We start from the raw sequence: 48,411 nt of genomic DNA, 5'->3' as shown, positions 1-48,411 counted from the left end.
GCCTCCCATTTCTTGTGTCCAAGAAATGGGAGGCAGTTCACCACGTCACCGGGGCGCGTTGTTCAGCGCCGCCGGGGCGCTCCACTCAAACGACAAGAGACGTCTTACGCAAGCGCCCGCGTCCGTGGATAAAACCACGGGCGTGGGCGCTTCACTTTATTCCCAGCCCTTCCACACGTCAGGCTCGTAGCCAACGGTTGCCTGGCGGCCGTTGCGAACGATGGGCTCACGAAGAATCTGCTGGTTATCGAGCACCTTTTCGAACTTCTGGTCGGCAGCAAGATACTGTACGAGCGCAACCGTGTCGGCATCTTTCGCCTTTGGATCGATCACAGCGTCGATCCCGCCGACGGCGCGCGCCACGCTTTCGAGCTCGCCTTTGCTCATCCCCTTTTCCTTCAAGTCGATGAACTGGAACTTCACACGACGTTCCTTGAAATAGCGCTGCGCCTTCTTAGTATCGAAGCTTTTCTTCGTGCCGAATATCTGGATGTTCATACGTACCGCCTTCGCTCAATTCTCGTCCGTCCATGATACGACAAGGGAGCCGAGCAAAAACAGAGCAGGCGGAGATGGAGGAGGACGGCGACCGACCGTCGGCAAGAGTCGGCCGGATCGGACTGGCGCCCAGCGCGCGCCGGCGACACGCTCGCAGCTGCACACATAGCCGATGTACAAGCTCGCCGCGGCGTTCCCTCGCCCCGCGGTGTGGCGATAGAGAAGCACGCCACCCGTCAACGATGGCGCCTCGGTGAAGAAAATCAACGTCTGGGTTACATCCCTTGAAAGGGGCGAAGACGGCTGCTAGAATACCTCCCCGCTATGAAGGATTTGACCAAAGCATACATCGCAATTCGGCGGCCCCTGGTATACGGGGCCTCTCCTGTTGTTCCCCAAGTGCGCTCTGAGCAGCCGCTTTCTTCCTGTCGTATCTGATGCACGCATAGCACGTGCATGTTATTTCGCCCGTGGGCCGGCGCGCCTTCGGCGAAGAATCGAATAGATACGAAGGAAGCTTATGTCTGATAATTGTACGGTCGCGCCCGCCAATGGGCGCATTACCGGTACCCAGATCCGCATCGTCGCGGTCGTCGTCCTGGGTGCCTTCTTGGCGCTACTGAACCAAACGGTGATGTCGCCTGCGCTGCCGGTCATCATGTCCGATTTCGCCATCGATGCCTCGACTGCCCAGTGGATCATGTCCATATACCCGCTGGTGAGCGGCATCATGGTCCCCGTTTCGGCGTTCCTTATCGACAAGTTCAGCACCCGCGCGCTATTCTTCGGGGCGACGCTGGTGTTCGCGCTGGGCACGCTGCTGTGCGCCGCAGCCCCTGATTTCCTGTTCCTCATCATCGGTCGCGTGTTGCAAGCGGCGGGCTCAGGCGTGCTCATGCCGCTTGTCTCGGTGGTTCCCATGCTGGTGTTCCCCGTCGAGAAACGAGGAACGGCTATGGGCATGGCGGGCATCGTCATGTCGGCGGGTCCCGCGGTCGGCCCCGTCGTAGGCGGTGCGGTGATCGACACGTACGGCTGGCGCACCATGATCGGCGCCATCGTCCCCCTCGCAATTCTCGTGCTGGTGCTGGGCGTGTTCATGCTGAAAAACGTGGGCGAGCTGAAGAACCCCAAGCTCGACCTGCCCTCGGTCGTCCTCTCCACCATCGCCTTCGGCGGACTTCTCTACGGGTTCTCGAGCGCCTCGTCGATGGGTTGGGGCAACCCCGTGGTGCTCGGCTCGATCGTCGCGGGTGTCGTGTGCTTGGTGCTGTTCGTCGTACGCCAGGGCAAAATCGAGGACCCGCTGCTTCAACTGGGCACGCTCAAGACGCGCGATTTCCGCGTGGCCGCCATCATCGTCACGCTCATCAACGCCGCATGCCTGGTCACCAACACGCTGTTGCCGTTGCTGCTGCAAACCTCGCTTGGCGCTTCGGCCTTCGAAACCGGCATGGCCATGCTTCCCGCCGCGGCGGTGGGCATCATCATCAGCCCTATCTCCGGCGTGGTGTTCGACAAGTTCGGTCCGCGTGCCATCTCGATCGTCGGCCTGGCCCTCATGACCGGCGCCCTGTTCCTGCTCTCGCTTTCGACGGTAAACACGCCCATCTTGGTGGTTGCGCTGTTCTGCATGCTGCAGTCCGCCGGCCAGTCGCTCGCGAACATGCCGGTGAACACATGGGGTGTCAATGCCTTGAAAAATGACATGATCGCCCACGGCAACGCCATCGCGAACACCGGCCGCCAGGTCGCCGGCGGTTTGTGCACGGCGCTCATCATCACGGTCATGACAAGCGTCACCGCGTCGGCCGGCGTCGATGCGAGCATCCAAGTAGCCACCGCCGTGGGCGCGGGCGTCGCTTACAAGGTGTGCGCGGCAATCGGCCTCGTTTCCCTTATCTGCGCCATATTCAGCGTGCGCACCAAGAAAACCGCACCGAAAACGAAGGAGGCATAAGCGATGTCCGAGATTCTGTCCGAGCGCATCCCGCTCGAGCTCGAGGGGACGCCCGTTTCGAGCATCATGATTGAAGAGCCGTTCACCTGCACGCAGGATTGCACGATTTCCGACGTGGTGCGCATGCTCGCCGAAAACGAGGTGAGCAGCATGCCCGTAATCGATGAGCGCAACCAGGTGGTCGGGTTCATCTCCGACGGCGATGTCATGGGAGCCATCGCGCAGCATCGCGCTCACACCATCTTCACGGGCGGCGACGCGTCCATGCTGTACTTCGACGATCAGAGCCTTGAGCAGCGCATCGAAGACCTGAAGGATCGCTGCGTCATGGATTTCGCGACGCGCCAGGTAGTGTGTGCCCGTCCCGAGCAGAGCATCGCCCGCGTCGCCGCGCTGCTGGCGAAGAAGAAGTTCAAGAAGCTTCCTGTGGTTGATGACGAGGGCAAACTCGTGGGGGTCATCCGCCGCTCCGCCATCACCAAATACATCTTCGGCATCCTTTTCCAATAGGGGCAGGTCGCACTTGAGGCGAACATCTCGAGGCATCGAGCCAGCAACTGGACCAGACAACCTTGACACGCACGCGCTTTCCCTCGATGCTTCGGTAAGGGGAGCTGCGAAAATCGCAGCACGGGTGATCGGCGCCGCGCCCCCGAAGGCAAAAGCGAACACGGGAGCGATACGATGGGAAAAGTCCTGGACGAAGATTTGGTTTATGAGATTCTCTCCGTCGTGGCAGAGATTCCGGCGGGATGCGTCGCCTCGTACGGTCAGATAGCGCGCCTCATCGGCAGGGAGAAAAACTCTCGCCTGGTCGGAGCGGTGCTGAGCGAGGCGGATCGCTACGGCGATTATCCCTGCCACCGCGTCGTCAACCACGCGGGACGCCTCGCGCCAAACTTCCCCGACCAGCGAGCACTACTGACGGAGGAAGGAGTCGCCTTCCGAGACAACGGCTGCGTCGACATGAAAAAGCACCAGTGGAACGAGTAGCCAGGCAGCGTAGCGTCGAAAGGAGCGACGCCACGGGGAACGACCTGCGCCCCGCCGCCGGACAACCTATGGCAAAGTGACACGTCCCACAAAGAGCGGCGCACCAGTACGAGACACGACCGCGACGTAAAAAGACCCTATGATACTCGTAAGCATCTATCTGATTGCCCGCCTCGAGGTACCCAAAGAACGAGAGATGCCGAAACCCCTAGACAAAGAAAAAGGTCGGGAGCTTTTATGCTTCCGACCTGAAGTTTCATGGTCGCGGGGGGCGGATTTGAACCACCGACCTTCGGGTTATGAGGTCGCTACGACGTTGTTTCATTCAGACATTTCGACCCAAATTGAAGTCAATATAACTCCAGGTCATTTGATGTTTTCATAGATTTACGAAAGAAAAGTACGCGGAATAATTCGACCCAAATTCGACCCACAACGAGCTTGAAAGCGGTCAGGCGGAGCATTACCCTTGGGGTGTGACCCCACGCAGGGCCCACCACCAAGGGTAATGCCCACTCGCCCCAGCCCTTTGCGCCATTCCGCGCAACCGAGCGCGATTCTCAGGCACTTCAGGCAAGGAACACGATGAACGACCGACCTCTCGTCATAGGCAAAGGAACGAAGCAACGCCGCGACAAATACACGTGGCGCTACCGTCACAGCCTCGGCAAGGATCCGGTCACGGGCAAATACCGCTATTCGCCGTGGCAGACCATACATACCACCAAAAGCCGAGAGGTCGACGCCGCACTCGAAGCCTACAAGGCAGAACTCAACAGCGGCACCTACGTCCAAAAATCGAGGGACACCGTCGGCTCGTACGCAAAAAAGTTCCACGACAACCGCGAAGGAACCATCACGCCGCTCGCCTACTCGACATCCTACTCAATCGAGAACGGACGCGCACATCACATGCGTGATGCTCATGCTCGACACCGACATGAGAAGGGCAGAAGCCCTCGGGATGACGTGGTCCGATGCCTCCGTCGAGAACAGAAGCATCCTCATTGAGCAGCAGTTCGCGGCCGATCGAAGCGTTCGCTCGCCCAAAAGCAAGAAAAGCGTGCGGAGGATCTCGATAAGCGAGACGCTGACGTCGTATCTCGAATTCTGGAAAAAGGAGCAGGCCCGCGAAATGGAAGCCTTCGGCCTGGAACAAGTCAAAGGCACTCCGCTCGTCCACTCATTCGAACGAACGAAAGACAGGCATCCCCAAGTCAACTTCATGGACCTGAATGGGTTTTCGCGCTGGTTCAGAAACTTCAGCGTCGAGAACGGGTTCGGCAAGTTCGAAGGCGTTCGAACATACCATTATGTGAAGGAAACTGTCGACGGGGAAACGATTTCGAAGCGTTATGAGCATAAAGAGTGGCTCGAATTGAGGGATTACCTCAGGAAGCATCCCAAGGTTCGCGAGGCGAGGCATATCAGCACATATGAGAGCGAGCACCTTCCTTACGGATATTCGGGCCTATCGAGCCACACCGCTACTGCCGCTACTGCCCGCTACTGCCCGCTACTGCCCGCCAGCTTCCGAACCAGCGGGCGGTAGCAGCACCCCGAACATCTCGCCGACAGCGCAGAGAGTCGTCGACCTGGCGGCCAAGGCCGACATCGAGGACGTGATGCTGTGCGACCTGCCCGGCGTCCTGTCCTTCCTAGGGCTGCCACCTGAGACGGAGATGCCGCCGGGCAACAAGGGGAAGACGAAGCTCAAGAAGCTCTACAGGAAGGTGGCGCCGAACAAGGCATACCACTCCGGCGAGCGCGCCAAGGATTTGATCTCGCACCTCGACATGGCAGAGATCAGGGCATCGGCGCCCGTCCCGCTCGGAGAGATAGACAGAGCGGTCGTAAGCGGCTGATGTAACTTCTGACACCCTAGAACTTACATCGAGCCCCGATTCGAGCTCGGGGCTCTTTTCGTCTAGATTGGGGACGCATGGCCGGACGAAAACAATTTGCGTCTGGTAATAAGCGTACGAAAGCGCAATTTACGTCTTAATTCCGTACGCAAATCAAGACGAAAATCGTTTACGTCTGCTTTAAATCCGTACGAAAACGGTTTTCGTCTTGCAGGGCAGTTACCGCTTCTACAGTTCAACTTCCAGTTCGGCTTTGTGTTCGTAGAGGTAATTGCGCATGTAGGGGATGGCAAATGAGACCTTGCCGTACGAGGGGGCCTCGATAATCGATTCTCTTAACAGGCGGCTGCGGACGGAGCTCACCTGTTGAGGCGTTTTGTTTAGGCCATCGGCAACCATGCTAGTCGAGCTCGTCTGCCCCAAAGACGCCATGCTCAGCAGATAAGCGATGCACGTGGGCGGAATGCGCCGCAGCGCGGGCTCAATCACCATGGCGCAGAAGCGTTCGCGTGCCGTTGCAATGCCACGCTCGGCTTCTTCTTCTCCAATAATCGCTGTATGTGCACGTCTTGCCAACTGCCATGCGTAGTATCCAACGAGTTGGATCATGAAAGGATAGCCTTGCGTTGCCTCGGCAAGTTGGCCGGCAATACCTGGCTGCAACTCCATGCCAGACGCTTCAATGGTTTCCTCGAGGGAGTACGACACTTCGGTTACTGCCACAGCCTTCAGATCAAAGGGGAGGGCACGGCGCAAAAACGTAAGTGTCTTTCCGTTGATGATGCTTTCAATCATCGAAGGCAGCCCAGCAAAAACAAAGGCGATATCAAGGTCTTCGCCGATAACCTGCTGAATCGCAATGGAGAGCGTTCGGACCTCATCGAGCTCTGCGTCTTGAACCTCGTCGAGAGTGATGAGCAGGCCATTTCCATTCTTGGATATTGTCTGTCTCATGGCGTCGCGTAGCGATGGGCCGATTCGCTCAATATCTATGCTGCCGATGGATATGCCAGCTACGGTGGGCTCAAATCTGGCGTGTTTGGCCTGGAATTTGGGCTGCAGCTGTTCGAGAATGCGCTGGCAAAGTCCCTCGGTTGCGACCTCTTTTATGACCGTCCAGCCACGGCTTTGCGCCAAACGTGAGCACTTGTCAAGGAGGACCGTCTTGCCCGTTCCACGGACGCCGGCTATGCGCATTAGGCGCCCAGGGGCACCAGGCCCGTTGGTGAGGCCTTCACTGAATTCTTCAAGTACATCTTCGCGGCCGATAATCGTGGGAGGTGTTTTACCTGCTGTGGGCTTAAAAGGGTTTGTTTGCATGTGAGCCACCTTTGCTCAAGATATAGCAAAGTATAGCAAAGTATAGCAAAGTATAGTGAGATATAGCAACGTATAGCGCTGTTCGCGGGTTCTTACGGTGGTGCTATTTCCCGAATGCCGCGCGCACAAAGCGCTGGGCGAACAGCTTGTTGGCGACGTTGATGACATGGCCCAGGAACAGTGCCGAGATGGCGGTCGTGACGCCAAAGCCGCCCAGGTTGTACATAAAGATCAGCGACAACGCGAGCGAGGCGGCGACATGTGAGCAGTCAAACACGACTTTTACGTCACCAAAGCGGCGTTTAAGCTTTTCGGCAATGACTTGCACCAAGCCGTCGGGCGCGTTGGGGACAACGCCCATGTTGACGACGAGACTTACGCCAAATGCGGTGACAGCGAGGGAGAGCAGCATGGTCGCAATCTGTGTGGGGAGTGCCGTGGGATGCAGTGGGTTGACCGCCATGAAGAGGTCGGTCAAGCCGCCAATCAGCGTTGAGAAGAACAACTCGAGCAGGATGCGCGGCTGGAACTCGCTTCGCAAGATGGCTAATTGCGCCACGATGTAGGCGACGTAGGTTGCGGTGATCCAAAAGCCGAGCGTCTTGCCAGTGAGCATGGATAGGGTTGTGGCAAAGCACGTGAGCGCGGCGACGCCCAGGCCGGATGCCGTCTGGAGACTCATACCGAGTGCCAGTACTGCAACGCCCACCAGATACATCAGCATTCTGATGACGGTATGGCACCAGTCGATGTTCTCGCCATGCATGATGATGAGCGGTCGCATGTTGCTACCCGTCCTTTCGGTTGTGTGAAAAAGCTGACCCGGGCCGGCAAAAGAGGGTTATCGGAGGCACTGCTGCAAAAGCAGAAAAGCCGGCCCCACGGTCAGTCGTCTAGGAAGTGTCTCGCTGTGCCGGAATGGGACTAAAGGTCCAACGAGACGGGAAGAAAGCAAATGGCATTGCGTGGGCGATAAGATGCCAAGATGGTAGGGTGCGTCTTAGCATCATATTGCCCACGCTCAACGAAATCGGTTTCGTTTGAGCCTAAGTATACGACGGGATTTTATTTGCGAAGAGAAAAACAATAAAAAGGTGAACGTTCACCTAATTGCAACAACTCGTTGGCTGTAGTTGCGGTGGAATAGTTCCTGTTTTTGCTGCTGAAGGCCTTGAGCAGGAACTATTCCACCGCAACTTATGGGGGGGCGGGGGATGCGATAGTATTGCATGGTGGTATTCGATTAACCGAGGCTTCATCCGAGGGCTTTATGGAACAGCAGCATTATCAGAGCCTGCAAGACCAGGCGTACAACGCATTGCGGTCCAAGATCATCTATGCCGAGCTCAAGCCCGGCACGCGCCTTTCGGCGATTGGTCTGGAAAAGGAGACGGGAATCGGACGCACGCCCATTCGCGAGTCCTTTGTGCGCCTGCGTGAGCAGGAGCTGGTGGAAACGCGTCCCAAAAGCGGCACCTATGTCTCAAAAATCAGCATGGAGCGCGCCGAGAACGCCTGTTTCTTGCGTGAGAAACTCGAGAGAAGCGTGCTCATTAAATGCTGCTCTGCCGCCACACCCGAGCAGAAGTGTCGGCTCGAGCAGATTCTTGCCGAGTCCGAGTCGCTCGACCATAGCGAAACGCGTCGCTTTTTCGATCTGGACAACCTGTTCCATGAGACATGTTTTGAGATTGCCGGCCGCCACATGTTGTGGGATTGGATGAAGAGCATCAACACGCATTTTGAGCGATACAACTGGTTGCGTATGGTGTCGCAGGATCTGGATTGGGAGCCGATTCGTCGGCAGCACCGCCGGATTCTCGAGGCCATTAAGAGGGGCGATACCGACGCGGCGAGCTATCTGGCAGAGACGCACCTGCACCTGATGCCCGAGGAGCAAGGTCCGGTTATCGCCTTGCATCCCGACTATTTTGAGCTGTCCAAAGACTCGGCCATCTAACTCGTCCCCTTCATTAGTTGCGGTGAAATAGGGATTGTTTTGCGGCTCTGATGGTGTAGGCAGTCCGTATTCCACCGCAAGTGACGGGGCACATCGGGGCACGAAAAAGCTGCGGCGCTGCTTGGAGGAAAAGACCGGAAGCAAGAGTCCATTCCTCCAGACGGCGCCGCAGCTGTTTTGGTGGCTCGGCTTTTGTCGAAGTGGCTCAGTTGAGCGCGGTTGCCAACCGAGTAGGCAAAGCGGCTCGGGGGCGTGTCGCTTCCGTCACGTTCTATCAGCATACAAGACGTTTTCGGTTCTTGTCCGTGACGGAAACGGCGCGCTTCCGAGCCGCTTTAAAAGAAAGGGGGCGAGGTCTAGGGCACGCCCCCTTTCACGATAGAGAGCTAAACCTAGCCGCGGACCTTCTTGACGACGTCCATGGCCTCGCGGGCGATCTGCTCGACCTTGGAGAAGTCGCCGTCGGCAAACAGGGCCGGCTTGACCATCCAGGTGCCACCGCAGGCGATGATGGCGGAGGAGCTCAGGTACTCCTCGACGTTGGCGGTGCTCACGCCGCCGGTAGGCATAAAGCGGTGACCGACAAACGGAGCGGCGAGGGCCTTGATGGTGTTCAGGCCGCCATACTGGGACGCGGGGAAGAACTTGGTGACCTTGAGGCCCAGGTTCTCGGCTGCGGTGACCTCGGAGGGGGTCACGGTGCCGGGAAGGACGGGCAGGTCGATGTCGATGCAGTGCTTCACGACGTCCTCGTTGTAACCCGGGGAGACGATGAACTTGGCACCGGCTGCGCGGGCCTGCTCAACCTGCTCGACGGTCAGGACAGTGCCGGCGCCAACGCACATCTCGGGCTCGGCCTCGGCCATAGCGGCGATGCACTCGGCGGCGCAGGCGGTGCGGAAGGTGACCTCGGCGGACTTCATGCCAGCTGCCATAAGGGCGTGGGCGAGCGGAGCGGCGTCCTCGACCTTGTCGAGCACAACGACCGGCACGATGCCCAGGGACTCAAGCGTGGTGTAGAACTGATCGAACATGATGTTCCTTTCGATGTGTGGCGCGCATGGGCGCGTGATTGCCAAATGTGCTGGTCAGGAGCCGATTTTGGATTGGTTATCGGAGGCACTGCTTGGGGTTCAAGCAATTCCAAAACCGGCTGCTCGACCAGTCATGTAGGAAATGCCAGGCAAAACCGGAATGGGACTGGTGGTTTTGCCCGGCCGGAGGAATCGGGGAGCGGGCCGCAGGGGTATGGGATTGGAAAGCTGCGGCCCGCGGAATGGAGACGGACTAGCGTGCGACGCGAGTGCCACCGTTGGCGGCTGATGCCACGGCTGCGATCTCGTCTGCGGTCACCAAGTTGGAATCGCCCTTGATGGTGAGCTTGAGGATCGAGGCCGCGATGGCGTAGTTGACGGCAGCCTGCGGGTCAAAGTCGTTGATGAGGGCATGGACGAGGCCGGCGTTGAAAGCGTCGCCAGCGGCAACGCCCTCGAGCACGTGTACATCGTGAGCAGGGGAGAACCAGTGCTCGCCGCTCTCGGCGTCAAAGAGCATGCCCATCCAGATGGAGCGCTCGACGCAGGAGATGTTGCGGACGACCGAGGCGACCTTCTTGCAGCCGTACTCGGCGCAGATCTGGCGGGCCATCTCGACGTAGGTGTCGCGCTCCTCGATGCCGTGGGAAAGGGAGCCAGAGACGCAGGTCATGCCAAGGCCGGCAGGCGCATCCTCGTCGTTGGCGATGCAGATGTCGACGAGCGGCAGGAGTTCCTTCATGGTGGCCTGCGACTTCTCGGGCGACCACATCTTGCCGCGATAGTTCACGTCACACACGGTGGTGATGCCCTTGGCGCGGCAGGCGGCGAGCGCATCCTTGCAGGCGGCGGCCATCTCATCGGAGACGGCGGGGGTCACGCCGGAGAAATAGAAGACATCGATGCCCTTGAGGATCTCGTCCCAGTCAAAGACGTCGCGCTTGGCCATGTTGATGGCAGAGTACTTGCGGTCGTAGACGCAACCGTTGCCGCGCTGCGAGGCACCGACCTCAAACACATAGGAGCCAAGGCGGTCGCCCCGACGCACGACGCGCGTGGTGTCGACGTCGTAGGCCTTCAGCGAACGCAGGGCGCACTCGCCCAGACGGTTGGCCGGGACAACGGAGACGTAAGCGGCCTTGTCGCCCTGGTAGGCCAGGGAAAGCGCGGTGTTGGCCTCGGCGCCGCCGTAGCGGACGTCAAACTCGGTTGCCTGCTCAATACGCAGGTGGTCTTTGGGCGAGAGTCTCATCATGATCTCGCCGAAGGTAAGAACCGTTTTACCCATGGTCGCGCAGCTCCTTTTACTCGTGCGTACACCTTTGATATGGCGTTGGCACGCAGGTGCCAAGACGGTAGGGTGCGTCTTTGCACCTGCGTGCCAACGCTTGCCGAAATCGGTTTACGAAATCGGTTTCGTTTCGAGTTGTAGTATACTCACCTACAGCGTTTTGCAACCGAGATTTTTAAAAAATGCCTAAAATGGCTCAGATCGCCGACAATTGGGAAACGGGGTGCGCTATGGCGCAGATGAGAATCAAGGACATTGCCGCCGAGGCGGGCGTGAGCCCGGCCACGGTCTCGCGCTATCTCAACAACCGCCCCGGGCAAATGACCGAGGAAACCCGCGCTCGCATCGCAGCGGTTATCGAACGCACCGGCTATCGCCCACGTGCCGCCGCGCGCAATCTGCGCAGCTCGCGTACGAACCTCATCGGTGTGATTCTGGCTGACATCGCCAACCCGTTCTCGAGCGCCATGCTCGAGGGCCTTTCCGCCAGCGCCGCGGCGCGCGGCTGCTCGCTCATGACGGCCATTAGCGGCAACGACCCCGCTAAGGAAGCGGAGTCGCTCACCAGACTTATCGATGCCGGCGTGGACGGCCTGGTCGTCAACACCTGCGGAGGCAATGACGAGGCGATCGTCGCGGCAGCGGGACGTCTGCCCGTTGTGCTGCTCGACCGCGATGTTGCCGACGGCGGTGTCGATCTGGTGACATCTAACAACCGTGAGCTCGTCGCCGGCTTGGTAGACGAGCTCGCCGCTGCGGGCAGCGAGCGTCTGTGCCTGCTCACCGAGGCAAGCGACGATAGCCCCGTGCGTCGAGAGCGCGCCGAGGCCTTTGCCGACGAGCTTTCGCGCCGCGGCCTTGCGGGCGAGGTCGTCACCCTGGCCGACGGTGGCGCCACGGGCGTCGGTCGCTTGGACGAGACCATCCGCGGCTATGCAGGCAAAAAGCTCGGCCTCATTGCCGTCAACGGCCTGGTTTTCCTGCGTCTGACCGAGGCGCTGGCGCAGCTTGGTCCCTCGCTGCCGGCGGGTCTCAAGATCGCAACGTTTGACGACTATCCCTGGAATCACGTGCTCTTTGGCGGCGTGACCACGGCAGCGCAAGACACCCTTACCATTGCCGAGCGCGTAGTCGAGCGCCTGTCCGAGCGCATCGATGTTGTTACCACCACCGTGGGCGAGGCCGCAAAGCTCGCCCCCAAGCGCATCGAGATCCCCGGCCACATCGAACATCGCGCATCGACCTCGCGCTAGTCTGTGTGATAATATATAGACAATGTCATACAGGAGGTATCCATGGCTGCGTCTGTGCTGAGTGTGCGAGTGGACTCGTCAATTAAAGACTCATTTGCCGAACTGTGCGAAGAGCTTGGCATGACTTCGTCTGTTGCGGTCAATATGTTTATGAGGCAGATGCTGCGCGAACGCTCTCTGCCGTTTGTTCCTTCACTCGGTAAAAGCTCTGCGAGCGAAAGCGCCGCGGCGGGCATTTTGGATACTGCCCAGATTGAGTCCGCCGTCCGCGAGGCGGCCAGCTCGATTCCCGCCATCAAAACCGTGATTCTTTTTGGTTCGTATGCCCGTGGCGAGGCGCATGCCGATAGTGATATTGACTTGCGCCTCGAAGTCGATCGCGAGCGGGGCTTTGGTCTTTTCGCGCTGTCGGCATTTGGTGAGGCGGTGCGCAAAGAAACCGGGAGGCAGGTTGATCTCGTCTCTAGTGATCATCTTGATGACGATCTTGCCGCGGTAATCGAGCGCGAAGGAGTGATCCTTTATGATCGCGCGTAAGTCAGACAGCCTTCGCGCCCAAGAGGTTTTGGATGCCATTTCTGAAACGAACGAGCGCATCAAGGTTTTTGATATCACCGAGGACCAGTTTCTGCATGCGAATGACGTGCGGACGAGGGCGTTGGCGGACTCCCTTTTGATGTGTGCGCTTAGGGTAACGGAAGAAGCGGGCAAATTGTCGGAACGCTCGCAGCGGCTTCATCCCGAAATCGAATGGCGTGGAATTATCGGCATGAGAAATTATCTTGCGCATGATTACGGCAATGTCGACCGCTCGGTTGTTTGGGATGCAGTGACGATGGAGTTCCCTACGCTGGAACGAGCCTGTAGACAAATTGTCTCCGAATCTGAACGCTAGCCGCTCGTTCGCAACTGCCTGTTCGCGCACGTTTTTTGAGCGCTTGATACGCTTTAACCCTGCGGAAACATTTTTCTGCGATAGTATCTGCGATATAGACCAGTCGAAACCCGCCCGAAAGAAAGGGGAGCGACATGAACCAGCAGAACATCGATTACGTACTCCGCTCCGTAGAGCAGCGTGACATCCGCTTTGTGCGTCTGTGGTTTGTCGACATTCTCGGCCGCCTCAAGAACTTTGCCATTAGCCCCGAGGACCTCGAGGTCGCTTTTGAGGAGGGTATTGGCTTTGACGGCTCCGCCATCGAGGGCTTTGCCACGCCCGAGGAAGCCGACATGCTGGCGTTTCCCGATGCTTCGACCTTCCAGATCCTGCCGTGGCGCCCGAGCCACAACGGCGTCGCCCGCGTGTTCTGCGACGTGTGCACTCCCGATTGCAAGCCCTTTGCCGGCGATCCACGCGATGCCCTGCGCCGCATGTTCCGCAAGGCCGAGAAGGCTGGCTATCTGCTCAACGTGGGTGCCGAGCTGGAGTATTACTACTTCCCCGACGAGCACACGCCCGAGCCGCTCGACAACGTGGGCTACTTCGATCTTTCGGTGAGCGATGCCGCCCGCGACCTGCGCCGCAACACGGTTCTCACGCTCGAGAAGATGTCCGTGCCCGTGGAGTACACCTTCCACGCTGCCGGCCGCTCGCAGCACGGCATGAGCCTGCGCCACGCCGAGGCCCTGAGCATGTCCGACGCCATCACCACGGCCAAACTCATCATTAAGCAGCAGGCCTACGAGAGCGGTTGCCACGCCTCCTTTATGCCCAAGCCGTTGGCGGGCGAGGACGGCAGCGCTATGTTCCTGTGCCAGTCGCTATTCGACCACGACGGCAACAACGTCTTTTGGGGCGAGGACGACGAGAAGTACCACCTCTCCGATATCGCCAAGCACTACATGGCCGGCATCCTGGCGCATGCCCGCGAGATTAGCGCCATCACCAACCCCACGGTCAACTCGTACAAGCGCATCACCACAGGCGGCGACTCCGTGCCGCAGTACGCCACGTGGGGCCTGCGCAACCGCGCGAGCATGGTCCGCATTCCGGTCTACAAGCCCGGCAAGCAGCTGTCCACGCGCATCGAGCTTCGCAGCCCCGACCCCATGGCCAACCCGTACCTGGTCAACGCCGTCACGCTGGCGGCTGGTCTGGACGGCATCGAGCGCAAGCTGGAGCTCCCGCCCGAGGCCACGGCCGAGACGCTCAAGCTCACCGACCGTCAGATGGTTGAGGCCGGCTACACGCCGCTACCGCGCTCGCTCAAAGAGGCGCTCGACGTGTTTGAGGACTCGCAGTTTATGAAGGATGCCCTCGGCGAGCACATCCACAGCTTCTTCCTCAAAAAGAAACGCGACGAGTGGCATAAGTTTGAGTCTACGATCACCGAGTGGGAGATCAAGCACTACCTGGCGAACTCCTAATCGTGCTGGCTTGTTCCAGTACGATTGAGCTCATTTCTTTGGAGGCCGATATGTCCGAAAAGAGTGCCCTGTTCATGGCGCGCACGACGCGCTTCCACGAGTTTGCCCGCAGCTTGACGACCACTCTGGGTGTCGAGGTGAGCTTGGCAACCCCCGATTCGCCGACTGCGGCGCACGACTTTGACCTGCTGATCCTCGATTCCGATGGCATCCGCAGTGACCGCATCGATCAGATTGCCAAGTGGCTCGACGACCGCGGCGGCGTCCCCATGCTGGTGATCGTTGACGACGAGGCGCTCGGCACCCTGCGCCTGCCCAATCACGCGCATGCCGACTTTGTATGCCCCACGGCGACGCCCAACGAGCTTAAGTCTCGTGCGCAGCGCCTGATGGGCGAGGAGGAGACCGTCGCCGCCGACGATGTGCTCAACATCGATAACCTCGAGATCAACTTGGCCACCTACCAGGTGACGCTCGATAACGAGCCCATCGACCTGACGCTGATGGAGTACTCGCTGCTGAGCTTTTTGGCGACGCACCCCAACCGCGCCTACAGCCGCGAGGTGCTGCTGCACCGCGTATGGGGCTTTGAGTACTGCGGCGGCACGCGCACCGTCGACGTGCACATTCGACGCATCCGCTCCAAGGTGGGTCCGCAGATCGCGGCGCACATCACCACCGTCCGCGGCGTGGGCTATCTGTTTAAAGACTAGATTTCCACCACAAAGGGGACAGGCACTTTTGTGGTGGTTTTGACGCAGGTACGGATTCCTTTCGGGTCTGCGGCAGAACTTAAGCCTTCCTAAAAGATTGCGTTCTCATACACTTGCGCCCGCATATTGGGGTACAACTCAACGTGAACAATGATGGCCCGCCACATGTTTGGCGGGCCTTTGGTTATTTGACGAAAGGATCGCAGCCATGAGCGAGTACGATTCCCAGCGTCCCCAGGATGCGGGCAACGCCGGCGAGACCCAGCAGCAGCCGCGTGTGCAGGTGGAGTCGACGCCTGCCGGCAGTAACATTCCCTACGTGCAGGCCTACGACACGCAGACCGGCAAGCCGCTGGGTGGCCAGCAGGTCGTGAACAAGCACACGGTGGTCAAGACCAAGACCAAAAAGCTGCCGATCTTTATTACGGCGCTTGCCGGCTGTGCCTGCGGAGCCCTGCTGGTCATTGCGCTCATTATGAGCGGCACGCTCGATATCGGTGGTGGCAAGAATGCCGTGACGGCGGGTGCTTCGGGTTCGTCGACGCAAAAGATCACCATTGACTCCGAGGACACCACGCTGGCCGAGGCCGTTTCTGCTAAGGCCCTGCCCTCCGTCGTTTCCATTACCGCCACTTCGAGCGGCAGCCAGAATGGCTCGCTTTCGCAGTCTGCTGATGAGTCGGATAGCTCGGGCAGCGTCGGTTCGGGCGTCGTGCTCGATACCGAGGGCCACATCCTCACCAACAACCACGTGGTCGATGGTTACGACCAGTACGTGGTGACCATGGACGACGGCACCACCTACGAGGCTGAGTTCGTGGGCAACGATGCCTCGAGCGACCTGGCCGTCATCAAGCTCAAGGACGCCGACGCCTCCAAGCTCACGCCAATCGAGATTGGTGATTCCTCCAAGCTCAACGTGGGAGAGTGGGTTATGGCGATCGGCTCGCCGTTTGGCAACGAGCAGTCTGTCTCCACGGGCATTGTGTCGGCGCTCTACCGCTCCACGGCCATGAGCTCTACCAGCGGTAACACCATCTATGCCAACATGATCCAGACCGATGCCGCCATCAACCCGGGCAACTCCGGCGGCGCGCTCGTCAACGACAATGGCGAGCTGGTGGGTATCAACTCGCTCATCGAGAGCTACTCGGGCTCCAGCTCAGGCGTGGGCTTTGCTATTCCCGTTAACTACGCCAAGAACATTGCCGACCAGATTATCGACGGCAAGACGCCGGTGCATCCGTACATGGGCGCTACGCTTTCGAGCGTCAATGCGCTCAACGCCCGCACCAACAAGCTGAGCACCGATAGCGGCGCGTATGTGGCGAGCGTCGTCGAGGACGGTCCTGCTGCCAAGGCCGGCATTCAGGAGGGCGACGTCATCACCAAGCTGGGCGACGACGAAATCACGAGCGCCGATGGCCTGATCATCGCGCTGCGCAGCCACGAGGTGGGCGAGAAGGTCGAGATCTCGCTTATGCGCGGTAAGGACGAGAAGAAGGTCACCGTCGAGCTGGGCTCTGACGAGGAGCTGCAGAACCAGCAGCAGGACGACAGTTCGACCGACACCGGCAACGGCGGTATTACCGACGAGCAGCTGCGCCAGTACCTGGAGGAGCTGCTAGGCCAGCAGGGCCAGGGCCAGGGCTACGGCCAGGGTTTCTAACGAGCTGTATCGCATATGCCGAAGCCAGAGGGGCTGTCCCGCCAAGTGTGGGACAGCCCCTCTTTTCTTGTTGATCCGTTGGGGACGGAGGAAAACGGATCACTTGGGGCTGACAAGAGGCCTGGTTCGTAATGGTCTGGACAGTTAGTTCAGATACGTATAAATCTGGGGCAGCTTGGGATGCGTTTTGAGCAATTTTTGATTGGGATGGGGCTCGAATGGGTGTTTGGAAGGGAGAGCGGGACGTTTACATGGTCTCGAGGAGCCCAAATTAGTTGAAACAGGGGTGTTCGTGCCTGATTCAGCTCTAGGATTTATACGTATCTGAACTAACTGTCCACCCCGGTCTGGCGGCTGCCGATTCGGTGCGGTTCGAAAGGGCTATTCGACCCCATTGCGACCGGTGGTACTCTAGTATCCGTTTGAAATCGAGCGAAGGAGTGCTGCTATGGAGCAATCGAGCCTGTTTGGTGACGGTGTGGACATCGATACCGAAACGCCCGCGACCGCGGAAGCCACCGCACCGACCGATGCCCGTGCCCAGGCGGCAGCGCGCGCGGCCGAACTGCGCCACGAGCTCGACTACCACGCCTATCGCTACTACATGCTCGATGCGCCCGAGATCACGGACGCCGCCTTCGACAAAATGCTTGTTGAACTGCAGGAAATCGAGGCCACCTACCCCGACCTGGTGACGCCCGACAGCTATACCCAGCGCGTGGGCGGCTACGTGAGCGAGCAGTTTACGCCGGTCACGCATATGGCGCGCATGTATTCCATGGACGATGCCATGGACCTGGACGAACTCGACGCGTGGCTCCAGCGCACTGAGGATGCCCTCGGTGCCGGTAGCGTCACCTATACCTGCGAGCTTAAGATCGACGGTCTGGGCGTGGCCCTTACTTACCAAAACGGCACCTTCGTACGCGCAGCCACACGTGGCGATGGCACCACGGGCGAGGACGTGTCGCTCAACGTCCGTACTATCAAGGATGTGCCCATGCACCTGTCCGAGCCGGCGCTCGCCCACATGGGCGCCGACCGCGAGCGCACCATTGAGGTACGCGGCGAGGTCTATATGCCCAAGGGCAGCTTTGTGCGTCTGAATGAAGAGGCCGATGCCGAGGGCCGCGACCCCTTCGCCAACCCGCGCAACGCCGCCGCCGGCAGCCTGCGCCAAAAGGACCCCAAGGTCACGGCGCGCCGCGACCTGGCCACCTTTATCTATGCCATCGCCGATACCGACCCGTTGCACGTCCACAGCCAGCGTGAGTTTCTCGATTGGCTGCGTAGCGCCGGCTTTAGCGTCAACCCCAACGTGGCACGCTGCGCCACGCCGGCCGAGGTCCACGAGTTCTGCGCCCAGGCCCTCGAGCACCGCGGCGACTTGGACTACGATATCGACGGCGTGGTCGTAAAGGTCGACAGCTTCCAGCAGCAGCTCGACCTGGGCTTTACCGCCCGCGCGCCGCGCTGGGCCATTGCCTTTAAGTTTCCGCCCGAGGAAAAGCAGACCGTCCTGCGCGAAATTCGCATCCAGGTGGGCCGCACCGGTGTGCTCACACCGGTCGCCGAGTTCGACCCGGTGACGGTCGCCGGCTCCACCATCGCGCGCGCCACGCTGCACAACATCGACGAGATCCGCCGCAAAAACGTGCGCGAGGGCGACACTATCATCGTGCACAAGGCGGGCGACGTAATCCCCGAGGTTGTGGGCCCGGTGCTCGACAAGCGCCCGGTCGATTCGGTCGACTGGCACATGCCCGAGGTCTGCCCCGTGTGCGGCAGCCCCGTTGTCCACGAGGATGGCGAGGTCGCTTACCGTTGCGTCTCCATCGATTGCCCCGCACAGCTCAAGGAGCGCTTGCTCCACTGGGTGAGCCGCGGCTGCATGGACGTCGACGGCCTGGGCGACGAGATCGTCGACAAGATGATCGCCGCCGGCCTGATCCACGATGTCGCAGACTTCTACCAGCTCACGGTCGACGACATCGCAGGCCTGGACACGGGGCGCACCTATGCCAGCTCCAACAGCAAAAAGGGCGTCAAGAAGGGCGACCCCATTCCGGTGGGCCTCAAGACGGCCGAGAAAATCATCGCCGAGCTCAACAAGTCCAAGAGCCAGCCGCTCGGTCGCGTGCTGTTTGCCCTAGGTATCCGCCATGTGGGCAAGAGCGTGGGCGAGGTCATCGCCGAGCGATTCCTGTCGATTGACAAGCTTATCTTGGCGAGCGAAGAGGACATCGCCGAATGCGAGGGCATCGGTCCCAAGATTGCGGCGAGCGTTAAGCAGTTCCTGGCCGTGCCCGAGAACCTTGCCGTGCTGGAGCGCCTGCGCCAGGCGGGCCTGTCGCTCGAGGTCGATTTGGGCGCCGCGCACGCGCAAGCCGCAGCCGACGCTGGCGTGGCGGGCGAGCTCGCCGACGCACAGCCGCTTGCGGGTCTGACCTTCGTGCTCACCGGCACGCTCGTCAACCGCACGCGCGACGAGGCAGGCGCGGCGCTCAAGGTGCTTGGTGCCAAGGTCTCGGGCAGTGTTTCAAAGAAGACGAGCTATCTGGTCGCCGGCCCCAAAGCGGGCTCCAAGCTCACCAAGGCCGAGCAGCTGGGCGTGCCCGTGCTGGACGAGGACGCACTCGAGCAGATCCTGGCGACTGGTCAGGTGCCCCAGGCTTAGGACATCGATAATCAAATTAGAAAACCTCCCGGAAAGGTTGATACTTTCCGGGAGGTTTTTATTTGGGCGTGGTGGCGGGCAGCATGATCCGCGTCATGTAGGTTGCTGAGGGTGACCCTGCGGAGCGGTGTCGTTCCGGAGCGATAGAAGATTCATACAAAGCAAAGGGGCCCCGCAGTGAGGTCCCACAACAGGGCTGCCCCATCGTGATGAGTTTTATACACTTTAACATTAACATTAACGTGTATACTTAGCAGTAAAGATATATGTTGAGAGGAGCAGTTATGGTTACCGTCGCGTTTTCGGAACTGCGCCAAAACCTTACGCAGGTGGCCGAAAGGGTTGCCAATGATGGCGAGGAGGTTGTGGTCTTCAAGCGGAGCAAGCCGTTGTTCAAGATCGTGCCGCTCGACTATGAAAGCCCCGTTGCGGTGGAATATGACGCTGCTCAGGAGCGTGGGGGCGCAAAGCCGGCGTGCGGCACGGACAAGCCCAAGCGCGACGTGGGTACGATGTGGCATCCCAAGATCACCTGGAAGGAGATCCGTGAGATGCTCGCGGAGAATGAGGACTACCAGGAGTATCTCGATATCGTGGCTAACATGCCAAAGGGAACGCCGCTCGATACGATGACGGTTGAAGATGAAAAGCGCGTCGCGAGGGAGCGCTACCTATGAGGGCATTTCTTGATACCAACTTTCTGCTCGATTGCGTGCTTCCGGGCCGGCTGGAGCACGCAGCGGCGCAAACGATCAAGGGGCTCGTTGACGTGGGACTTATCGAGGGTGTTGTTTCGGCCTGCTCTCTCAAGGACGCGTACTACATTCTCACTAAACAGACAGACGAGGCGCGCGCCCGCGAGGTAGTGCGCGACTGTCTTAAGAGCTACTCGGTAGAGCCTCTCGACCAAGAAGCTTGTTTTACCTCCGCCTATTCCGATGAGCCGGACTTTGAGGACGGCTGTATCCGTGCGATGGCCGAGCGTGCCGGCGTGGACTTTATCATCACGCGTGACCGCGCCGCTTTTGTGCGCTCGACCATCAAGACCTTCTCGCCTGCAGAGTTCATCCGTGCGTTTCCGATTCCGGAGGAGTAAAACCGCCATATCGGGGATTGTCCCCGGCGTTTGGCGAGCTTGTTGGGAGGCTCCTGGTCCAGTGACTGTTACAAAAAACGGCTATAGCAAATTTGTTGTACTTCGATCTGAAGACTATGACTTCATGGTTCAGGAACAGGCTAAGGCTCGTCTGATGGCTCGTATAGCTGTGGCCGAGCGGGAGCGTACTGCTGGCATGGCGCGTGATGCCTTTGAGGCTCTCGATGACCTTGAGGCAAAATATGGCCTATAACGTCAAGATTCTGCTTTCAGCCGAACGTTTTCTGGGCAGTTCTTATTTGGACGGGGCAACCGGCACCGTGATCTGCGTCACGTAGGTTGTGGGATCGTCGCTGATGATGTCGTCGATCAGGGCAATCTCACGTTGCCCCGCTACGCTGCCAACTTGTCAAAAGCCCCGCGCCGGTTGAGCACGGTAAACGCGACAACACAGATGACCGCCGACAAAATCGATCCGCACGGCGAGGCGATGCCCATGGGAAACAGCGTGTCGGAATAGGCGTTCGACAGCAGCCACGCGCCCGGCACGCGAATGAGCGCCACGGCTAGTACGTTGTGCGCAAAGCCGATGTAGCTCTTGCCATACGCAGCGAAAAAGCCGCTAAAGCAAATGTGGATGCCGGCAAAAATCGCGTCGAAAATATAGCTGCGCATATAGCCGGTGCCGGCCGCGACTACCGCGGCGTCCTTGGCAAAAAAGCCGATAAACGCCGGCGCCACTAGCCACATCAGCACCGTGATCAGACAGCCGTACACCACCGAGATCGTCATGGCGTCTTTGAGCACCTGACGTGCACGGTCGCCCTTGCCCGCGCCGGCGTTTTGCGCCGTGAGTGCACTGACGGTAGCGCCCATGGAACTCGGCACAATGAACAAAAAGCTGATCATCTTTTCGACCAGGCCCACGGCGGCAGCGTCGACGAGCCCTCGGTGGTTGGCAATGACGGTGATGAACATAAACGCCACCTGGATGCAGCCGTCCTGCACGGCCACGGGCACGCCGATCTTAAGAATGCTGCCGAGCACCTCGGGCTGGGGGCGCAGGTCGCTACGCTTAACGTGGATGTTCGTGCGACGGCTCTTGAGCCACACGAGCGCGAGGGCAACGCTTGCCGTCTGGGCGGTTACCGTGCCGAGCGCCGCACCCACGGGGCCGAGTCCCATGTGGCCGATAAATAGAAAGTCGAGCGCGATGTTGATGATGCATGCCACGCCGATCACGTACATGGGCGAGCGCGAATCGCCCAGCCCGCGAAAGATGGCCGAGAGGATGTTGTATGCGGCGATAAACGGAATGCCGACAAAGCAGATGCGCAGGTAGGCGGCGGTTCCTTCGACCGCCTCGGCCGGCGTGCCAATGAGTGCCACAATCTGCGGACACAATGCAAGCAGGACAGCGGCCAGCACCACCGAGACGCCCATAAAGAGCGTGATGGTATTGCCGATGGCGGTCTCGGCGCGGTCGAAGCGGCGCGAGCCCACGGCGTGGCCGACGATCACCGTCGTTCCCATGGCCAGGCCCACGAGCGTCACGGTAATGATATAGAGCGTCTGCGCGCCATTGCCCACGGCGGTGATACCGGCGGCGCCGCTAAACTGCCCCATCATGTACAGGTCGGCCATGCCGTAGAGCATCTGCAAAAAGTACGAGAGCATATAGGGCAGGGCATAGACCGCGATGGTCTTAAGGACATTGCCGCGTGTGAGGTCGTGTTCCATGGGCGGGGCTTTCTGGCTGGGTTTGTTTACGTACCAGTGTAGTGAAAACCCTACAACGATTGTAGAGTCAAGGTTTGTGTTGACGCCGGAGCGAAAAAGTCTCGCGCACCATTATTCCGAGTGAATATGGACACACATCACGAGAACTCGCCGCCGGCGCTAACCTTGCAGAAAACGATTTCGGAATACTTGACACCATTATTCGGCGCGCAATAATACGTGCGTTTGCGAACAACGTTTGATGGGGGTTGAACCTGCGTGCGCAATCTCAAAATACTGTTTTCCTATCTAGGGGCATACCGTCGCGATGCCATCCTCGGCGTGTTCTTTGTGTCGGTCGAGACGGTGCTCGAGCTGTTTATCCCGGTCATCATGGCCAACATCATCGATGTGGGCGTGCCTGCGGGTGATATCAACTACATGCTGCTGCAGGGCGCGTACATGCTGGTGTGCGCTGCGCTTTCGCTGGTACTGGGCTTGGGTTATGCCTGCACGTCCGCCCGCGTTGCCTCGGGCCTAGGCGCTAACCTGCGCGAGGCCGAGTACAAAAAGATTCAGACGCTCGCTTTTGGTAACCTGGACAACTACGACGCCAGCTCGCTCGTCACCCGCATGACCACGGACATCACCGTTATCCAAAATGCTGTGGGCAACGGCTTTCGCCCTATGGTGCGCGGCCCGGTGACGCTTATCGTCGGCCTTATCTACGCGCTGATGCTGTCGCGCCCGCTCGCCACCGTCTTTGCGATCATCTTGCCCGTGCTGGCAATCGTACTGGGCGCCATCACCTATCGCGTCAGTCCGCTCTACCGCCAACTCCAGACCTCGATGGACCACCTCAACGGCGTGGTACAGGAAGACCTCACCGCCGTGCGTGCCGTCAAGGCGTATGTGCGTGCCGAGCACGAGGAGGCCAAGTTCGACACCGTCAATACCGAGCTCGCCGGCACTGCGACAAAGACCTTTGGCAGCGCGGTGCTCAACCTGCCGGTGTTTCAGCTGTCGATGTACGTGGCTGCGCTCTCTATCCTGTGGATTGGCGGCCGCATGATTCTCGCCGGCAAGCTGGGCGTGGGCTCGCTCACGGGCTTTATGAGCTACGTGCTGCTGATCATGAATTCGCTCATGATGATTTCCAACGTGTTTTTGCTGCTCACGCGCGCTCTTACGAGTGTGGGCCGTATCGCCGAGGTGCTCGATGAGGAACCCTTTATCGCCAACCCCGCGGGAGACCTCGCGATTGCGGCGCCAGCGGACGGCAGTATCGAGTTTCGCGACGTTTCCTTTAAATACCGCGCGGATGCAGCCGAGGATGTGCTCCAGCATATCGACCTTCGCATCGAGAGCGGCTCGACGGTGGGCATCCTCGGCGGCACGGGCTCGGGCAAGAGCTCGCTTGTGCAGCTGATTGCGCGCCTGTACGACGCCACCGAAGGCGCCGTGCTTGTGGGCGGACGCGACGTGCGCGACTACGACCTCGCCGCCTTGCGCGACGCTGTGGGCATTGTGCTGCAAAAGAATGTGCTGTTTACGGGTACCGTGCGCGAGAACCTGCAGTGGGGCAATCCGCAGGCGTCGGACGATGAGCTCCTCGCGGCTTGCCGCGCGGCGTGCGTGGACGAGTTCCTTGATCGCATCGGCGGGCTGGACGGCGAGTTGGGCCAAGGCGGCGCCGGTGTCTCGGGTGGCCAGAAGCAACGCCTGTGCATCGCGCGCACGCTGCTCAAGCATCCGCGCGTGCTCATTTTTGATGACTCCACCAGCGCGGTCGATATGGCGACCGACGCTAAGATTCGCGAGCACATCGCTCGGATTCCCGATGCGACCGTGCTCATCATCGCCCAGCGCATCGCGAGCGTCATGGATGCCGATCGCATTGTGGTGCTGGACGACGGTCGTGTCCACGGCGTGGGCACGCACGAGGAACTGCTGGCGGGCGACAACATATACCAGGAGATTTACGCCTCGCAGATGGAGTTTGCGAGGAACGCGGACGCCGGCGACGGCAGCGACGATGGTTGCGCGAATGATCCATTTTCCTCCGTCGCATGCGGATCGCCCTTGGAAGGGGGTGAGCGCCATGCCTAAGACCGCAGCCCAAGCACGCCCGGCCGACCTCAAGCGCACTGTGCGTCGCTTGCTCTCCTACATGGGGCATGCCAAGTTCTCGTTGCTCGCGGTGGGCGTGCTCGCCTCCGTTGCCGCCATCGCGAGCCTCGCCGGCACCTACATGGTGCGCCCCATCGTTAACGGTTTGGCCACGGGCGGGGAGGAACTGCTTGCCAAGCAGGTCATCCTGACGGCGATCATCTACGCTGCGGGCGTGCTCTCGGCCCTGGGCTACTCGCAGATTATGGTGCGCGCGGCCCAACACGTGGTGTCCGATATTCGCCGCGACCTGTTCGCGCACATCCAGACGCTGCCGCTCAGTTATTTTGACAGCACGCGCTCGGGCGACATCATGAGCTTTTTCACCAACGACGTCGACACCGTCTCCGAGGCGCTTAACAACAGCTTTGCCAACGTGATTCAGGCCGCCATTCAGGTTGTGGGCACCACGGCCATGCTCATCATCCTTAACTGGCAGCTCACGATTATCACACTCGTGTGCGATGCGGCCATTGTGCTGTATGCGCGCTACTCGGGCGCGCGCTCTAAGCGCTTCTTTGCCGCCCAGCAGGCATCGCTTGGCGACCTGGACGGATATATCGAAGAGATGGTCTCGGGCCAAAAGGTCATCAAGGTCTTTAACCGCGAGGCGGCGAATGTTGCCGGCTTCACCTGCCGCAACGACGAGCTTCGCCGCACCGGCACCGCCGCCGTGAGCTATGCCAACTCCATGGTGCCCATGACCGTCGTGATTGGCTACGTCAATTATGCCATCGTCGCCGTGGCGGGCGGCATGCTCTGCATCAAGGGACTCTCCGACGTGGGCGCGCTTGCAAGCTACCTGGTCTTTGTGCGCCAGGCCGCCATGCCCATCAACCAGTTTACGCAGCTCGGCAACTTCTTGCTCAACGCGTTGGCCGGTGCCGAGCGCCTGTTTGCGGCTATGGACCTTGAGCCCGAGGTGGACGAGGGCTGCGTGGAGCTGGTGCAGACGGGCGATGCCGCATGGGCGTGGAAAATTCCCGAGGGCCAGGGCGTGGGCGTCTACGGGCACCTGCATGACGTGGCAGCCGTTGATGAGTCGGGCCGCGCGGTGGCCGCCGACGGCACCGAGCTCACGTGCGGCTTGGTCCCGCTTGCCGGCGACGTGCGCTTCCATGCCGTGGACTTTTCCTACGTGCCGGGCGCCCGCGTGCTCACGGACCTCAACCTGTTTGCCAAGCCGGGGCAAAAGATTGCGTTTGTGGGCTCCACGGGCGCCGGCAAGACGACCATTACCAACCTCATCAACCGCTTCTACGAGGTCGATGACGGCGAGATCACGTACGACGGCATCGACGTCAAGCACATTGCCAAGGCCAGCCTGCGCGGGTCGCTCGGCATTGTGCTGCAGGACACGCACCTGTTTAGCGGCACCATTGCGCAGAACATCCGCTTTGGCAAGCTCGACGCGACCGACGAGGAAGTGCGCGCCGCTGCCGAGGCCGCCTGCGCCGACTCGTTTATCCGCCGCCTGCCTAGAGGGTACGACACACCGGTCACGGCCGATGGCGCCAACCTGTCGCAGGGCCAGCGTCAGCTGCTCGCCATCGCGCGCGTGGCCGTTGCCGATCCGCCGGTGCTCATCCTGGACGAGGCCACGAGCTCCATTGACACGCGTACCGAAAAGCTCATCGAGCGCGGTATGGACCGCATCATGCGCGGTCGCACCACGTTTATGATCGCGCACCGCCTGTCCACCGTCCGCGACGCCGACGCCATCATGGTCCTCGAACACGGCCGCATCATCGAGCGCGGCACGCACGAAGAGCTGCTCGCCCAGCACGGCGAGTACTGGCAGCTGGCGCATGGCTTAAAAGAGTTGGATTAACCCGTTCGAGCACGATGCTTTGACCCCTCCGTGCTCCTCACCTCGACTCAAACCATCACAACATTCGACACTTTTCGCCAAAAACGGGAAAAGCATCGAATGTTGTGATGGTTTTTCTGCCACTCGACCGGGTGGAATCGCTTTCTTGCGCACGAAGGTGTGCGGACCCGTGGGCCGGGGAATAAGGTTGGTTATCCGACTCCATTGGAGGGCTCATGGACCTGCCGATCGTCCTGTCCCATAAGACTGCCTGGCTGTACCACAACGTGGCGCGTCCGTCCGAGCCGCTCTCGCGAGCAAGCAGCCTATACGATGAGGACTCGCTTGCTAACGAGGCGGAGCCGACTGCGGGCCTGCCCAAATTGGGACTCGATGCCAAGGGTCTGAGGGCTTCAACGGCAGCTGGGATCGTTACCGACTATCTGGTTTCGCTTGGTATTCCACGAGAAGAGCTCGATCATATCGACACGCTCGTCAACTTCGATTTTGAGCGTTCGACGCCGGCTGGATTTAGGTGCCACGTGTTTGGGGCGCCGATACCTCCAGGCCATCTTATCGAGGTGGCAGAGGGCCTTCTAGTGGTTGATGAGGCCATGTGCTTTGTCCAAGCGGGTTCGTGGATGAGCGAGCCCGAGCAGCTGGAATATGGCTACGAAATCTGCGCCCGATACCATTTGAATCATCTGTCGACAGGCGATTATATCGAGATGGGGCAGAGGTATACCGTTGCCGACTTGATTGCTTATTGCAACGAGAACCGATCTCGTCAGGGGGCTATACGCGCGGCCGCCGTGCTCAAGCGCGTGCACGATGGCGCGCGGTCGCCCATGGAGACGGCCACCGCAATCATGGTCGTAGCAAAACGTTCCCAGGGAGGGCTGGGATACGCCAAGATCGAGCTCAACCATCGGGTCGATGTTCCCAACGAGTTCAAGTATCTCGCAAAGGCCGGGTATTTCGAGATTGACGTATATGCGCCTGCGAGCGGTACGGGGATTGAATACAACGGCTCGGACCATCTTGATAAACAGCGCAGCGCGTCGGACGCGGAGCGTATGACCGTGCTGAGCGCGCTGGGCTTTAGGATGATCGTCCTCACCGGGACTCAGTTTGCCCACCAGCTGCAATTGCACCGGGCGATGAACGCCATCGCGCTTGCCATGGGCCTCAAGTGCGACCGAAGCGAAGCGTTCCAGAAACGTCAGAACGACCTGCGAGAATTCGTGATTCGGCACTGGGACGGCGGTCTTTAGGGGCGTTTTGGTCCTTCTGCGGGGTGCTGCGGGCACGCAAACCATCACAACATTCGACGTTTATCGCCAAAAACGGGAAAAGCATCGAATGTTGTGATGGTTTGTATGCTGAGGATGGGCTTGGGAAGCCGGTCTTGCTCGAAGCGACCTGTCCTGTCGTACGGGTGTCGGCATGATTCTCTCGTGGGGTATTATGTTTTCCGAAGAATAAAACGCCGCGTGAGGGGAGGGTTGCGTGGACGGGCACGTGCAACATGACGGCTTTGGCCGCGATATCAACTACCTGCGCATTGCCGTTACCGACAAGTGCAATTTCCGCTGCATTTACTGCATGCCGGCCGATGGCGTGGCGCCCCGTGCACACGACGAGCTGCTCAGCGCCGAGGAAATCGCCCGCTTTGTGCGCTTGGTGGCGGGGGAGGGCATTCGCCGCGTGCGCCTGACGGGCGGCGAGCCGCTGGTCAGCCGCCGTATTATTCCGCTCATTCGTGACATCCGCGCGATTCCGCAGATCGAGGACATCTCGCTCACCACCAATGGCGCCCTGCTGCCCAAGCTGGCGCCGCAGCTCAAAGACGCCGGGCTTAACCGCGTCAACATCTCGCTCGACACGCTCGACCCTACGCTCTTTGGAAAGATCACGCGCCTGGGCCGACTCGAGCAGACCATGGCTGGCATCGACGCGGCGCTGGCTTGGGGCTTTGAGCCCGTTAAGGTCAACTGCGTTGTGGTGCGCCGGCTCAACCAGGATGTGGGAGCCCTTGCGCGGCTCACGCTCGACCGCCCCATCCATCTGCGCTTTATCGAATACATGCCCATCGGCGACGAGCGCACGAGCTCGCATTGCGCTGTGGATCCGCATGCGCCTGCGCTCAATCCCGAGCTGTGGGACGCGAGCGATACCGTGCCGAGCGACGAGCTGCGGGCGCGCATCAATGCCGGGGCCGCAGCGACGGGACTGGGCGAGCTCGAGCCGCTCGACATCAACGACGCTCCTGCCGGCGCGGGCCCTGCGCGCTACTGGCACTTTCCGGGTGCGGCGGGAACGGTTGGCTTTATTAGCGCCATGTCCAACCATTTTTGCGCGAATTGCAACCGTCTGCGCCTGACGGCCGATGGCAACGTGCGTCCGTGCCTGTTCAGCGATGCCGAGTATTCGGTGCGTGAGGCGCTGCGCCGTGGTGATGATATGCAGGTACTTTCGATTTGGCGCGATGCCGTGGCCCACAAACCGCAGGAACACGCGATAATTGAGGGCACGCAACGATTTATGTCCCAAATCGGAGGATGATCATATGGCCAAGAGCAGGTACGCCGATGCCACCAAGGCCGCTCGCAGGGCCGCGATGTCTGCCCACAAAGCCACGGCTGCGGCGAATGTTGGCAACGCCGACGCGTCCGCACAGCCGACTGCCAGCGCTGCCGCCGAGCCCGCCCGCGACGCCCGTCGCGACGAGCTGACGCACGTGGACGCCAAGGGCGAGGTACGCATGGTCGACGTGTCCGACAAGGCCGAGACCCATCGCATCGCCATCGCCGAGGGCACCATCCTCATGCACCCCGAGACGCAGGCCATGGTGCTGCAGGACCGCGCCAAAAAGGGCGACGTGCTTGCCTGCGCGCGCGTGGCGGGCATTATGGCCATCAAGCGCACGAGCGACATTATCCCTATGTGCCATCCGCTGCTCATTACCAAGAGCAAGTGCGATATTGCGCCCATCGCTGCGGCGGGGACGCCGGCCGAGGACGTGCCCGAGGGCTGGGCGCCGGCGCGCGCGGACGGGCAGGTTGGCTTTCACGTACTGGTCACGGCCGGCGTGACGGGCAAGACGGGTATCGAGATGGAGGCGTTGACCGGCGCGAGTGCCGCGTGCCTAACCATCTACGACATGTGCAAGGCCGTCGATCGCGGCATGGAGATCGTCGACGTGCGCCTGCTGCACAAGGAGGGTGGCCGCTCGGGCGTGTGGGATCGTGCCGAACGCCAGGCCGCTGCTGTTGAGGCCGTGGCCGCTGACGGTGCCGCGCCCGCAAGCGCACCCGTCGCCGTCGCGCCCGCAGCTCCGGCACCGGCCGTCCCCGCGATCGCGTTTATCGGCTACCAGAACTCGGGAAAGACCACGCTCGTCGAGAAGGTCATTGCCGAGCTCACCCGCCGCGGCCTGCGCGTGGGTTCGCTTAAGCATCATGGGCATCACGGCTTTGATATCGATGTGCCCGCTAAGGACACCTGGCGCCATCACCAAGCCGGATCCAAGCACGTGGGCCTCATCTGCGCCACGCGCTGGGCGGAGTACGCCGACACGCGCGAGGAGGACGAGATGCCCGCGCGCGAGCTGCTGTCGCGCTACAACGATGTCGACGTGGTGATCATCGAGGGCTACAAGACCGAGGGCTTTGACAATATCGTCGTCGCGCGCTCCGGTGTCGACCGTTTGCGCGGCAAGAGCTCGCTCGACCTGGTCGACGGTCGCACGCTGGCCCTTGCCTGCAACGAGGCCCTGGCACGCCAGGCATTCGACGCCGGCTTTGCGACCCGAGCCATCAACATCAACGACGCCCGAGCCATCTGCGATCTTATCCAAGATTACCTTTAAGGGCTGGCTCGCTGCGCTGCCATAACCTGCCAAATAGGGACAGGTTTGTTTTGGCAGGTTTTATCTGGGCAAACGTCACTTCCACCACAAAGGGGCCAGGCACCTTTGTGGTGGTTTTTGTTTAAGTAGATGTGTGGGACATGCCTTACAATCTACCAAGTAGTTCATGACGGGCGAAAAACGGAGAGAAGGGGCTCTTGATGCGTCCTTAATGTTTCATGCGGATAGATTGATTCGACAGACGGTGGCGAATGCCCGCCGTCCGCATTCGTATGAAACAAGGAGTCTCCATGCTCGTCTCTCTTTTCTCAAAGCCTCAGTCATCGCTGTCCGTGCAGGCCAAGCGCCTGGTGGCGATGCGCTTTCTCATCTACACCGGTTTTCAGACCAGCTACTTTATCGGCGTCATCGGAACGCTCACCTATGCAGACGATGCCTCGGTCGTGGCGACATCGCTGGCTGTCCTCTTTATGAACGTATTCGTGATCTTGGGATCCTTTGCGGGTGGCGCGGCGCTCGACGCCTGGGGTCCGCGCCGTCATTTCTTGCTGAGCATCGTGGGCACGCTGGCAACCGGCGCGGCAATCCTCGCCTTTGGTAGCGCGACCGGCGTCATCCTGCTCGGCGCGGTGTTCCTAGGCTTTACGATGGGATTCGCTCAGCCCATTGCCACGTCCTATCCGGCCTACCTCACCAACGACCCCGTCGAGCTCAAAGACATCAACTCCGCCATTGCCATGTTCTCAAACGTGAGTATCATCGTCGGCCCCACGCTGGGCGGCTTTGTCGCGGCTGCTGCGTCGTCGCGCGCGGTGTTCGTGCTCATGATGATTTTTACCGTACTGGCGTTTATTGCCGGCTGGGGCTTTAGACCGCAAGCAGTTCGCGTCGCCGCGCGTGAAAGTACTCCCGCGGACAGCAGTACAACGGCAATCACTGCCAGCCAAAGCCCCGACCCCAACACATCTTCCCGCGTCACCTTCGCGACCAGCATCAAGACAGTCTTTACCAACAGCGTCCTTGCCCTGCTGTTCTGCATTATTTTCCTTTCAAACTTTGGCTACGGTGCCTTCGACCCGCTGGAGTCGTTCTTCTACCGCGGTGTCCTGCACGTCGGTGTCGAATGGATGGGCTGGCTCTCGTCGGCCAGCGGTGTGGGCGCGGTGCTGGGCGCCGTGGCCGCGCTCCGCTTGCCGCCGCACCTGGTCAACCTTAAGACGCTGCTTGTGGCGCTTATGTTCGTAGGCCTGGGAAGTTTGCTCTATGTGGGGACACCGTACGTGGGCGTAGCCCTTGTCGGCCAGATTGCCCTGGGCGTTGCCTGGGGTGTCGTAAATCCGCTCCACAACACTATCGTGCAAACGACGGCTCCTCTCGAGCAGCTTGGTCGCGTGAACTCGGTCATGGGCTTTGGCAACATGTTCGCCGGCGTGGCGCCGCTGGCGATTGCCCCGTGTCTGGCGGCGACATTTGGCGTGCAGCAGACGCTCGTAGGGGCGGGCATGGTTGTGACGGCGGTTCCCGCGGCGTTGCTGCTGTTTGGACGCCGGCATTTTGATCGTGCCACAAGGCAGTAAAAACCATCACAACATTCAGCGAAAATCGCGATTTTGCCGAAAAACGTCGAATGTTGTGATGCTTTGCGTCTCGGGCCAGGCCACCCTTCGGGTTCGGCCACCACAAGGGGGCCAGGCACCTTTGTGGTGGTTTTGCGCCAAAGCGCCCCGTGTCCGCCTTGGTATACCATGTACGCCGTTCACGAATACACCCCACACCGCCGCGCAACCCAGAAAGGCCCCCATGGACACCACCTTCAGCCACATCAAAGCCGTGTTCTGCGATATCGACGGCACGCTGCTCACGAGCCAGCACACGGTGTCCCCGCGCACCGTGGCGGCGATTCGCGCCCTGCGCGAGCGCGGCGTGCTCTTTGGCCTGTGCACCGGGCGCGACGCCCACGCGACCGAGGCCATGTACGAGCTCTGGAACATCGAAGGCCTGGTGGACGTGCTGGTGGGCTGCGGTGGTGCCGAGGTCATCGACCGTGCGCGCGACATCAACGAGCTGAGCTATCCGCTGCCGGGCGAGACCATCGCGCGCATCTGCAAGCACATGGCGGACCTTCCGGCGACGCCCGTCTGCCCCCGAGACGGCGTGTTCTACGTGCCCGAGAGCAACGCGTGCGTCGAGCACCTGTCGCGCGTTGACTGCGTGCCCTACCAGGTGGTCGATTTTGCCGAGTTTTTGCGCGAGCCGCAGCCCAAGGTGATGTTTACCATGGCGCCCGAGGTAATGCCGCGGGTGATTGAACGGGCGTCGACGTTTGCCGATAACACTGTTAAGGCGGCGGCTCTGCAAACCACGCAGCGGCTCTACGAGTTCATGGATCCGCGCGTGTCCAAGACGCGCGGCCTTGTGCGCGTGGCGGAGCTCAACGACATGGAGCTCCAGAACATCTGCGTGTTTGGCGATGCCGATAACGACACCTGCATGGTGGCTGACGCCGGCGTGGGCGTGGCTATGGCAAACGGCAGCGACGCCACCCGTACCGCCGCGGACTTTGTAACCGCGAGCAACGACGAGGACGGCATCGCGATCTTTATCGAGGAACATCTGCTATAGCGCCGGGGGAGAACCACCACGAAGGGGCAGGCACCTTTGTGGTGGCCTCAGGCAATTTGGGCGAATTGATACCTAAAATCTGCGCATAAATTCAAATATGGTTGTCTGAACATTACGCTTCTAACCACCGATGGGTTAAAGATATTCTCATCAGTTTGGTAGGGTATTCCTCCCGGTTGATGACCTACCGCTCACGGTCGATTTTCAACCGTTCACAGGATGTTCGCTCTTGAGCAAAATGTTGTGCAAATAAATCTAATGCCATTAAATAATAATACGCAACTAAATTACCAGCAGAAACAAATAATAGATAGCGAATAAACAAAGGCAAATCTGAGTAAATGTCAAGAGAATTAAGAACTTGCACAAAAATGTCGATTTTGCTGCTCAGATGTTTAAACAATCGTTATAATTGCATCACTTAGCGAGCGCAATTACAGATTGCGCAGATACGTTTGATGGTGAAAGAGCAAGATCGCGGTCTCTTGGGGAGGAGACATCGATGAAAGCGAATTCGGACAAATCTAAGCAGAGTAATAAAGCGACGCGCCGTGTACTGGCAGGCGTTTTGTGCGGAGCCTCCGTTTTGAGCCTGGTACTGTCGCTCGTCATGCCCCCGATCTCGCAGGCCATTGCCAACGATGGTCAGGCGGGTGCAGCCGAGGAAACTGTGATGGGGGGGGGTTCCTCAAGTGAGTCTACTGATGTAGACAACACCAACAACAGGGATACCGAAAACCAGAATAGTGACGAGACCGAGGGCGACGAGACCGGCGACGATGCTCTCAGGACGGCCCCGTCGTCTGATGACACGGGAGCCGAGAGCGCTGCGCAGCCCGCGGATGATGGACAGTCTGTCTATAAGGTCGCTACTGTTGCAAATGAAGGTGAGGTTCCGGGACTTCAAAAAGATGAGGATGGGTACACGCTGCTGGCGAGTGACGGAGACCTGACAGCGTACCTTAACGCCCCGACTAAACCCGATAAACTACGTCTTAAGGCTGACATTAGTTCAAGTGTGCCAATCACTATCAGGCAAAATACTACGATCGACCTTGCGGGTCACAAGCTTTATTACCGCGTTGGTAATAACGACACGTTCATTACGGTAGCGAGCGGTGCACTTACCGTTGAAGACTCTGCCCATGTTAGCGATACACCTTCGGTCGTTGATAAAGATCCTGGCAAGCTTGCAACTATGGCATGGACCGGTGACAACAAAGGTACTCCTCAGAGCTTAACCTATTATGAAACCACGAGCGCGCCTAACGCAGATACCCTTGGCACCACCACCACTGAAACCACGACTGAGCATGTCGTCAGCGGTTTCGGCGCAATCGTTGCTGCGTCCGACCGTGGCTCGGTCCAACAGGTCATCTCTGTTGCGGACGGCGGTACGCTTAACCTCAACGGAGGCATGATCACGACACCGAGGGATTTGACCAACAACGGTCATATCATCTTTGCCGAGGGGAAAAGCAATGAAACTCATGTGAATATCAATCGCGGTTTTATTACTGGCGCGAATCTCAATCAGCAACGTGGCGGCTGGGGCGGCGGACTGTGCGTAGCGGGCGCGAAAGTCACGGTCAACATGACCGGCGGCGTGATCGCAGCGAATAAGGCTGCTTCCGGTGGTGGTATTTTTGCCGACAGCGGTGTCACGTTGAATCTCTCCGGCGGTGTCATTTCGGGCAATGCAACATATGCCAATGAAATCAACAATGGCGATAACACCGACAGCGGCGGTTACGGTGGCGGTGTTTATACCAAGGGTGCAACCGTAACCATTAGCGGCTCTGCCTGCATAACTAACAACCAAGCTGACGCTCGCATCACTAGTGACAACCTTTACAACAACGGTCTCCTCGGTGGCGGCGGCATTGCGTCCACGAACGGTGGAAAGCTGACCATGACGGGTGGTTCCGTTACTGCCAATTACTCTCATGAGGCCGGCGGCGGAATCTACGCTGGTTTCTGGAACCAGGCGATTACGTTTAAGATGACAGGCGGCACGATTGCCGGCAACAAATCTGTAAACGCCGAGGGCGGTGGTCTCCGTATTTCCACCGGTACTACCGGCAATATTGGGACTGAGCCGGGCATGTCCAACATGGTTTACATCACCAACAACAAGACCATGACGGGTGAGAGCCGTGGCGGCGACTGGGGCGGCGGTGGCATCTTTATCCAGAAGGGCGGCAAGCTCAACATCGTAAAGACGCTGATTACTGATAATGAAGCCGGCGGCTGGGGCGGCGGCGTTGGTGCTTGCCCTACGGGTGAAACGATTGTCTCGCACTCAAATGGTGCCGCAATCTATAACAATACGGATCGTGGCGAGCACTTCTCTGCCGGTGGTAATGGCAAGGACGAGGACAGTAAGCCTGAGTACATTACCGATGACTTCAAAACTGCCGGCCACAAGGACTTCTTCCTCGTGCGCAAGAAGGGCAGCGATAAGACGGTCGCAGTCGTTCTTGGAAAGATGCTCGGCAATGGTTCTGCTGGCTGGAAGGGTACCTGTGATGGTCAAAAGATCGCCATCGATCCTAACGGCGGCGCCGAGGCCAAGTACATGTTCGGCTTGGAGGCCCATCCGACTGACGAGGCCGTAGAAAAGGCGCGAGTGGCGGCTACGACCATCATCAGTGGCAACTACTCGTTTACCCATGGCGGCGGCATCATGACCAACGGCGATCTCACCGTTGGCGAGGTTGCTGAGCTGAGCGTTTATCCGAACATGAAGCTCAACGCCACTAAGGTGCTTAAAAAAGATGATGTCTCGCAAAGCCTTAGCGGACACGGATACAAGTTTATGCTGCTGCGGCAGGATGGCGATACAGCACCTTCTTGGAAAGATGACGGCACAATTGATATGGGCGATTGCATCGTTGCAGGTGAGGCAACTGTTGATCCGTCAACCGGCAGTATCACCTTCGACTCTGGCAAGGACTATTCTTCGGGGCAGTATGTTTTCTATCTAGTTGAGGAGCCCATCAGCGGCGACAACGAATTGGATACCAAATTCGATAAGACCATTTACAAGATCGTGGCAACAGTCGATAGCAATTCATACAAAACTGACCTTCTCATGTCGATTCCTATTAATTATTACAAGGTGAATAAAGTCACCGTCTCTAAAAAGGCCGAGGGGAATCAGGATTTCGTAGAACTTGATAGCGCACACTACTCCGTTACGCGTCCATCGGATAACAACTCGTCGGATGACACGACGACTACGGTCGTTATCGGTGACAATGATAACCCTACCTTTATCAACAAAATTGAGCCCTATACTTCTCTCGGCTCTTGGAAGCCTGCGGCAACCAAGGTCGTCAAGGGCGGCGAGATGAAGGAGTTCACGCTCGAGTTTGCGGATAACGATAAGTTCAATAGTGCCGAGAGGGTTACGACCAAAGCCGGCGGCGACAATCCCCAGAAGCTTTATTTCTCCAATATTGAGTACGGCCTTAAAGACTTGAAGCAGAAGGAATCCGATGATCCGGGTCGTGGTGCTTGCAAAGACTTTACGTACTACGTGCGCGAGAGTGCAGAGGTTTCGTGGTTCTCGCAATATAAGTACGACAAGTCGGTCTATCGATTTGATGTCAGGATGAAGGACCAGGAGGACGGTTCGATCGAGGCCGAGTCGGTGACCTACACCAAGATCAAGGACGCCGACGGCAAGGATATCGCCACGAAAGACCAGCATCCTGTCAACTTCGACGGCACCAAGCCCGACTCCATCCCCACCTTCATCAACACCTACTCCACCTCTTTGCCCCTTTCTGGTATGTCGGGCGTCACTCTGACGTACCTTGCCGGCGCGGCGGTGCTTTGCGCTGCTGCGGCCTGGATGCACATTCGTCGCAAGGCGAATGCGAAGGGAGGCGAGCGTCGTGAATAAGAAAGTTTGCTCCTTCCCGATCTTGTTTGCGCTGCTTGCCCTCCTGATCGGCACCTGCGCGGTTGTGTTCCCCGCATCCGCGCAGGCCGCGCCGACCTCGACCGGTTCCATCACGGTGAGCGGCACCGTGGCGAGCAGCTACAACGCCTACCAGATCTTTAGCGCCAACGTCGTCGACGGCGACAGCGACGCCAAGATCGCCACCGACCTTGTCTGGGCAAGTGGCGCCGTGCGCGACGCCGCGCTGCCCGTGCTGCACAGCGCCGGCATGCCCAATTCCCAGACCACCGCGCAGGAAGCTGCCGAGTGGCTCAACACCGATTTCCACCTTACGAGCGCGCTGAGCGCACAGCTCGCTCGTTCCCTCCAGAGCTCCGACGCCGCTTCTGTGGCCCTTAACGCGGGCACGACGGCAGAGCTGTCCTGTGGCTACTGGCTCATCGTCGCCAAAGACGACGCCATTTCCCAGAACGAAGCCGGCACCGCGCCGATCATGGCCCTGGTCGGCGGCAGCGCTGTCATCGTCAAGCCCAAGGCCGCGACGCCCAAGGTGGCCAAGCACGTGCTGGAGGACAGCACCGCCGCCTGGCAGAAGGCCGCCGATGCCACGGTCGCAGACGACCTGTACTGGCGCCTCTCTGCCACGGTCCCGGCGGGCCTCACGGCCTACGATACCTATGCGGTGCAGTTCGTCGACACCATGAGCGCGGGGCTCGACCCCTCCAAGGTGGCCGCGAGCATACATGTTTACGTGGCGGCGGGCGCGGACGGCGGTTTCGACGCCGTCCAGACCGGCAAGGACGGCCGCACCGGCACTAAGGCCGCGAAGGGTTGGACCGACATCACGGCCCAGTGCTCCACCAAGGTTGCCGCGGACGGGACCTTCACTGTGCGCACCGGCGACCTGATCGCCGCGCTCGGCGGGGCCAACGCCTTCACCGCGGGCGCCCGCGTGGTCGCCGTGTACAACGCACCGCTCTCCGGCGACTGTAACCACGGTATTGCCAAGGGCAACCCCAACGAGGTCTACCTGCGCTACCCGCGCTCTCCTCTTGCCGACCAGTCCGGCGACGCCGGCTTCACCCGCACGCCGAGCGACGACGCGTGCGCCTACACCTGGGATCTCGCGCTCATCAAGCGCGGCAGCGACGGCGACAAGCCGCTGTCCGGGGCGGTCCTGAGCATCGCCGACGACCGCGGTCGCACGCTGGCGGCCGACGGCACGTGGGATGCGCAAGGCAAGGCCACCGTCACCACGGGCGAGGACGGCCGCGTGACCGTCTCGGGCGTGGACTCGGGCAAGCTGGAGGTCCGCGAGCTCAAGGCGCCCAAGGGCTACACCGCCTTCGAGGGCACGCGATCCGTGACGGTCAAAGCCGAGGGCCTGGACGTCGACCAGGTGGCCGCCGCCAAGCCTAAGGTGACCGTATCGGCCGAAAGCCCTCTGCGAGTTGATGCCGCCGATGCCGGGAAGGGTTTAGTCGAGTTGTCGGTGCTTAACACCCCAAGTAACGAAGTGAGTCGAGGCTTTATGCCCTCGACGGGAGATAGAACGTTGGTGTTGGTAACGGCTTTGGCCGTCATCGGAGTAGTGGCTATTGTCGTCGCGCTCGTCATCAAGCGGGGAGGAGGTCGCCATGATAAATAATTGCCCCCCCCTGCTCAATGGCGTACTGCCTCCGTAGCGATTAGAGCGCAGGGAAATGAGCCTGCTGACTTTTGGTGATGACGAGAATTAAAGCAACCTCCAAGAAAGAGGTCCCAACATGAAAACAACCAAGAACATCGCACGCCTGGCAGTAACCGCCGGCCTCACCGCAGCCCTGAGCTTCGGCGGAGTGATGGCACCGGTCACGATGGCGTTTGCCGAGGGCACGACGACTGCGAACGGCTCGGTGACCATTGCGAACGTTGAGGGCAACCATACCGAATTCGATGGCTATCAGATTTTTAAGGCTGATGTTGCGACAGTCGAAGGTAAGACGGTTGTGAGTAATATCACCTGGGCAAACGGTAGCGTGAAGGCGGCTGTCGAGGGTGTCATTAAGAATGAGGAGCCGACTTACAAGGGCAAGACCGCCCAGGACGCTGCAGACTGGATCACGAGTAAGGTGACGGGAACCAACGATGCATATTGCGTTGGCCCCGACAACATTGCTTATAAGATTGCCGCTGCTGTGGACGATCTTACTGACAAAAAGACAACGAGTGCTGGTGTTGCCTCCGGTCTAGAGCACGGTTACTGGCTCTTTGTGACCGATGCCGGCACCATCGGAGACGGCGAGGCGGGCACGTCTCCCATCTTCACTGTCGTGGGAAGCACGCCCGTTAACGTCAACGAGAAAACGGGCATCCCTACCGTTGAGAAGAAAATCGTGAGCGATGCTGATGACAAAGAGCACGATGCCGCCGATTCCCAGATCGGCCAGGACGTGACGTACAACCTCTACGGCACCGTCGCCGAGAACTTCGACAAGTACGACACGTATTTCTACGAGTTTTCCGACCAGATCTCCAAGGGTCTGACGCTGCAGACGGGCGCTAAGATCTACCTGTATAAGAACAGGTCTGATGCGAAGGGTGATCTCACCCGCACGAAGGGCACGGATATCACTGCGTATTTCAAGGAGGAAACGCCCGCCGAGGCTGCCGAAGACGGCAGCAAGACGACGACGTGGACCTGCGATAACCTGAAGAAGGTCAGTGACGTCACTAAGGACTCCTACATCGTCGTCTCCTATAAGGCGCAAATCAACAAGGATGCGGTCGTCGCGGGCACCGAGGGTAACGAGAACGCCGTGACGCTCAACTACTCCAATAACCCCATGACCAGCGAGCGCGGCGAGACCAAGCCTGACACGGTCAAGGATTACACCTACGGCCTCAAGATCAATAAGGTCGACCTGGGTACCGAGGCAGCCCTCGACGGTGCCGAGTTCACCATTCAGGCCACTGGAGCGGACGGCGGCGCATCCAAGAGTTTGTATGTCCAGAAGGATGGTTCTCTTGGTTCTGATCCCTGGAAATTCGTGACTGCCAACGGCGGTGTCATCAAGGTCACCGGACTCGACGCCGGCACCTATACCGTCACGGAGGTTTCTGCCCCCTCTGGTTACGCTAAGGTCGACCCCTTCACCTTCGAGATCAAGCCGAGCATGAATGCCGATGATCCGGGTGCTGGTCTTACTGAGCTCACTGGAGAACTTACGACTGGCCAGAACGACAAGGTTATCGCCGGCCTCACCGATGGCGACTCCGGCGATAACAAGCTGACGTTGAAGTCTGGCTCGGAGAAGACGGACGGCATCTTCAACATCACCGTTGGCGATACCAAGCAGGTTGGCCTCCCGCTCACCGGTCTCAATGGCGTGACCTTCACGTGGATCGCTGGTGGTGCGGTGCTGTGCATCGGCGTGGCGCACCTCATCCGCAGCCGTAAGCAGGCTGAGGAGTCCGAGCAGGAGTAACGCTCGCTCACCCATCCCTTTGGCAGGTGGGATGTGATGGCCATGAGACTTGCGGACACTTTTCTCGTTCATCCACGTTCTTGCTTTGCCATCCTCTTTTCGGGGCGGACTCCACGCTGGAGTTTGCCCCGTTTTTTTTGGATAACGCAGGCAGCCTCCATCGTCCGATGCGGGCACGTTCGTCATCGCGTTTCTTGACTCGTATGAGGTTCGGATTAAGGTCCGTAGGCGCACGCGCGGTGCGGACGGTGGACGGCATTTGCGCCGCAAGTGCAAATAAGAATGCCCGGGGGTCGGATTCCGGGCATTTAACAAAACCAGAAAACTAGGCCGCCCGCGCTCTCGTACACTTACGCGGGATGCGTCGTTTTTTATTGACATTGTATCCCGAATCGCCCAGTCGATTCGGGACATTTTGAAAACTCAAATGTAGACTTAGGCACGAACGGTATCTCTTTAATTCCGAAAATTATGTATAATTCCAATACAAACTGGAATCAAACGAAAACGATGGAAATGAACGAAGCGCTAATCTACTTACAAGAAGCACTAGGCCTCTCTGCCAAGACCAAAACTTGGCCTGGATCTGCACGCTTGCCGCTGCATCTGCGGACGATTGAGGTCCGCGCTGTTGACGCAAACGGTTTTTCGTTTTTGCTTGCAAGCTTGCCTACTGGCGTCGGGCTTCCCGAGGCTAAGAGAGTCTATAGTCAGCTAGCCTTGCGCGCGGAGACTCCTGTTGTCGTTTCGTTTCCTGATGCCGATGCACGTCAGCGCAAAGCATTGGTCGCACAAGGGATTCCGTTTGTTTGCCCCGGCAGACAGGCTTTTCTTCCATTTATGGGCACAGCCTGCACGGAGAGGGGCGGTGCCCGGTTTCGCAACCACGCGACCAAGATGTCACCCAACGCGCAGGCTGCCGCAATCTGGGGAGCAGCCCAGGAGCTATATCGTCCCTATGACCTTTGTCGTGCACTTGGGATCTCGGCAAGCCGCGCGAGTGAGGCCATAACCGAGCTTGTTGACAGGGGACTCGCGAGGCGCGAGCGTCGCGAGCGACGTGTCGTCGTGTTCCCTGTTGCCGTTGATCTTCTGCTCAGCGAGCACATGGCAGAGCTCTCCTCGCCTGTCTCGAAGGTCTTTTTTGCAAGGAAGACGCAGCAGATCGACTATCTTGTTGACGCCGGGGAGACGGCGCTCGCTGCGCGTTCGATGCTCGCTGCGCCGGGCATGGAACAAAAGGCCGTCTTAAGAAGTACATGGCGTCAACTGAGCGACCTCGAAGTCGCAGACGGGGAGTTGCCGGATAACGAGACGGCGATGATCCAAGTGTGGCGCTATGCACCCGTGTTTGCCGACTCCTCCCGTGTCGACAACATTTCGCTTGCGCTATCTTTGGCGGCAATCGACGATGAGCGAATTCAGCTCGAAGTCGATCGCATGTTTGGAAAGGAATATCCATGGCAAGAAGCGCTGTAGAAGGTCTCCAAGAATTTCAGCAGCATATGCAAGAAGCTGCAGGATCGTATGCTCTTATCGGCGGCACGGCATGCGACATTTTGCTCTCGGAGGCGGGACTTCCGTTTAGGGCGACTCACGATTTTGATGTGGTAATTGTCGCCGATGACCGGTTGCCTCAGACGGCAGAAGCTATATGGACTTTGGTGCGTGATGGCGGCTACCGCTGCGGCTGGGGCGAAGGTAAAGACTCATGCTTTTATCGGTTTACAGAGCCAAAGAGGCCGGGTTACCCCCATATGATCGAACTCTTCGCGAAGTGCCCCGACTTTCTAAAGGGTCGTGAGGGGATTGATGTGGCGCCAATTCACGTTGATGAAAACATAAGCAGTCTGTCGGCAATTTTGTTGGACGATGCTTACTACAGCTTGTTCCTTCAGGGAATTCGGACCGTAGGCGGCGTTTCGGTCCTGGGTACGGAATACATTGTCCCGTTCAAAGCGAAGGCGTATCTCGACCTAAAAGCTAGAAGGGAAGCGGGGGAGAACGTTGATTCGAGGAAGGTAAAAAAGCATAAACGCGATGCGCTGAGACTTGCTCAGCTGCTCGGCGAGTCGGAAGGTGTCGACCTGGGCGGAGAACTGAAGGACGATATGCTTGCGTTTGTCAAAGATTGTGAGGTGGGCGACGTCAATCTGAAACAGATTGGGGTTGCGGGCGTAACGATGGCGCAGTTGCTCGAGACGATGAAAGCAACATATGGCTTGATTGGTTGAGTGGGGTTACGTGGCCCGGACGGTGCAGCCAAGCTGCGTTGTCCGGCGTATGAGCTCGCTAATCGGCTATTATTTGTTTAGACAACCTGAGTTGTAGAGGAGTGACCGGCGATGGTGCAGGGCGCCAAACATATGAAGAGCAATAACGCTGCGGCCAACGGCGGCTCAAGCCCTCAGCCCAAACCTCAACCAAAGCCCAAGCGCCGTCGCAAGCGACTGCCGCGCTGGGCCGATCGGCTCATCACCATCGTCATCATCCTTATTGGCGTGGGTCTTATGACCTGGCCGTGGATCTTGGACCGGCTCGAGGCCTCGGGCGTGTTCAACCAGATCAGCACCGTGTCCAGCACCGTGGACGCGCTGTCTGCCGAGGAGCGCGAGCGCATCCTGCTCCAGGCGCGCTCCTTTAACGAGCAGCTGGCGGGCGAGGCCACCGAGCTCCCCGCCGACCAGATCGAGCCCTACGCCCAGCAGCTCATCTTTGACCGCGACCCCATGATGAGCTGGGTCGAGATCCCCTCCATCGACGTGAGCATGCCCATCTACCACGGCACGAGCGAGGAGGTCCTCATGGCGGGCGTCGGCCATCTGGAGGGCACGAGCCTGCCGGTGGGCGGCACCTCGACGCATTGCGTGCTCACCGCGCACTCGGGCATGCGCAACCTGAGCATGTTCGACGACATCCACTCGCTGGAGCCCGGCGACCTGGTGCTGCTGCACACCATGAACAAGACGCTCGCCTACAAGATGGTGGACTCCGAGGTCGTGCTGCCCGAGGAGATGGAGTCGCTGACCATCGAGCCGGGCGCCGACAAGGTGACGCTTGTCACCTGCACGCCCTACGGCGTAAACGACCATCGCCTGCTGGTGCATTGCGTGCGCACCAAGTACAGCAAGAAGGACGTCGACAAGCAAAAGTCGCTGGCCGGCCGCCACTGGGGTAAGCGCGAGTTTGCCGTGCTCATCGTGGTCATAGCCATTGCGCTGTTGCTGCTGGACATCGTGATCCACGCGGTCCGCAAGCGCCGCAAGGCCAAAGCCTCGGCATAAGACATTCTCCAGAACCACCACAATGGGGACAGGCGCCTTTGCGGTGGTCGGGACTTCCAAACCATCACAACATTCGATGAAAATCTCGATTTTGGCGAAAAGCGTCGAATGTTGTGATGCTTTTCGTTTCGGGCGGGACGGTTTTCGTTGTGGTCGAGACGGTCTTCGCTGTGGGCGGGACGGTTTTCGCTATGGACGGTGCGGTTTCGTTGCAGAACGGCCGGCCCGCCGCCTGCCAACCGCCGCCCTCGTTACGTTTTCGCTGCATTTGGGTAAAGCACCTGCTCCAAGCGGCGTTGCCTTGTATACTAGAGCGGTTTAACTGCTATGCGGAAGGGAGCGCCTATGGCACTCAGCGAGAAAGACGTGCGCGGCATCGCCGAGTACGCAAAGATCGCACTGACCGATGACGAGCTCGTCCAGATGACGTCCTACATGAACGACGCCGTCCAGATGCTCGAGCCCGTCTTGCAATATGACTTGCCCGACGTGGAGCCCACGTTCCATCCTATCGGAAGCCTGTCCAACGTGATGGGCGATGACCTGCGCGAGCCCGAGCGCGACCTGCCGCTCGACGTTGCGCTGGAAAACGCCGGCAGCGCGCGCGACCGCTACTTCCGCGTGCCGTCCATTTTGGGAGAGGGGGAGAGCGAGTAATGGCGCTAAGCTTCGATTCCCTTACCGCCGCCCAGATCGCCGCGGGCGTTGCCGCCGGCGACTTTACCGCTACCGAGGTGGCCCAGGCCTCCCTTGCCGCCATCGAGGCGCGCGAGGGCGGGGTCCAGGCATTCCTGCAGGTGGCGCCCGAGCTTGCGCTCGAGGCCGCTGCGCGCGTGGATGCTGACCGTGCCGCAGGCAAGCCGCTGCCCCCGCTTGCGGGCGTGCCGCTGGCCATCAAGGACAACATGAACCTCGTGGGCACGTGCACCACCTGCGCTTCCCGCATGCTCGAGAACTACCAGAGCGTCTACACCGCTACCTGCGTCCAGCGCATGCTCGATGCCGGCTGCCTGCCCATGGGCAAGGCCAACATGGACGAGTTTGCCTTTGGTAGCTCTACCGAGAGCTCGGCGTTCCACCGCACCAACAACCCCTGGGATACCGAGCGCGTGCCCGGCGGCTCTTCGGGCGGCTCCGCTGCCGCCGTCGCCGCGGGCGAGGTCGCGCTCTCGCTGGGCTCGGACACCGGCGGCTCCATTCGCCAGCCGGCGTCGCTGTGCGGCGTGGTGGGCTTTAAGCCCACGTATGGCGCCGTGAGCCGTTACGGCGTGGTTGCCTTTGGCTCGTCGCTCGACCAGGTGGGACCCTTTGGCCGCACGGTCGAGGATGTCGCGCTGGCCATGAACGCGCTTACCGGCGCGGGCCACGATCCGTACGACTGCACCAGCCAGGACTGCGCCGTCGACTTTACCGAGCATCTCAACGACAGCATCGAGGGCAAGCGCGTGGGCATCATCCCCTCGTTTATGGAGGCCGAGGGCCTGACGCCCGAGGTCAAGGCCGCTGTTCAGCGCGCCGCCCAGGAGCTGCAGAACCAGGGCGCCGAGCTGGTCGAGGTCGACCTGCCGCACCTGGACGCCGCCATCGCCGCTTACTACGTCATCGGCCCGGCCGAGGCGTTCTCCAACCTGGCCCGCTTCGACGGCATTCGCTACGGCTACCAGGAGGAGGGCTGCGCCAACCTGTCCGACCAGAGCTCGCTGTCGCGCGCCCACGGCTTTGGTGCCGAGGCCAAGCGCCGTCAGATGCTCGGCGCCTACCTGCTGAGCTCGGGCGTGTACGACAAGTACTACTACGCTGCGCAAAAGGCCCGCACGCTCATCACGCAGGACTACGACGCCGCGTATGCCAAGGTGGACACCATCCTCATGCCCGCCTCGCCGCGCACGGCCTTTAAGTTTGGCGAGATTAGCGACCCCACGCAGATGTACCTCTCCGACCTGTACACCATTTCGCTCAACATTTGCGGCAACGGTGGCATCTCGGTGCCGCTGGGTCTGGGCGAGGATACTCAACTGCCCGTTTCTGCCCAGCTGGTGGGACCTGCCTTTAAGGACCGTCAGCTGCTCACGTTTGCCCGCGCCCTGGAGCGCAGCTTTGCCGATACCGCTACGGGTGCGCCCGCGCTTTCCGTCGCGCCCGATTTTGCCGGGAAGGGAGGCGAGCTGTAATGAAGGAGCTTTCCGAGGTCCTGCAGGATTGGGAGGCCGTGATCGGCCTGGAGATCCATACCGAGCTCACCGCACTCGATACCAAGATGTTCTGCAACTGCAAGCTCAGCCACGATGACGAGCCCAACGCCAACGTGTGCCCGGTATGCCTGGGCCTGCCCGGCGCCCTGCCGGTGCCCAACAAGCGCGCCATCGAGAGCATCGTCAAGGCCGGCCTCGCCACCAACTGCGAGATCCAGCGCCACTCGATGTTCTACCGCAAGCACTACTTCTATCCCGATATGGCCAAGAACTTCCAGACCACGCAGGGCCCGGTCGCCTTTGCCATGTACGGCCACCTGGACCTGGACGTGACCGGTCGCGGTGCCGCCGAGCGCCCCGACTGCGCGTTTGGTGAGGCCGAGGCCCAGAGCCTGGCGAGCGCCTCGGCCAACGCCGAGGGCCTGTCCACGTCCATGACGATGACCATGCGCGAGGGCAACCAGCGCGCCGGCCATCTGGCCAGCTACGACGCGTCCAACCTGCAGATGCCCGAGCGCCGCGAGGACGGTTCCTACACGGTGCCTATCCGCATTCTGCGCATCCACATGGAGGAAGACGCCGCCAAGATGGTCCACGTGGGTGGCGCCGAGGGCCGCATTACCGCCGCGGCCGAGTCGCTCGTCGACTACAACCGCTGCGGCACGCCTTTGATCGAGCTTGTCACCGAGCCCGACTTGCGTACGCCTGAGGAAGCGCGCCTGTTTATGGAGAAGCTCCGTCGCATCTTTGTGACGCTGGGCATTTCGGACTGCTCCATGGAGAAGGGTTCCATGCGCTGCGACGGCAACGTGTCGCTGCGTCGTCGCGGCGAGACCAAGCTGGGCACCAAGACCGAGCTCAAGAACCTCAACTCGTTTAAGAGTCTGCATGACGGCCTTGCCTACGAGATCTGCCGCCAGGCCGAGGTGCTCGAGGAGGGTGGCATCATCTATCAGGAGACCCGCCACTGGGAGCCCAGCCGCAAGCGCACCGTGGTCATGCGCGTGAAGGAGACGGCCGACGACTATCGTCTGTTCCCCGACCCCGACCTGGCGCCGTTCGATCTGGACGACGAGTTCATCGACCGCTGCCGTGGCGAGATTCCCGAGCTGCCCGATGCCAAGCGCGCCCGTTTTGAGGCCGACTTTGGCATTAAGACGGCCGACGCCGAGCAGATTGCTGGCGATCCGGAGTTTGCCGAGTTCTTTGAGGCCGCCGCTGCCGGCATGGCTGGCAAGGAGGCTCAGACGGTCGCAAACCTGCTGGTGAACGAGATGATTGCCTACCTTAAGGGCGCCGGCGTCTCGCTGACCGAGTCTGGGATCGCGCCGGCTCAGGTGGCAGCTCTTGCCAAGCTACTGGCGACCGATGCCATCAGTTCCAACCAGGCGCACGAGGTCTTTGAGGCCATGGCCCAGACCGGCGACGACCCCAACAAGATCGTCGACGAGCGCGGTATGCGTCAGGTGAGCGATGCCGGCGCGTTGCAGCCGATCGTGGACGAGGTGCTGGCAAACTGTGCTGATCAGGCGCAGCAGTATCGTGACGGCAACCAGAAGGTCATCGGCTTTTTGGTGGGCCAGTGCATGAAGGCGAGCCGCGGCAAGGGCAATCCGAAGCTCTTCAACGAGTTGCTGAGAACGTCGCTCTCGTAAGCGGGAACCGAGGGGCCGGGCGCAGGGCCTTGCCTCTCAATTTCGGACAGTCCTGACTCACGACGGAGGCGCCACTGGCGCCTCCTGTTCGTGCGGAACTCATTGAGAGGCAAGGCCCTGCGCCCGGCCCCTCGGCTCCGTGACGACTCGGCCGTTCGGGTCAGGTAGGCTGAATGGAATTTGGTGAATGAGGGCGCCGTTGGCGCCCTCATTTTTGTGGACGAGAAAACGAAGGTGAATACTTTTCCGCGAAGTGAACGACCTATTTTGGACCCCTGAAACATCAACACTTTTCTGGCTCGGTTTCCTGCGGTTTTGTCGAGTGTTTCCTGCGGTTTTGCTGCGAAAAAATGCGGATGTTTCGGGGGTCTAATTTTGCTCGTTCACTTCGCGGAAAACCATTCACCTTCAATTTGCTGGAGAGGGGAGGGCTCCCTCTTTGGCGTTACGGATGTACATCGCGGCGGGCGGATCGCTAGAAGCCGGCTGTTCCCCACCTTAAGATTTCCAAAGAGTTAACCTTTGTTGAACTTAATAGTTAGATAAACTAAACTATTTTCCAAAAGTGTGCTCGAGCAAACTTGTTTACTCGAGTGCTGAGGTACCGTGCCGCGTCCAATGCGGCAAAAGGGAGAAGCAACATGAAGAAGTCGACGTTCAATACCCTGCTTGTCGGTGGCGGTTTTCTGCTTGGTACGGCTGGCATCAAGCTGCTCACCAGCGCTCCGGTAAAGAATGCCTGCGTGCAGGGTATTGCGTGCGGTATGCGCGTCAAGAACTGCTACCAGGACATGGTCGAGCAGGCCAAGGCCAATGTCGATGACATGGTTGCCGAGGCTGCCTACATCACCCAGAGCGAGGCCGCTGCTGACGAGGCAGCCGAGTAACGCTCCCAGGCACAAACTATGAGATTCTCGATTATTAGCGAGATCCCCGGCAGGACCCGTCTTCAATTGGCGGGTCCTGTGCCAGAGAGCGATCTCGATGCACTTCTTAAGCTTGGCGGCGAAATCGAC

At 59.7% G+C, this 48,411-nt stretch carries 40 protein-coding genes (1 of these 40 cut by a window edge); 34 read left to right on the top strand and 6 right to left on the bottom strand.

The window, feature by feature from the left end; all coding sequences use genetic code 11:
* Positions 1–156 precede the first annotated feature (156 nt).
* Complete coding sequence (locus DWY51_RS04940) at positions 157–498, bottom strand: arsenate reductase family protein (RefSeq protein ID WP_006234747.1); 342 nt, start codon at positions 496–498, stop codon at positions 157–159.
* Between the two features lie 520 nt (positions 499–1,018).
* Between DWY51_RS04940 and DWY51_RS04935 the strand changes: the two genes are divergently transcribed.
* The 5 genes from DWY51_RS04935 to DWY51_RS04915 all read left to right on the top strand — a co-directional run bounded on the left by DWY51_RS04935 (position 1,019) and on the right by DWY51_RS04915 (position 5,316).
* Positions 1,019–2,458, top strand: a complete 1,440-nt coding sequence (locus tag DWY51_RS04935; RefSeq protein WP_117770069.1) for an MDR family MFS transporter — start codon at positions 1,019–1,021, stop codon at positions 2,456–2,458.
* 3 nt (positions 2,459–2,461) lie between these two features.
* Positions 2,462–2,968 (top strand): HPP family protein, encoded by a 507-nt coding sequence (locus DWY51_RS04930; protein ID WP_006234745.1) that lies wholly within the window; start codon positions 2,462–2,464, stop codon positions 2,966–2,968.
* Positions 2,969–3,142: 174 nt separating this feature from the next.
* Complete coding sequence (locus DWY51_RS04925) at positions 3,143–3,451, top strand: MGMT family protein (protein ID WP_006234744.1); 309 nt, start codon at positions 3,143–3,145, stop codon at positions 3,449–3,451.
* Positions 3,452–4,376: 925 nt separating this feature from the next.
* Positions 4,377–5,003 carry a hypothetical protein gene (locus DWY51_RS04920; RefSeq protein ID WP_158556912.1) on the top strand — a complete coding sequence of 209 codons (627 nt, stop codon included), beginning with the start codon at positions 4,377–4,379 and terminating at the stop codon, positions 5,001–5,003.
* Positions 5,004–5,076: 73 nt separating this feature from the next.
* Positions 5,077–5,316, top strand: a complete 240-nt coding sequence (locus DWY51_RS04915) for a hypothetical protein (RefSeq protein ID WP_052044012.1) — start codon at positions 5,077–5,079, stop codon at positions 5,314–5,316.
* A gap of 228 nt (positions 5,317–5,544) precedes the next feature.
* On the opposite strand, the gene DWY51_RS04910 is transcribed toward DWY51_RS04915, so the two are convergent.
* Positions 5,545–6,636: an ATP-binding protein gene (locus DWY51_RS04910; protein WP_117770067.1), complete on the bottom strand. Its 1,092-nt coding sequence runs from the start codon at positions 6,634–6,636 to the stop codon at positions 5,545–5,547.
* Positions 6,637–6,739: 103 nt separating this feature from the next.
* Positions 6,740–7,420 (bottom strand): YitT family protein, encoded by a 681-nt coding sequence (locus DWY51_RS04905; protein ID WP_117770066.1) that lies wholly within the window; start codon positions 7,418–7,420, stop codon positions 6,740–6,742.
* 486 nt (positions 7,421–7,906) lie between these two features.
* On the opposite strand from DWY51_RS04905, the gene DWY51_RS04900 reads away from it, so the two are divergent.
* Entirely contained in the window at positions 7,907–8,596 is a 690-nt protein-coding gene (locus tag DWY51_RS04900; protein WP_117770065.1) for a GntR family transcriptional regulator, read from the top strand.
* Between the two features lie 392 nt (positions 8,597–8,988).
* Here the strand turns inward: DWY51_RS04900 and eda are convergent, their stop codons facing one another.
* Together eda and DWY51_RS04890 are read right to left on the bottom strand one after the other, a co-directional pair.
* Positions 8,989–9,630 carry a bifunctional 4-hydroxy-2-oxoglutarate aldolase/2-dehydro-3-deoxy-phosphogluconate aldolase gene (eda, locus tag DWY51_RS04895; RefSeq protein WP_055286010.1) on the bottom strand — a complete coding sequence of 214 codons (642 nt, stop codon included), beginning with the start codon at positions 9,628–9,630 and terminating at the stop codon, positions 8,989–8,991.
* A gap of 253 nt (positions 9,631–9,883) precedes the next feature.
* Positions 9,884–10,918, bottom strand: a complete 1,035-nt coding sequence (locus tag DWY51_RS04890; RefSeq protein WP_117770064.1) for a sugar kinase — start codon at positions 10,916–10,918, stop codon at positions 9,884–9,886.
* 233 nt (positions 10,919–11,151) lie between these two features.
* Between DWY51_RS04890 and DWY51_RS04885 the strand changes: the two genes are divergently transcribed.
* From DWY51_RS04885 to DWY51_RS09720, 10 genes are all read left to right on the top strand, one after another.
* The gene (locus tag DWY51_RS04885) at positions 11,152–12,174 is read left to right on the top strand and encodes a LacI family DNA-binding transcriptional regulator (protein ID WP_158556911.1); all 1,023 of its coding nucleotides are present in this window, start codon (positions 11,152–11,154) and stop codon (positions 12,172–12,174) included.
* Positions 12,175–12,216: 42 nt separating this feature from the next.
* Complete coding sequence (locus DWY51_RS04880) at positions 12,217–12,711, top strand: type II toxin-antitoxin system RelB/DinJ family antitoxin (protein ID WP_117770062.1); 495 nt, start codon at positions 12,217–12,219, stop codon at positions 12,709–12,711.
* Positions 12,698–13,069, top strand: a complete 372-nt coding sequence (locus DWY51_RS04875) for a DUF86 domain-containing protein (protein ID WP_117770061.1) — start codon at positions 12,698–12,700, stop codon at positions 13,067–13,069. Before DWY51_RS04880 ends, DWY51_RS04875 begins: the two co-directional genes overlap by 14 nt.
* 134 nt (positions 13,070–13,203) lie before the next feature.
* The gene (locus DWY51_RS04870) at positions 13,204–14,541 is read left to right on the top strand and encodes a glutamine synthetase family protein (RefSeq protein WP_117770060.1); all 1,338 of its coding nucleotides are present in this window, start codon (positions 13,204–13,206) and stop codon (positions 14,539–14,541) included.
* A 50-nt stretch (positions 14,542–14,591) separates the two neighbouring features.
* Positions 14,592–15,254, top strand: coding sequence for a winged-helix domain-containing protein (locus DWY51_RS04865; RefSeq protein WP_117770059.1), 663 nt, complete (start codon positions 14,592–14,594; stop codon positions 15,252–15,254).
* A 208-nt stretch (positions 15,255–15,462) separates the two neighbouring features.
* Positions 15,463–16,923: a S1C family serine protease gene (locus tag DWY51_RS04860; protein WP_117770058.1), complete on the top strand. Its 1,461-nt coding sequence runs from the start codon at positions 15,463–15,465 to the stop codon at positions 16,921–16,923.
* A gap of 448 nt (positions 16,924–17,371) precedes the next feature.
* Positions 17,372–19,600, top strand: a complete 2,229-nt coding sequence (gene ligA / locus DWY51_RS04855) for an NAD-dependent DNA ligase LigA (RefSeq protein ID WP_117770057.1) — start codon at positions 17,372–17,374, stop codon at positions 19,598–19,600.
* Between the two features lie 284 nt (positions 19,601–19,884).
* Positions 19,885–20,277, top strand: coding sequence for a type II toxin-antitoxin system Phd/YefM family antitoxin (locus DWY51_RS04850; RefSeq protein ID WP_158556910.1), 393 nt, complete (start codon positions 19,885–19,887; stop codon positions 20,275–20,277).
* Positions 20,274–20,696 (top strand): PIN domain-containing protein, encoded by a 423-nt coding sequence (locus DWY51_RS04845; RefSeq protein WP_117770055.1) that lies wholly within the window; start codon positions 20,274–20,276, stop codon positions 20,694–20,696. Before DWY51_RS04850 ends, DWY51_RS04845 begins: the two co-directional genes overlap by 4 nt.
* A 124-nt stretch (positions 20,697–20,820) precedes the next feature.
* Positions 20,821–20,949 carry a hypothetical protein gene (locus DWY51_RS09720; RefSeq protein ID WP_255413492.1) on the top strand — a complete coding sequence of 43 codons (129 nt, stop codon included), beginning with the start codon at positions 20,821–20,823 and terminating at the stop codon, positions 20,947–20,949.
* 140 nt (positions 20,950–21,089) lie between these two features.
* Here DWY51_RS09720 and DWY51_RS04835 read toward each other — a convergent pair whose 3' ends face one another.
* Positions 21,090–22,436 (bottom strand): MATE family efflux transporter, encoded by a 1,347-nt coding sequence (locus DWY51_RS04835; protein ID WP_117770054.1) that lies wholly within the window; start codon positions 22,434–22,436, stop codon positions 21,090–21,092.
* 258 nt (positions 22,437–22,694) lie between these two features.
* On the opposite strand from DWY51_RS04835, the gene DWY51_RS04830 reads away from it, so the two are divergent.
* From DWY51_RS04830 to DWY51_RS04745, 18 genes are all read left to right on the top strand, one after another.
* Entirely contained in the window at positions 22,695–24,524 is a 1,830-nt protein-coding gene (locus DWY51_RS04830) for an ABC transporter ATP-binding protein (RefSeq protein WP_117770053.1), read from the top strand.
* Entirely contained in the window at positions 24,517–26,415 is a 1,899-nt protein-coding gene (locus DWY51_RS04825) for an ABC transporter ATP-binding protein (RefSeq protein WP_117770052.1), read from the top strand. The genes DWY51_RS04830 and DWY51_RS04825 overlap by 8 nt, the downstream gene beginning before the upstream one ends.
* 215 nt (positions 26,416–26,630) lie before the next feature.
* On the top strand, positions 26,631–27,668 hold the full coding sequence (locus tag DWY51_RS04820) for a hypothetical protein (protein WP_117770051.1): 1,038 nt from the start codon (positions 26,631–26,633) through the stop codon (positions 27,666–27,668).
* Between the two features lie 235 nt (positions 27,669–27,903).
* A complete protein-coding gene (gene moaA / locus DWY51_RS04815; RefSeq protein ID WP_233504624.1) occupies positions 27,904–28,959 on the top strand; it encodes a GTP 3',8-cyclase MoaA in 1,056 nt (351 codons plus the stop codon).
* A 4-nt stretch (positions 28,960–28,963) separates the two neighbouring features.
* Positions 28,964–30,265, top strand: a complete 1,302-nt coding sequence (gene mobB / locus DWY51_RS09740; RefSeq protein ID WP_117770050.1) for a molybdopterin-guanine dinucleotide biosynthesis protein B — start codon at positions 28,964–28,966, stop codon at positions 30,263–30,265.
* A 290-nt stretch (positions 30,266–30,555) separates the two neighbouring features.
* Entirely contained in the window at positions 30,556–31,842 is a 1,287-nt protein-coding gene (locus DWY51_RS04805) for an MFS transporter (RefSeq protein ID WP_158556909.1), read from the top strand.
* 223 nt (positions 31,843–32,065) lie between these two features.
* On the top strand, positions 32,066–32,887 hold the full coding sequence (locus DWY51_RS04800; protein ID WP_117770048.1) for an HAD family hydrolase: 822 nt from the start codon (positions 32,066–32,068) through the stop codon (positions 32,885–32,887).
* A 502-nt stretch (positions 32,888–33,389) separates the two neighbouring features.
* Positions 33,390–36,797, top strand: a complete 3,408-nt coding sequence (locus DWY51_RS04795; protein WP_117770047.1) for a Spy0128 family protein — start codon at positions 33,390–33,392, stop codon at positions 36,795–36,797.
* A complete protein-coding gene (locus DWY51_RS04790; RefSeq protein WP_158556908.1) occupies positions 36,790–38,445 on the top strand; it encodes a SpaA isopeptide-forming pilin-related protein in 1,656 nt (551 codons plus the stop codon). Before DWY51_RS04795 ends, DWY51_RS04790 begins: the two co-directional genes overlap by 8 nt.
* A gap of 118 nt (positions 38,446–38,563) precedes the next feature.
* A complete protein-coding gene (locus DWY51_RS04785; RefSeq protein ID WP_117770045.1) occupies positions 38,564–40,264 on the top strand; it encodes an isopeptide-forming domain-containing fimbrial protein in 1,701 nt (566 codons plus the stop codon).
* A 510-nt stretch (positions 40,265–40,774) separates the two neighbouring features.
* Entirely contained in the window at positions 40,775–41,743 is a 969-nt protein-coding gene (locus tag DWY51_RS04780) for a hypothetical protein (RefSeq protein ID WP_117770044.1), read from the top strand.
* The gene (locus DWY51_RS04775; protein ID WP_117770043.1) at positions 41,725–42,498 is read left to right on the top strand and encodes a hypothetical protein; all 774 of its coding nucleotides are present in this window, start codon (positions 41,725–41,727) and stop codon (positions 42,496–42,498) included. The genes DWY51_RS04780 and DWY51_RS04775 overlap by 19 nt, the downstream gene beginning before the upstream one ends.
* Positions 42,499–42,630: 132 nt before the next feature.
* Positions 42,631–43,548: a class C sortase gene (locus DWY51_RS04770; RefSeq protein WP_158556907.1), complete on the top strand. Its 918-nt coding sequence runs from the start codon at positions 42,631–42,633 to the stop codon at positions 43,546–43,548.
* Between the two features lie 345 nt (positions 43,549–43,893).
* Positions 43,894–44,205: an aspartyl/glutamyl-tRNA amidotransferase subunit C gene (locus DWY51_RS04765; RefSeq protein WP_117770041.1), complete on the top strand. Its 312-nt coding sequence runs from the start codon at positions 43,894–43,896 to the stop codon at positions 44,203–44,205.
* Positions 44,205–45,719, top strand: a complete 1,515-nt coding sequence (gene gatA / locus DWY51_RS04760) for an Asp-tRNA(Asn)/Glu-tRNA(Gln) amidotransferase subunit GatA (RefSeq protein WP_117770040.1) — start codon at positions 44,205–44,207, stop codon at positions 45,717–45,719. Before DWY51_RS04765 ends, gatA begins: the two co-directional genes overlap by 1 nt.
* Positions 45,719–47,395, top strand: a complete 1,677-nt coding sequence (gene gatB, locus DWY51_RS04755; protein ID WP_117770039.1) for an Asp-tRNA(Asn)/Glu-tRNA(Gln) amidotransferase subunit GatB — start codon at positions 45,719–45,721, stop codon at positions 47,393–47,395. The genes gatA and gatB overlap by 1 nt, the downstream gene beginning before the upstream one ends.
* A 641-nt stretch (positions 47,396–48,036) precedes the next feature.
* Positions 48,037–48,282: a DUF6110 family protein gene (locus DWY51_RS04750; protein ID WP_022094642.1), complete on the top strand. Its 246-nt coding sequence runs from the start codon at positions 48,037–48,039 to the stop codon at positions 48,280–48,282.
* A gap of 78 nt (positions 48,283–48,360) precedes the next feature.
* Positions 48,361–48,411, top strand: partial view of a heavy metal translocating P-type ATPase gene (locus DWY51_RS04745; RefSeq protein WP_233504623.1) — the start only. 1,965 nt of this gene lie beyond the right edge of the window; 51 of the gene's 2,016 nt are visible here — the first part of the coding sequence; its start codon is at positions 48,361–48,363; its stop codon lies beyond the right edge, outside the window.

Source organism: Collinsella sp. AF25-2LB (assembly GCF_003458415.1).
Classification (GTDB): Bacteria; Actinomycetota; Coriobacteriia; order Coriobacteriales; family Coriobacteriaceae; genus Collinsella.
This window is presented reverse-complemented; position numbering and strand designations above follow the sequence as displayed.

Coding starts and splice junctions, on each gene's coding strand:
- DWY51_RS04825 (WP_117770052.1), top strand. CDS start 24,517: ATGCCTAAGACCGCAGCCCAAGCACGCCCGGCCGACCTCAAGCGCACT.
- DWY51_RS04940 (WP_006234747.1), bottom strand. CDS start 498: ATGAACATCCAGATATTCGGCACGAAGAAAAGCTTCGATACTAAGAAG.
- ligA (WP_117770057.1), top strand. CDS start 17,372: ATGGAGCAATCGAGCCTGTTTGGTGACGGTGTGGACATCGATACCGAA.
- DWY51_RS04835 (WP_117770054.1), bottom strand. CDS start 22,436: ATGGAACACGACCTCACACGCGGCAATGTCCTTAAGACCATCGCGGTC.
- DWY51_RS04770 (WP_158556907.1), top strand. CDS start 42,631: ATGAAGAGCAATAACGCTGCGGCCAACGGCGGCTCAAGCCCTCAGCCC.
- DWY51_RS04935 (WP_117770069.1), top strand. CDS start 1,019: ATGTCTGATAATTGTACGGTCGCGCCCGCCAATGGGCGCATTACCGGT.
- DWY51_RS04870 (WP_117770060.1), top strand. CDS start 13,204: ATGAACCAGCAGAACATCGATTACGTACTCCGCTCCGTAGAGCAGCGT.
- DWY51_RS04795 (WP_117770047.1), top strand. CDS start 33,390: ATGAAAGCGAATTCGGACAAATCTAAGCAGAGTAATAAAGCGACGCGC.
- DWY51_RS04905 (WP_117770066.1), bottom strand. CDS start 7,420: ATGCGACCGCTCATCATCATGCATGGCGAGAACATCGACTGGTGCCAT.
- mobB (WP_117770050.1), top strand. CDS start 28,964: ATGGCCAAGAGCAGGTACGCCGATGCCACCAAGGCCGCTCGCAGGGCC.
- DWY51_RS04885 (WP_158556911.1), top strand. CDS start 11,152: ATGGCGCAGATGAGAATCAAGGACATTGCCGCCGAGGCGGGCGTGAGC.
- eda (WP_055286010.1), bottom strand. CDS start 9,630: ATGTTCGATCAGTTCTACACCACGCTTGAGTCCCTGGGCATCGTGCCG.
- DWY51_RS04875 (WP_117770061.1), top strand. CDS start 12,698: ATGATCGCGCGTAAGTCAGACAGCCTTCGCGCCCAAGAGGTTTTGGAT.
- DWY51_RS04930 (WP_006234745.1), top strand. CDS start 2,462: ATGTCCGAGATTCTGTCCGAGCGCATCCCGCTCGAGCTCGAGGGGACG.
- DWY51_RS04845 (WP_117770055.1), top strand. CDS start 20,274: ATGAGGGCATTTCTTGATACCAACTTTCTGCTCGATTGCGTGCTTCCG.
- DWY51_RS04865 (WP_117770059.1), top strand. CDS start 14,592: ATGTCCGAAAAGAGTGCCCTGTTCATGGCGCGCACGACGCGCTTCCAC.
- DWY51_RS04800 (WP_117770048.1), top strand. CDS start 32,066: ATGGACACCACCTTCAGCCACATCAAAGCCGTGTTCTGCGATATCGAC.
- DWY51_RS04785 (WP_117770045.1), top strand. CDS start 38,564: ATGAAAACAACCAAGAACATCGCACGCCTGGCAGTAACCGCCGGCCTC.
- DWY51_RS04910 (WP_117770067.1), bottom strand. CDS start 6,636: ATGCAAACAAACCCTTTTAAGCCCACAGCAGGTAAAACACCTCCCACG.
- DWY51_RS04765 (WP_117770041.1), top strand. CDS start 43,894: ATGGCACTCAGCGAGAAAGACGTGCGCGGCATCGCCGAGTACGCAAAG.
- DWY51_RS04900 (WP_117770065.1), top strand. CDS start 7,907: ATGGAACAGCAGCATTATCAGAGCCTGCAAGACCAGGCGTACAACGCA.
- DWY51_RS04820 (WP_117770051.1), top strand. CDS start 26,631: ATGGACCTGCCGATCGTCCTGTCCCATAAGACTGCCTGGCTGTACCAC.
- DWY51_RS04915 (WP_052044012.1), top strand. CDS start 5,077: ATGCTGTGCGACCTGCCCGGCGTCCTGTCCTTCCTAGGGCTGCCACCT.
- DWY51_RS04750 (WP_022094642.1), top strand. CDS start 48,037: ATGAAGAAGTCGACGTTCAATACCCTGCTTGTCGGTGGCGGTTTTCTG.
- DWY51_RS04880 (WP_117770062.1), top strand. CDS start 12,217: ATGGCTGCGTCTGTGCTGAGTGTGCGAGTGGACTCGTCAATTAAAGAC.
- DWY51_RS04860 (WP_117770058.1), top strand. CDS start 15,463: ATGAGCGAGTACGATTCCCAGCGTCCCCAGGATGCGGGCAACGCCGGC.
- gatB (WP_117770039.1), top strand. CDS start 45,719: ATGAAGGAGCTTTCCGAGGTCCTGCAGGATTGGGAGGCCGTGATCGGC.
- gatA (WP_117770040.1), top strand. CDS start 44,205: ATGGCGCTAAGCTTCGATTCCCTTACCGCCGCCCAGATCGCCGCGGGC.
- DWY51_RS04925 (WP_006234744.1), top strand. CDS start 3,143: ATGGGAAAAGTCCTGGACGAAGATTTGGTTTATGAGATTCTCTCCGTC.
- DWY51_RS04775 (WP_117770043.1), top strand. CDS start 41,725: ATGGCAAGAAGCGCTGTAGAAGGTCTCCAAGAATTTCAGCAGCATATG.
- DWY51_RS04850 (WP_158556910.1), top strand. CDS start 19,885: ATGGTTACCGTCGCGTTTTCGGAACTGCGCCAAAACCTTACGCAGGTG.
- DWY51_RS04890 (WP_117770064.1), bottom strand. CDS start 10,918: ATGGGTAAAACGGTTCTTACCTTCGGCGAGATCATGATGAGACTCTCG.
- DWY51_RS04920 (WP_158556912.1), top strand. CDS start 4,377: ATGCTCGACACCGACATGAGAAGGGCAGAAGCCCTCGGGATGACGTGG.
- DWY51_RS04805 (WP_158556909.1), top strand. CDS start 30,556: ATGCTCGTCTCTCTTTTCTCAAAGCCTCAGTCATCGCTGTCCGTGCAG.
- DWY51_RS09720 (WP_255413492.1), top strand. CDS start 20,821: ATGGTTCAGGAACAGGCTAAGGCTCGTCTGATGGCTCGTATAGCTGTG.
- DWY51_RS04780 (WP_117770044.1), top strand. CDS start 40,775: ATGGAAATGAACGAAGCGCTAATCTACTTACAAGAAGCACTAGGCCTC.